Here is a 56223-nt window from a genome sequence, read left to right on the forward strand (position 1 = left end):
ATACAACAACACCCGAAGCTCCTGGCAGTCCTGGGTTGATCTTGGTCGACGATCCATCTACCAGGAGCTTCACTCACACCCAAGCCCCTCCACCCTGACCAGCAAAAATCAGGATGAAAAAGGCTCAATGGAAATCGGACGTCCGATTTCCATTGAAATCGCGGCACCCGGGGCCCGAGCGCCGCGTCAGGACGTGGTGCCCTCGGGTTCGGTGAGGAGCTCGGTGCGCAGCTGGGACGCCGTGGCCACCACGAGCATCATCAGCGTGCCCAGCGGCGCCGGTGCCATGCCCTCCGCCGGGAAGGCGTAGCGCAGCGTGACGTCCATGCCCCGCTCGGTGCGGACCACGCCCAGCGTGCCGAACAACCCCTGCCCGGCCCGCTCCGCGACCGACTGCGCGAGCTCGTCGGACGCTGGCAGGTCCCAGGCGACCACGCAGGTCAGGCTCAGCACGGTCAGCCCTTCGGCCAACTGCATCGCCTGCACCGCGCACGGCACCTCGGAGTGCCGGAAGGTCAGCGCGCCGTCGTCGTCGACGTGCACGTCGTGGTAGGTCTCGAGCGCTTCCTTGGCCGCGGTCATCAACCGCGCCGTGGTTGCCGCCTCCTGCGTCATCAATTGCCCTCCTGGGCGGGTTCGGCGGTCGCCGCCGCCCGATCAACAGCCCCGCCGAACCGCCGGTCGCGGCGCGCGTACTCCTCGCACGCCCGCCACAGGTGCCGCCGGTCCACGTCGGGGAACAGGGTGTCCTGGAAGACGAACTCCGCGTAGGCGGACTGCCAGAGCATGAAGTTCGACGTCCGCCGCTCCCCGGAGGGCCGGATGAACAGGTCCACGTCCGGCATCTCCGGCTGGTACAGGTACTTCGCGATGGTGCGCTCGTCGACCTTGTCCGGGTTGATCTTCCCCGCCGCCGCCAGCCGCGCGATCTCCCGCGCCGCGTCGCCGATCTCGGCCCGGCCGCCGTAGTTGACGCACATGGTCAGGTTCATGACCTCGTTGTTCTGCGTGCGCACCTCGGCGGACTGCAGCTGGTTGACCACGCTGCGCCACAGCTTCGGCTTGCGCCCGGCCCAGCGCACCCGCACGCCCATCTCGTCGAGCTCGTCGACGCGCCGCGCGATCACGTCGCGGTTGAAGCCCATCAGGAACCGCACCTCTTCCGGGCTGCGCTTCCAGTTCTCGGTGGAGAAGGCGTACAGCGACAACCACTTGACGCCGAGCTCGATCGCCCCGCGGGCCAGCTCCAGCACGACCGCCTCACCGCGCTTGTGCCCCTCGATGCGGGGCAGGCCGCGCTCGTTGGCCCACCGGCCGTTGCCGTCCATCACGACCGCGACGTGGTTGGGCACGAACTCGGGCGGCAGCGCCGGCGGCTTCTCCCCCGAGGCGTGCGGGGCCGGTGCCCGAACGGTCGGGTCGTCCTTGCCCCGCCCACGGCGTCGCAACATATCTGGCCACTCCTCCTCCGACTGCGTGCGTGCTCATTGTCCCCGCACGCGTCGATCAACAGTTCAGCGCCCGTCCTCGGCGGTGCCGACCAGCGCGGCTTCCGCCGCCCGCTCCCGGATCAGCTCCGGCACGGTCCGCTCGACCAGCGGCAACGACCGCAGCTGGCGTTCCATGTGCCACTGCAGGTGGGCGGCGATCAGCCCGCTGGCCTCGCGGCGGACCGGCGGCGCCGCCCGCTCGGCCTCCGCCCAGTCGCCGTGCAGCAGCGCCTCCATCAGCGGCAGCGTGTGCGCGGACGGCCGCACCGAACCGGCCGGGCGGCACCGCACGCACACCGCCCCACCGGCCTGCACGTTGAACGCCGCGTGCGGCCCGGACTCGCCGCACCGCGCGCACTCGGACAGCGCCGGGGCCCACCCGGCGAACGACATCGCGCGCAGCAGGAACGCGTCGAGCACCTGCGAGGAGTCGCGCTCCCGGCCGGACAGCGCCCGCAGCGCTCCGATGGCCAGCAGGTAGAGCCGCAGCACCGGTTCGCCCTCCTCGGCGGCCAGCCGGTCGACGGTCTCCAGCACCGCGCAGGCCGCGGTGTAGCGCTGGTAGTCGTCGACGATGTGCAGGCCGAAGGCGTCCAGGGTCTGCACCTGGGTGATCACGTCGAGCGTGCGGCCGGTGTAGAGCTGCACGTCGACGTGGCAGAACGGCTCGACGCGGGCCCCGAACCGGGAGGTGGTCCGGCGCACCCCCTTGGCCACCGCGCGCACCTTGCCGTAGCGGCGGGTCAGCAGGGTTATGATCCGATCCGCCTCGCCCAGCTTCTGCACCCGCAGCACGACCGCGGTATCCCGGTAGAGGCTCACCCCCACATCGTCGCACCTGTCGTGCGGACGCCTCGCGGGTGCGGCGAAGATTCGGTGGATCCGGTTCGCTCCCCGGAACGTCCCATTCGCGAACCGGCGCAGCTGAGAGGAACGGATGACCTACCCCTACGACCCCTACAACCCGTACCAGCAGCCCCAGCCGCCGTACGGGATGGGCTACCCGCCGCCACCGCGGAACAACGGGATGGCGATCGCATCGATGTGCGTCTCGCTGGCGGCGATCATGACGTGCTACGGCGCGATCCTCGTAGGACCGATCGGGGCGATCCTCGGGCACGTGGCGCTGCGCGAGATCAACCGGAACCCGCAGGCGTTCACCAACCGCAACATGGCCCTGACCGGGATCATCATCGGCTGGGTGGTGCCAGGGCTGTGGGCGCTCCTCATCGCGTTCCTCGTCCTGTCCGGGACGGGCGCCCTCGGCCCGGGTCTCTACGAGTGGATCAACGACTAGACGTAAAGCGCGTCGAACGGGGGGAAGGGCAGGTTCCTGATCACCGACCACACGGCGATCAGGACCAGCCCCACCAGCGGCGACCAGCGCCACTGCTCCCAGGTGCGCACGCTCCGACCGCGCCAGCGCCCCAGCACCCAGGCACCCCAGGTCCACAGGAAGAACGGGATGAACAGGACCGCCGCCGCGTTGAAGTGCAGCGCGGCGAGCACGTCCCCGTGCAGCAGGCTGTAGATCATGCGGGTGGAGCCGCACCCGGGGCAGTCCAGGCCGGTCAGCCACTTGACCGGGCAGGGCGGCAGCGGGAACCCGGCGTCGGAGGTCGGGTCCGCGGCCAGCACGACCGCTGCTCCGGCGCACGCGAGAAGCACCGTGGCGGCCGGGAACACCATGGCGCGCAGCCGGATCGCGGTCGCGGCGCCGTGCGGTCGGGAGGTCATCGGACCGTCGCGGAGATACCGGCACCGATGATCGCGAACAGGAAGACGAAGTAGGCCACGAACAGCAGGACCATCCCGCCGTAGGCGCAGGCCCCGACGATGACCCCGATCTTCCCCCACTTCTTGGCCTCGTCGGCCGCCAGCTGCGCCCGGTCGGCCTGGCCCTGGTACCACAGCGAGCTGACCTGCAACGCCTTGATCAGCGACGGAATCCCGAACGGCCAGCAGATCAGCAGGCTCGCGATGGCCCAGCCGAGGTTGTTGTTCAACGGCATCGGCGCGACACCGAACTGCGCTCCGTAGGGGTGCACCGGCACTGGTACCGGCGGATGCCCCTGCTGCGGCGCCTGGTCCGGTTCCGGCTGCTCGCTCATCTCTGCCTGCCCCCCGTGTTCAGGTGCGCACGTCGTTGTGGGCACGGGGTCCGCGCCCACAACGACGTGGCGGAATCAGTAGCTGCTGTAGCTGGACGCCGCGATACCGGCGATGACGATGATCACGATGTAGAACAGGATGAGCAGGCCGTAACCGCAGGCCCCGACGATGATCCCGATCTTGCCCCACTTCTTGGCCTCGTCCGCGGCCTCCTGGGCCTGCTGGAACTGGCCCTGGGCCCACAGGTTCTGCACCGAGGTGGCCTTGATCAGCGAGGGGATCGCGAACGGCCAGCAGAGGAAGATCGAGCCGATGCCCCAGCCGATGTTGTTGTTCGGCGGCGCGGCACCGTAGCCGGGCTGGCCGTAGGGCGCGGGCTGGCCGTAGGGCTGCTGGGGCATCGGCCCCGACGGCGGCCCGTACCCACCGGGCTGCTGGCCGTACGGCTGCTGCGGATTGGGCCCCGAAGGCGGCCCGCCATAGGGATTCGTCACGTCAATTTCCTCTGAACGATCATCGAAGAACCGAAGTGCTCTTACGACTGAGAGCAGGTGTCGGCGGAAACGTACCTGAGACGCGGGCACCTGTGGCGGCGTTCCCGCGAATCCGCCGCGCAGATGTGATCAGAAGCCCAGCTTGCGCAGCTGGCGCGGGTCGCGCTGCCAGTCCTTGGCCACCTTGACGTGCAGGTCGAGGTAGATCTTGCTGCCCAGCAGCGCCTGGATGTGCTTGCGGGCCTGGGTGCCGACGGCGCGCAGCCGCTCCCCGCCCTTGCCGATGACGATCGACTTCTGGCTCTGGCGCTCGACGTAGACCACCGCGTGCACGTCGATCAGGTCGTCGCGGTCCTCGCGGGGGATCATCTCCTCGACGGTCACCGCCAGCGAGTGCGGCAGCTCGTCGCGCACGCCCTCCAGCGCCGCCTCGCGGATCAGCTCGGCGATGAGGGTGGTCTCCGGTTCGTCGGTCAGCTCGCCGTCCGGGTACAGCTGCGGCCCCTCCGGGAGCTGCTGCACCAGCAGGTCGGAGAGCACGTCGACCTGGAAGGAGTCCACTGCGGACACCGGGACCAGGTCCGCGAAGTCCATCACCTGCTGCAGGTCCAGCAGCTGCTGGGCGACCTGCTCCTTGGGCACCAGGTCGGTCTTGGTGACGATGCCCAGCACCGGGGTGCGGCGGGCCACCTTCTTCAGCTGCTCGGCGATGAACTTGTCGCCCGGGCCCACCTTCTGGTCGGCGGGCACGCAGAACCCGACCACGTCCACCTCGGACCACGTCTCGTAGACCAGGTCGTTGAGCCGCCGCCCGAGCAGGGTGCGCGGCCGGTGCAGGCCGGGGGTGTCCACGATGATCAGCTGCGCGTCCGGGCGGTGCACGATGCCGCGGATGGCGTGCCTGGTGGTCTGCGGCTTGCTGGAGGTGATCGCCACCTTGGAGCCGACCAGGCGGTTCGTCAGCGTCGACTTCCCGGCGTTGGGGCGGCCGACGAAGCAGGCGAATCCGGAGCGGTGCACATCAGAGCTGGTCACCGACCCATTGTGACGGCCCGGTCCGCGCACCCGCGCACCGGGCTTCGTGAGCGGCGGTGGTCGCGAGGGCAACCATCGCCGCTCACGACGGCTCACGAGGAGGCGAGGACTCCGGCGACTTCGCCGCGGGCGTCGGCGCGCAGGATCGGGGCCGCGGCGGTGAGGTCGCGGACCGCTGCCGCGGAGTCCGCGTCGATGGTCCTGGCGTCGGTGACGACCGCAGCCGCCTCCAGGCCCTCGGCACCGCTGGAGACCGCTGCGGCCACCGCCGCCTGCAGCGCCGTGAGGCGCAGCGACGGGAGGGTGACCGTGGTCGCCGCGTAGGTCCGGCCGTCGGTGTCGCGCACCGCCGCGCCCTCGGCGGCGCCGGTGCGGGCGCGGGCCGACCTCGCGAGCGTGACGATCTTGGCGTCCTCCGGGTCGATCTGCTGCGGCGCCGCCGCTTCCACGTGCTCAGCCACGGGTGTTGCCTCCCTCCTGGTCAGCACCGCGCAGCGGTGCTTGGTCGGTGTTGGTCGGGCGGACCAGCAGCGCGTTGATGCGGATCCGGCCGCGGTGGTCCTTGCCGCCCTCGGCGCGCAGCTTCAGCCCGGCGATCTCGGCCTCGGCACCCGGCAGCGGAACCCGGCCGAGGCGCTGCGCCAGCAGGCCGCCGACCGTCTCCACGTCGGAGTCGTCCAGCTCGACGCCGAACAGCTCACCGAGGTCCTCCACCGGCAGCCGCGAGCTGACCCGGACCGTGCCGTCGTCGAGCTTCTCGACCGGCCGGTGCTCCTCCAGGTCGGACTCGTCGGTGATCTCGCCGACGATCTCCTCGATGATGTCCTCGATGGTCAGCAGCCCGGCGGTGCCGCCGTACTCGTCGACGGCGATGGCCAGGTGGCTGCGGGACAGCTGCATCTCGCGGAGCAGCTCGTCCACCCGCTTGGTGTCGGGCACGAAGCTGGCCGCGCGCATCAGCTCGGACACCGGCGGGCCGGCCTCGTCGCGGGCGGTCAGCACCGCGCGGGTGAGGTCCTTGACGGTCACCACGCCGACGATGTCGTCGATGCTCTCGCCGATCACCGGCACCCGGGAGAACCCGGAGCGCAGGCACAGCGCCAGCGCCTGCCGGGCGGACTTGGTCTGCTCGATCCAGATGATCTCGGTGCGCGGCACCATGACCTCGCGGGCCAGCGTGTCGCCGAGCTCGAAGACCGAGTGGATCATCTCCCGCTCGCCGGCGGCCACCACCCCGCGCTCCCCGGCCAGGTCCACCAGCTCGCGCAGCTCCACCTCGGTGGAGAACGGCCCTTCGCGGAACCCCTTGCCCGGGGTGATCATGTTGCCGATCAGGATCAGCAGCCTGGTCAGCGGGTTGAGCAGCCGGGCCAGCACCCGCACCGGCGCGGCCACCTTCAGCCCGATGCCGTAGGGGTGCTGCCTGCCCAGCGTGCGCGGCCCGACGCCGACCAGGACGTACGAGGCCACCAGCATGATCAGCCCGGCTATCACCACGGCCCAGGCCTCGGAGTCCGCCAGCCGCAGCGCGACCACCGTGACCAGCACCGTGGCGCCCAGCTCGCAGGCCAGCCGCAGCAGCAGGAGCAGGTTGACGTGCCGGGGCCGGTCGGCGAGCAGCAGCGCGAACTGCTTGGCCCCGCCCCGGCCCTCGCGCACCAGCTCCTCCACGCGGGCGCGGGAGGCCACCGTGACGGCCGCCTCCGACGCGGCGAACACCCCGGCGGCCAGCACCAGCAGCACTGCCGTGACCAGGAACGCGGTGGAATCGGTCAATTCCAACGCCAGCTCCCTCAGTCGGCAGGCGTCGGACCGCTCTGCGGCTCCGACTCGTCCAGCCCGACCGCGCCCAGCACCCGGTCGTCGGCGCTGCGCTGCGCCTCTGCGCGCTCCGCCTCGGCGCGGGCCTCGCGGAACTCGGCCAGGATGCGGTTCTGCAGCCCGAACATCTCCCGCTCCTCCTCCGGCTCGGCGTGGTCGTAGCCGAGGAGGTGCAGCACGCCGTGCACGGTCAGCAGGTGCAGCTCGTCGAGCAGGCTGTGCCCGGCCTTGCGGGCCTGGTCGCGGGCGAAGGCCGGGCAGAGCACGATGTCGCCCAGCAGCGCCGGACCGGCCCCGGCCGAGTCGGGTCGGCGGGCCGAGTCGTACTCGTCCATCGGGAAGGACATCACGTCGGTGGGACCGGGCAGGTCCATCCACCGCTCGTGCAGGTCGGCCATCACGTCGAGCTCCACCAGCACGATGGACAGCTCGGCGAGCTGGCTGACGCTCATCTTGTCCAGGGCGAACCGGGCGACCGAGACGATGGTCGCCTCGGGCACTGCGACGCCGGATTCGTTGGCGATCTCGATGCTCATGCTCGTCCTCGTCGCTGCCCGTTCCGCCGACCGGACCGGTCGTGCTGCTCGGCGTCTTCCAGTGCGTGCCAGCGGTCGTACGCGTTCACGATGTCGGTGACCAGCCGGTGCCGCACCACGTCGTGGCTGTCCAGCTGCGCGAAGTGCACGTCGTCCACCTCGCCCAGGATCTCCTGCACCACCTTCAGCCCGCTGCGCTGGCCGCCGGGCAGGTCGATCTGGGTGACGTCCCCGGTGACCACGATCTTGGAGCCGAAGCCCAGCCGGGTCAGGAACATCTTCATCTGCTCGGGCGTGGTGTTCTGCGCCTCGTCCAGGATGATGAACGCGTCGTTGAGGGTGCGACCGCGCATGTAGGCCAGCGGCGCGATCTCGATGGTGCCCGCCTGGGTCAGCCGCGGCACCGACTCCGGGTCGACCATGTCGTGCAGCGCGTCGTACAGCGGCCGCAGGTAGGGGTCGATCTTCTCGTAGAGCGTGCCCGGCAGGAAGCCGAGCCGCTCCCCGGCCTCGACCGCGGGGCGGGTGAGGATGATCCGGTTGACCTGCTTGGCCTGCAGCGCCTGCACCGCCTTGGCCATCGCCAGGTACGTCTTGCCGGTACCGGCCGGGCCGATGCCGAAGACGACGGTGTGGTGGTCGATGGCGTCGACGTAGCGCTTCTGGTTCAGCGTCTTGGGGCGGATGGTCCGACCCCGCCGCGACACGATGTCCAGGCTCAGCACGTCGGCGGGGGACTCGTTGTGGTCCGCGGAGAGCATCCCGACGCTGCGCCGGACGATGTCCGGGGTCAGCGGGCTGCCCTTGCCGATCAACGCGATGAGCTCGGCGAACACCCGCTCGGCGAAGGCCACCTCGGCGGGGTCGCCGGACAGCGTCACCTCGTTGCCCCGAACGTGGACATCGGCGGTGAGCAGGTCCTCCACGACCCGCAGGTTCTCGTCGCGGGATCCGACCAACGTCAGCACGACGTCGTCGGGAACGGTCACCCTGGACTGCGCGCTCGCGGTCTGGGCGGTTGCCGTCTGGTGGGGTTCTCCGGAGTGGGCGGCAGCGCCACCCGCTGCAATACCGGCCACGTGTGTTCGGGCCTGCTTTCTGCGCGTTCCGCGCGGGTCGTTCGGTCAGTTCTGCCTGGCACCGATGGTAGTCCACGCGGCAATCGGATTGCCGCCATCACCGCGGCGCGGACGACGTGGATCGCGCAACATCCCGGCGGCGGCACGCCGCCGCCGGGAGGACCGCTCAGCCCTTGAGCGGGCCGCCGGTCAGGCCGCCGAGCGGCTCGCCGCCCAGCAGGTGCAGGTGCACGTGGAAGATCGTCTGCCCGGCGTCGGCGTTGGTGTTGAACAGCAGCCGGTAGCCGGACTCCTCGATGCCCTCCGCCGCGGCGATCTCGCGGGCCACGGTGATCAGCTCGGCGAGCAGCTCCGGGTCGGCGGCGGCCAGCTCGGCGGCGTTGCGGTAGCGCTTCTTCGGCACCACCAGCACGTGCGTGGCGGCCTGCGGGTTGATGTCGCGGATGGCGATGACCCGCTCGTTCTCCCGCACGATGTCGGCGGGCAGCTCGCGCTCGATGATCCGCAGGAACAGGGAATCCATGTCGCTCATGCCGGAAGACTAAGGGGTGACCACCCCGCCCCGGGTGGCGCGGCCCACCCGGCACGCTGCGCCGCAACCGGGTCTGGGGGTGTTCCCGTTTGCGGCGCAGCTCTCGCCGGACCGAGGGGGGAGGTGTCCGGCGAGTGCTGGGGTCCGATGCCCCGTGCGGCACCGGTCGCGGTCGAGCCGCGATATCCAACTTCCACCACCGAGCGTAGCGCCCCGTCAACCGTTCGCGCTACGAGAACGCACGAAGTTTTTGATCTTCTTAGCGGACCGTCACCGCGCCTTGAGCGCCGCGACTACTCCAGCGCCGTGTCGCCGAAGCCCTCCAGCAGGGCGCGCAGCAGGTCGACGAGCTGCTCGTGCTGCCCCGGCTCCAGCTCGGGCAGCAGGCGCGCCTCGTCGGCCAGGTGCAGGCCGAAGATCGGGCGCTCCCGCCGCCAGCGCTCCTGGATCAGTTCCACCGCATCGGCCGTGCCGCCTCCAGGTATCTCAACATTGACAGAACGGGCGTTGGCGGCGAGATCCGCGGGCGGCACGCCCGGTCGTGGTCGGTGCGTCAGCTCCAGCGGTCGGTGCGGACGCCGAGGGCGCCGAGGGCGACGGCGGCCGCCGTGGAGGCTCGGAGGACCGTCGGGCCCAAGCGCACCACGTGCGCGCCCGCCTCGGTCAGGGCGGCGAGCTCCTCGCGGGTGATGCCGCCTTCCGGGCCGACCACCAGCACCAGCTCGCCGGAGTCCGGCAGGTCGACGGAGGCCAGCGGTTCGGTCGCCGACTCGTGCAGCACCAGGGCCGCGTCGGCGCTGCCGACCAGCGCGGCGAGCTGCTTGGTGCTCACCGGCTCGGCCACCTCCGGTGTCCACGCGCGCCGCGCCTGCTTCGCCGCCTGCTCCGCGGTGCTGCGCCAGCGCGCCAGCGCCTTCGCGCCGCGCGGGCCGTCGTCCCACTTCGCCACGCAGCGGGACGCCCGCCACGGCACGACCGCGTCGACACCGGCCTCGGTGGCCAGCTCCACCGCCAGCTCACCGCGATCGCCCTTCACCAGGGCCTGCGCGAGCCGCACGCGCAGCGCGGGCTGCGGTTCGCGCCAGGTCTCGGCGACCGCCAGCTGCAGGGAGTCCTTGGCCGCGGCCACCACCTCGCAGCGGGCCATGCCGCCCCTGCGGTCGGAGAGCAGCAGGTGCTCGCCCGCCCGGAGCCGGCGGACGGTGGCCGCGTGCTTGCCCTCGGGGCCGTCCAGCGTGGTCGGCCCGACGGCGGGCAGCTGCTCGACGGCGAACACCGGCAACGAAGATTCCGACACCTCGGGCCTCAGCTCTCACGTGGCCGCGATTTCAACGGAAGTCGCACGTCCGACTTCCCCTGAAATCGCGGCGAACCCGCTGCGGACGTCGGCGTGCCGGGGCACGACACGCCGTTTCGCCGCGATTTCCAGCAGATGCGTCTCAGCGGTGGCCGAAGGACCGGAACCGGGAGAACAACCCGTGGCGACTGCCGTTGCCGTTCGCGGTCACGGTCGGCTCGGGCTGCTCCTCGCCGCGCAGCGCGGCGAGCTGGCGCAGCAGGTCGGCCTGCGCGTCATCGAGCCGGGTCGGCACCACGACGTCCAGGTGCACGTGCAGGTCGCCGTGCCCGCTGACCTTGCCGTTGGAGCGCAGCTTCGGCAGGCCGCGACCGCTGAGCACGTGCTCGGTGCCGGGCTGGGTGCCCGGTTCGACGGTGAGCTCCTCCTGCCCGCCGTCGAGGGTCTCCAGCGTCAGCACGGTGCCCAGCGCGGCCGCGGTCATCGGCACCTCGACGGTGCAGTGCAGGTCCGCGCCGTCGCGGGTGAAGCGCTCGTGCGGCAGCTCCTCGACCTCGACGAACAGGTCGCCCGCCGGTCCGCCGCCGGGCCCGACCTCGCCCTCACCGGCCAGCCGGACGCGCATCCCGTCGCCGACCCCGGCCGGGATCTTGACCGTGATGGTGCGCCGCGCGCGGACCCGGCCGTCGCCGTTGCACTGCTGGCACGGGTCGGTGATGACCTCGCCGAAGCCGCGGCAGACCGGGCACGGGCGGGAGGTCATGACCTGGCCGAGGAACGACCGCTGCACCGACTGCACCTCGCCGCGGCCACCGCAGGTGTCGCAGGTCGAGGGCGCGCTGCCCGCCTTGGAACCGCCGCCGTCGCAGGAGTCGCAGAGCACCGCGGTGTCGACGGTGATGTCCCGGTTGACCCCGCTGGCGCACTCCTCCAGCGTGAGCTCCAGGCGCAGCAGCGCGTCCGAGCCCGGCTGGACCCGGCTGCGCGGGCCGCGGCCGCCACCACCGGCGCCGCCGCCGAAGAAGGCGTCCATGATGTCGCCGAGCCCGCCGAAACCGGCGAACGGATCGCCCATCCCGCCACCGGCGCCGCCGCCGTTGCCCAGCGGGTCACCGCCGAGGTCGACGACCTGCCGCTTCTTCGGGTCGGACAGCACCTCGTAGGCGGTGGTCACCTCGCGGAACCGCTCCTGCGCGGCCTCGTCGGGGTTGACGTCCGGGTGCAATTCCCTCGCGAGCTTGCGGTACGCCCGCTTGATCTGCTCGGGCGTCGCGTCCCTGGACACGCCGAGGGTCGCGTAGTAGTCCCTGGCCACCTTCTCCGTACTTCCTCTGCTCGATCAACGAGTACACGCCGGTCCGGCTGGTGAAGCGTCACCGACCGACCAGGATCTCACCCACGTACCGGGCGACCGCCCGCACCGCCGCCATCGTGCCCGGATAGTCCATCCGGGTCGGTCCGACGACACCGAGGCCCCCCAGCACCATGCCATCTGAACCGTAACCGGTCGAAATCACCGAGGTCGTCTGCATCTCCTTGGCCTCGTTCTCCATCCCGATGCTGACCCGCACCGTGCTGGAGTCGCGGGAGGCGGCGAGCAGCTTGAGCACCACGACCTGCTCTTCGAGCGCCTCCATGACCTGGCGCAGCGAGTTGGGGAAGTCGGCCACGTTGTTGGTGAGGTTCGGGGTGCCGCCGAGCACCATCCGCTCCTCCGGGTGCTCCACCAGCGAGTCGATGAGCACGCTGCACACCCGGATCAGCGCGTCGCGCAGCTCCGCCGGGGCCTGCTCGGGCAGCTCGGCCACCGCCGCGGAGGCGTCGGCCAGCCGCTTCTCGGCCATCGCGGAGTTGAGCACGTTGCGCAGCCGCGCCACGTCGTCGTCGGTGATGACGTCGCCCAGGTCGACCATCCGCTGGTCGACGCGCCCGGTGTTGGTGATCAGCACCAGCATCAGGCGGGCCGGGGTGATGGTGACCACCTCGACGTGCCGGACCGTCGACCGGGTCAGCGTCGGGTACTGCACGACGGCGACCTGCTGGGTGAGCTGCGCCAGCAGCCGGACGCTGCGCCGCATCACGTCGTCGAGGTCCAGCGCGCCCTCCAGGAAGGTTTGGATGGCGCGGCGCTCGGCGGCGGTCAGCGGCTTGATGTCGTGCAGCCGGTCGACGAACAACCGGTAGCCCTTGTCGGTGGGCACCCGTCCTGCGCTGGTGTGCGGCTGGACGATGAAGCCCTCCTCCTCCAGCGCCGCCATGTCGTTGCGGACGGTGGCGCTGGACACACCCAGATTGTGGCGGTCCACCAGGGCTTTGGAGCCGACCGGCTCCTTGGTCGACACGTAGTCCGCGACGATCGCCCGCAGGACCTCGAACCGGCGTTCGTCCGAGTTCACCCGCGCCACCTCCATCCTGCGCCCAGCAGAACCTGCTCAGCCTGATGCGCCCGGGCCAGGCCCGGGTACCACCACCGAGTTTACGGTGTTCTTCGCCCAGGACCGAGCGCCGCAGGTAGGCACCGGTAGCCTGCCGGGTGGCCGACCGCCGCCGACGGGCGCAGCACGCCGATCGCCGGATCGGCCGCTCGCCAGGAGGTAACCAGCACGTGATCTTCAAGGACGTCCGCGAGGGCCGGCCGTATCCGGAGCTCCGGATGTCCCTGCGGGACTGGGCCGCGGTGCCGCCGCGGCCGGTGCGGATGGAGGAGCTGGTCACCACGACCAAGGTCCTGCACCTGGACCGCCTGCTGAGCCCGGACTCGACCTTCTTCGGCGACCTGTTCCCGCACGTGGTCGGCTGGCGCGGCGAGCTGTTCCTGGAGGACGGCCTGCACCGGGCCCTCCGCGCGGCCCTCCACCAGCGCACGGTCCTGCACGCCCGGGTCCTCGACCTGGACGCGCACCCCCCTCACGCGACGAGGCGCTGAACGACCCCGTCGGCGAGCAGGCGACCCCGGTCGGTGAGGACGCAGCGGCCCGCGGTGAGGGCTTCGCGGTCGAGGAGGCCGTCGGTCACCGCCTGCTTCGCCGCCAGGACACCGGATTCGTCCAGGGCCGCCACCGGAAGGCCTCGCGCCACGCGGAGTTCCAGCATGATCCGCTCGATGCGCTGGTCCTCAGCGCTCAGGCGCTCGCGGCCCGCCGCCGGGGAGTTGCCCTCGGCCAGCAGCGCCGCGTAGCGGGCCGGGTGCTTGACGTTCCACCAGCGGACCCCGCCGACGTGGCTGTGCGCGCCCGGTCCGGCGCCCCACCAGTCGCCGCCCTGCCAGTAGCCGAGGTTGTGGCGGCAGGCCGCCGCGTCGTCGCGGGCCCAGTTGGACACCTCGTACCAGCTCAGGCCGACCTCGGCGAGGGTCCGGTCGATGAGCTCGTAGCGGTCGGCGAGCACGTCGTCGTCGGGCATCGGCAGCTCGCCGCGGCGGACCTTGCGGGCCATCGCCGTGCCGTCCTCCACGATCAGCGCGTACGCCGAGACGTGGTCCACGCCGGTGCTCAGCACCGCGTCCAGCGAGCGGCGCAGGTCGTCGTCGGTCTCCCCCGGCGTGCCGTAGATCAGGTCCAGGTTGACGTGCTCGAACCCGGCCGCGCGCGCCTCGCGGGCGGCCGCCACCGCGCGGCCCGGCGTGTGCCGCCGCTCCAGCACCCGCAGCACGTGCTCGGCGGCCGACTGCATGCCGAGCGAAACACGGTTGTAACCGAAGTCGCGGATCGCGGCGAAGAACTCCGGGGACGTCGACTCCGGGTTGGACTCGGTGGTGACTTCCGCCGCATCCGCCAGCCCGAAGGTGTCCCGGATCGCATCCAGGACCTCGCCCAGCCGCCCCGCGCCGAGCAGTGACGGGGTGCCCCCGCCGACGAACACCGTCTGCGCCGCGGGCACCCGCGCGCCCTCCGCCGAGAGCACCCGCGCGCCCAGCTCCAGCTCGGCCCGCAAACCGTCCAGCCAGCTGCCGAAACTCGCCGATGAGCCCAGCTCGTCGGCGGTGTAGGTGTTGAAGTCGCAGTACCCGCAGCGGGTCGCGCAGAACGGCACGTGGACGTACACCCCGAACGGTCGGGAACCGAGTCCGGTCAGGGCCTCGGACGGCAGGGTTCCGTCGGCCGGGGCGGGTTCGCCGGTGGGCAGCTGAGCAGGCACAGCACCACTGTCTCACCATGCGGATGGGCCTGGACCGGCTGGTGGGCGCGTGGCACGCTCCTTCACGTGGGCGCAACATTGCCGAGGCTTCTGCTGGTCGCCCGCCGCTACGTGGACCTGCGGCGGGTCTCCAGCGCGCTCTGCCGCGCCATCGATTGATCCCGCGCTGCTGCACTGTCCAGTCGGCGCTGGGGGCGCCGGGCAGTGCGATCCGTCACCGACGGGAGGACACGCGGCGCCGCCGCGCCTGAATCCCGGAGGTCGGACATGGTCCCCCCGACGGAAGCTGCCACCCGCCCCGCCCGCAAGCGCAAGACGCGCGGCGAGGGCCAGTGGGCGCTCGGCTACCGCGAGCCGCTCAACGCCAACGAGCGCTCCAAGAAGGACGACAACCCGCTCAACGTCCGGCAGCGCATCGAGACGATCTACGCCCACGGCGGTTTCGACTCGATCGACCCGGCCGATCTGCGGGGCCGGTTCCGCTGGTGGGGCCTGTACACCCAGCGCGCGCCGGGCATCCCGGGGGCGCGCACCGGCACGATCGAGCCCGAGGAGCTCGACGACCGCTACTTCATGCTGCGGGTGCGCATCGACGGCGGGGCGCTGACCACCGAGCAGCTGCGCACCATCGGCGAGATCTCGCAGACCTACGCGCGCGACACCGCCGACATCACCGACCGGCAGAACATCCAGCTGCACTGGGTGCGGGTGGAGGACATGCCGACGATCTGGCAGAAGCTGGAGGGCGTCGGGCTGTCCACCACCGAGGCCTGCGGGGACTGCCCGCGCGTGGTGCTGGGCTCGCCGGTGGCCGGGATCGCCGCCGACGAGATCATCGACGCCACCCCGGCCATCGCCGAGATCGCCGAGAAGTTCATCGGCGACCGGTCGCTGTCCAACCTGCCGCGCAAGTTCAAGTCCGCGATCAGCGGTTCGCCGCGCTGGGACACCGTGCCGGAGATCAACGACATCTCGCTGGTCGGCGTGGTGCACCCGGAGCACGGCCCCGGGTTCGACCTGTGGGTCGGCGGCGGCCTGTCCACCAACCCGAAGCTGGCCGTGCGGCTGGGCGCCTGGGTGCCGCTGGACGAGGTCGCCGAGGTGTGGCACGCGGTGGTGCAGATCTTCCGCGACTACGGCTACCGGCGGCTGCGGCACCGGGCGCGGTTGAAGTTCCTGGTCTCCGACTGGGGCCCGGAGAAGTTCCGGCAGGTGCTGGAGGACGAGTACCTGGGCCGCAAGCTGGTCGACGGTCCCGCGCCGGAGACGCCGACCGGGGCGCGCGACCACATCGGGGTGCACCCGCAGGTCGACGGCAACTTCTACGTCGGGGTGAAGTCCCCGGCCGGGCGGGTCAGCGGGTCGACGCTGGTGGAGGTGGCCAAGGCCGCCGAGCGCGTCGGTTCCCGGCGGGTGCGCACCACCGTCGAGCAGAACCTGCTCGTGCTGGACGTGGCGAAGTCCGATGTGGACGGTCTGGTCTCGGACCTGGCCGAGCTGGGCCTGCAGGCCGACCCGTCGCCGTGGCGGCGCAGCGTGATCGCCTGCACCGGCATCGAGTTCTGCAAGCTGGCCATCGTGGAGACCAAGGAGCGGGCGATCGCCCTGGTCCACGACCTGGAGAAGCGGCTGGCCGACATCCAGGGCGACATCGCCGACCCGGTGACGATCAACCTCAACGGCTGCCCGAACGCCTGCGCCCGCACCCAGGTCGCCGACATCGGCCTGAAGGGCCAGATGGTGCCGGACGGCGACGGCAACCAGGTGGAGGGCTTCCAGGTGCACCTGGGCGGCGGGCTCGGGCAGGACGCCGGGTTCGGCCGCAAGATCCGCGGCCACAAGGTCACCTCCGCCGAGCTCGGCGACTACGTGGAACGCCTGGTCCGCCGCTACCTGGCGCAGCGCGGGGACGGCGAGCGCTTCGCGCAGTGGGTCGCCCGCGCCGACGAGGGCGACCTCAAGTGAGCCGGGCGACGCCGTTCTACTGCCCGTACTGCGGTGACGAGGACCTGACGCCCGAGGCCGAACCGGCCGGGGCGTGGAAGTGCCAGTCGTGCCTGCGGGTGTTCGCGGTGCGGCTGATCGGGCTGGCCCTGGGAGGAGACCGATGACTGCCGACACCACCACCACGAAGATCGGCACCCGCCGCAGCGACGACGAGCTGCGCGCCCTGGTCGAGGAGGCCGCACCGAGGCTCGCCGAGGCCAGCGCGGAGGAGGCGCTGCGCTGGGCCGCGGAGACCTTCGGCGACGAGCTGATCGTCGCGTCGAACATGCAGGACGCGGTGCTGGTCGACCTGGCGGCCAAGGCCAAGCCGGGGGTGGACGTCCTCTTCCTGGAGACCGGCTACCACTTCGCCGAGACCATCGGCACCCGCGACGCCGTGGCGCAGGTCTACGACGTCACCGTCGTCAACGCGGTCCCGGAGCAGACCGTCGCCGAGCAGGACGCCGCCGAGGGCCCGCGGCTGTACGAGCGGGACCCGAACCGCTGCTGCTTCCTGCGCAAGGTGGTGCCGCTGCGCAACACCCTGGCCCGCTACGAGGCGTGGGTGACCGGCGTGCGGCGGGTGGAGGCCCCGACGCGCGCGAACACCCCGATCGTCACCTGGGACGACCGCAACGGACTGGTCAAGATCAACCCGCTGGCGGCCTGGTCGGACGAGGAGATGCAGCGCTACATCGACGAGCACGGCGTGCTGGTGAACCCGCTGGTCCCGGCCGGATACCCGTCGATCGGCTGCCAACCGTGCACCGCCAAGCCCGCGCCGGGCGCCGACCCGCGCAGCGGCCGCTGGGCGGGCAGCGCCAAGACCGAGTGCGGCCTGCACGGCTGAACGGCATGTTTCCAAGCTCGTCTTGCGTTGCGGTGCCGGTCGCGGAACCTCAGCGCCCGCCTGGACTCCGGGAGCCCTGACTTATGTATGCCAATACACGGCGTCAAGGCCGTCCTCGCCAGGCGAACGCTGAGAACCCGCGGCGGTGCGAGTTGCACGGGTGGGCTAAGCGGCTGCGCCGCTTCAAAGACAAAGACCAAGCAGCCCCGAAACCTTGGGAGGGGACATGACCGCAATCGATGCCGAGGTCGAGCTGCCGGGCGACGCACCGCCGCAGGTGGACAACCTGGACGCGCTGGAGTCCGAGGCGATCCACATCTTCCGCGAGGTCGCCGGGGAGTTCGACCGGCCGGTGATCCTGTTCTCCGGCGGCAAGGACTCCACGGTGCTGGTGCACCTGGCGCTCAAGGCGTTCCGGCCCGCGCCGGTGCCGTTCCCGCTGCTGCACGTCGACACCGGGCACAACTTCCCGGAGGTGCTGGCGTTCCGCGACGAGCTCGCCGCCCGGCACGACCTGCGGCTGGTGGTGGCGTCGGTGCAGGACTACATCGACGACGGGCGGCTGCAGGAGCGCCCGGACGGCACCCGCAACCCGCTGCAGACCACGCCGCTGCTGGACGCGATCAGCGACAACAAGTTCGACGCGGTGTTCGGCGGCGGTCGCCGCGACGAGGAGCGGGCCCGCGCCAAGGAGCGGATCTTCAGCCTGCGCAACGCATTCGGCCAGTGGGACCCGCGCCGCCAGCGCCCCGAGCTGTGGAACCTCTACAACGGCAGGCACCGGCCGGGCGAGCACGTGCGGGTGTTCCCGCTGTCGAACTGGACCGAGCTGGACATCTGGCGCTACATCCAGCGGGAGAAGATCGAGCTGCCGGACATCTACTACGCGCACCGCCGCGAGGTGTTCCAGCGCGACGGCATGTGGCTGACCTCCGGCCCGTGGGGCGGCCCGCGCGACGGCGAGGTCCCGGAGCTCAAGACGGTCCGCTACCGGACGGTCGGCGACGGTTCCTGCACCGGCGCGGTGGAGTCCGAGGCCTACACGGTGGACGACGTGATCGCCGAGGTCGCGGCCAGCCGCCTGACCGAGCGCGGCGCCACCCGGGCCGACGACCGCCTGTCAGAAGCCGCGATGGAAGACCGCAAGCGCGAGGGCTACTTCTGACGTCGTGAGTGCGAAAACCGGCTGGAGGCGGTCTTCGCACTCACGACCCCGACTCCCGAGCCGAACCACCAGGAATGGGTTCCCGCATGACCGAGACCACCACCCGCACCGCGCCGGACAGCGGCACCGAGGTGACCCTGCCGGTGCAGACCGACCTGCTGCGGCTGGCCACCGCCGGGTCCGTCGACGACGGCAAGAGCACCCTGGTCGGGCGGCTGCTGCACGACACCAAGTCGGTGCTGGCCGACCAGCTGGACGCCGTGCACCGCGCCAGCGCCGACCGCGGCCTGGCCACCCCGGACCTGTCGCTGCTGGTCGACGGGCTGCGCGCGGAGCGCGAGCAGGGCATCACCATCGACGTGGCCTACCGCTACTTCGCCACCCCGAAGCGCTCCTTCGTGCTGGCCGACACCCCGGGGCACGTGCAGTACACCCGGAACACGGTCACCGGCGCGTCCACCGCGCAGCTGGCGGTGCTGCTGGTGGACGCGCGCAACGGCGTCGTCGAGCAGACCCGGCGGCACGCGGCCGTGCTGGCGCTGCTGGGCGTGCCGCAGCTGGTGCTGGCGGTCAACAAGATCGACATGGTCGACTTCGACGAGGCGGTGTTCACCCGCATCGCCGCCGAGTTCACCGAGCACGCCCGCGCGCTCGGCTACTCCGACGACGCCGTGGTGACCATCCCGGTGTCCGCCCTGCTCGGCGACAACGTGGTGGAGCGCTCGGCGAACACGCCCTGGTACGACGGCCCGTCGCTGCTGGAGCACCTGGAGCGCGTGCCGGTGGCGCCGGACCCGCACGACGCGCCGTTCCGGCTGCCGGTGCAGTACGTGATCCGCCCGCGCACCGCGGAGCACCCGGACTACCGGGGTTACGCGGGCCAGGTGGCCGCCGGTGTGGTCGCCGAGGGCGACGAGGTCGTGGTGCTCCCCGCCGGGGTGCGCACCCGGGTGTCCAAGGTGGACACCCCGAACGGCGTCAAGCCGCGCGCCGCCGCGGGCCACTCGATCACCCTGCTGCTGGACGACGACGTGGACATCTCGCGCGGCGACCTGATCGCCGCCGCGGACGCCGCCCCGGAGCTGACCGACGAGCTCGACGCCACGGTGTGCTGGCTGGCGGAGAAGCCGCTGAAGCCCGGCGCGAAGGTGCTGGTCAAGCACGGCACGCGCACCGCGCAGGCGATCGTCACCGAGCTGTCGGCCCGCTTCGACGAGCAGCAGCTGTCCAGCGTGGACGGTCCGGAGTCCTTGCAGCTCAACGAGATCGGCCGGGTGCAGCTGCGCACCGCGGAACCGCTGCCGGTGGACACCTACGCGGCCAGCCGCCGCACCGGCTCGTTCCTGGTGATCGACCCCGCCGACGGCACCACCCTGGCCGCCGGCCTGATCGGGGTGCCGCTGGCGCCGTTCGCGGAATGACCATGACCGCACCACTGGTGGCCGTCGCCCACGGCAGCCGCGACCCGCGCTCGGCCGCGACCATCCACGCCCTGCTGGACGTGGTGCGCGCGAAGCGCCCGGACCTCGACGTGCGCGCGGCGTTCCTGGACCTGTCGGCACCGCGCCTGGGCGACGTGCTCAGCGCGGTGCACGGCGACGGCCACGACGCGGCAGTGGTCGTCCCGCTCCTGCTGGGCCGCGCTTTCCACGCCCGCGTGGACGTCCCGGCGGCCGTGGCCGAGGCCGAGCGCCGCTACCCGCGCCTCCAGGTCCAGGTGTCCGACGTCCTGGGCCCGGACCCGCGCCTGGACGCCGCGGCCTGGCGCCGCCTGCTCGAAGCCGGAGCCGACCCCGACGACCCGGAGCTCGGCGTCCTGCTGGCGGGCGCGGGCTCCTCCCACGCCCCGGCGAACCAGCTGGTCGCGGACGTCGCCGACCGCTGGCAGGCGCAGACGTCCTGGGCGGGCGCGGTCGCGACCTTCGCGGCAGCGGCGGAACCCGCGGTCCCGGCCGCGATCGAGCTCCTCCGCGCCCGCGGCGCCCGCCGCATCGCGGTCGCCTCCTGGTTCCTCGCCCCGGGCCTCCTCCCGGACCGCATCACGGCCCTGGCCCGCGACCACGCGACCGACCCGCTGATCGCACCCCCGATGGCCGACGACGAGGACCTGGCGGACCTGATCCTCACCCGCCACGCGGAAACCCTCGGCGTCCCGCACCTGCCCGTCGCCCTCTGAGCGGACCGGATCCGCTTTGGCCGCCTAACGAACTCGACCACCCGGAAGTGGCGTCCGATTGCGCCGAAAAGACGTGCTTGTGAGCAAAAGTCGACAACTGGGGTCGGGGGCGCAACGTGCGGGGCATGATGGCGCTCGTGTCCACCAGCTGGGTACACGATGACCGGCAGCGACCCGGAACACCCCGACATCCCAGGTCGCTGCCGGACCCGTCTTGGCGGCGCCCCGCGAGCGCCGCATGATCTCGCAGCCGCACCTGATCGCGCGGGTGCGCCCCGAGTTCGCCCGCGGCGAGCGGGACCGGTGCTGCCACTTCTTCCCGCTGCCCGCCGACGGCGCCATGCCGGTCGTGCTGAGCGCCTACTGCGGGTTCCACATCCACCCCGGCGAGGCCGAACCGCTGGACGCGCCCGCCGGGATGCCCTGCACCGGCTGCCTGATGGCCGCCGCGCTGTCCTCCTGAACCGCCGGAGCCGGGCAAAAAGGGCCGATCACCCGTTAACAGTGAGTTGTTCTCTCGAACACTAAGCTTCACCCCATGTGGTCATGAGAGAGTTTGATATCAGCGTCTGGGCGGGGAACCGGCCGCTCCCTGTGTTCGTCGGACCCGCCAGACCCGCGCTATCGAGTGACCGCCGTGGTGTGGGGGCGATCAATGCAGGGCTGGATGAGGAGTCGGGGACAACAGCGCGAGATGAACACGACGCAGCAGCCGAATCGACCGGTCATCACCCCCGCGATGCGGGAGCAGGCCACCAAGCAGCCCAACACCTGGTTGTACGTGGTCGATCCGATCTTCACCGACCCCAACGCCGAAGTGCCGCCGTGGGGCTTCATCGGCGGCTACCGGGTCGACGAGCACGGCGAGATCACCGACGACTTCTCCCCCAACCCCAACTACCGGCCGTCGCCGGTCGCGCTGCGGCTGCCCGCGCCGACCAACGACGTCGAACGCGCCCTCCAGCTGACCACCACCGGCTACGCGCAGGGCCACGCGCTGCTGACCGCGATGCTGGACGCCGAGCTGATCCTGTTCGCGCAGCCGCAGGGCAGCGGCCTGTTCACCATGGAGCACGAGTCGGGGCGGCGGCAGCTGCAGGTGTTCACCTCCGAGGGGTTCCTGCCGCCGAACTGGACCACCTGGCAGCGGATGACCGGCCGCCAGCTGGCCGCGCACAACCCGACCGGGATCGACGTCCAGGTGAACCCGACCAGCCCGGTCAAGGCCCGGGTGCCCGCCGAGGACCTGGTCAAGGCCGCCGCCGCGGTGCCGCCGAAGACGCCCGGGATGCCGGTGCCCTCGCCCGCCTCCGGAACGCCCGTGGTCGCGCCGCCGTCCCCGCCCAACGGCACCCCGGTGCCGCCCGGCGCCGCCCCGGTGGAGCAGCCCGCTCCGCCGCCCGCGATCGACCCCACCGAGACCGAGTTCGGCCGCCGCTTCCTCGGGTCGGTGCTGGCCGGTGCGATCGGGGACGCGCTGGGCGCGCCGGTCGAGTTCTACCCGGTGGACCAGATCCGCAGCCGCTTCGGCGCGATGGGCGTCACCGAGTACGACCGCACCGGTGACCAGCCCGGCGAGTTCACCGACGACACCCAGATGGCGCTGTTCACCCTGGAAGGCCTGATCCGCGGGCACATCGCGGTCCGGTCCGGGGCGGACAGCCCGCTGTCCGCGATCCAGCTGGCCTACCAGCGCTGGCTGCACACCCAGGGCTACGCGTGGATGCGGGCGGCCGGGCCGTTCGCCATCAGCCACCCCAAGCCCAACGGCTGGCTCATCGAGCAGCGCGACCTGTTCGCGGTGCGCTCGCCGAACAGCAGCTGCATCACCGCGCTCCGCGAGTTCGCCTCGGTCGGGGCGCCCGGCACCTTCGAGCGGCCGATCAACGACTCGCCCGACTGCGGCGGCGTGGTGCGCGCCGCCCCGATCGCGCTGTGGTCCGAGGACCCGAAGCAGGTCTTCGAGCTCGCCGCCGCCAGCGCGGCGCTGACCTACTCGCAGCCCAACGGCTACCTGCCCGCCGGTGTCCTCGCGGTGATCGTCCACCGGCTGCTGCGGGAGGCGACGCTGGAGGAATCGGTGCGCCAGGCCCGCGAGCTGCTGGTGCAGTACGCCGACCACGAGGACACCGACCGCGCGCTGCAAGCCGCCGAGGACCTCGCCCAGCAGGGCAAACCGACCCCCGAGCAGCTCAAGGACACGCTGGGCGGCGGCTGGGCCGGGCACGAGGCGCTGGCGATCGCGGTGTGCGCGGCGCTGAGCACCGACAGCATCGCGGCCGCGCTGATGGTCGCGGTCAACCACTCCGGCGACAGCGACTCCACCGCGGCGATCTGCGGCAACATCGTCGGTGCCCGCTACGGCGCGCCCGCGCTGCCGGGCGTCTGGCTGCGCGACCTCAAGCAGCGCGAAACCGTGGAAACCCTGGCGAAGGACGCGCTGCTGGAGTTCGGCCCCACGCCGCCGAGCGGGGACGCCTGGACCGCGCGCTACCCCGCGGCCAAGGACATCTCCGACCTGGACTTCACCTCCACCCTCCCGCTGGTCGGGTCGAAGCCCCCGAAGCCGGAGCCCGCGGTGGAGGAGGCCCCGGCGGTCGAGGAGGAGCCCGCGGCGGCCCCGGTCGCCGAGGAGCCGCCTGCCACCGAAGACCCCGCAACCGCTCAGGTCGCTGAGGAAGCGCCTGAAGAACCCGCGGCAGCCCGGGTCGCCGAACCGGTCGAGGAGGAACCGGTCGACGACGAGCCCGCGACCGACTCTGCCGAGGAAGCCGCCGCTGCGGCGGAGGAGCCCGAGGCCACCGAGGAGCCGAGCCCCGAGGTCGCTGCCGACCCGGCGGAGCTGCGCGCGCAGCGGATCCTGGGCTTCCTGGTCGGCGGCGCGGCCGGGGACGCCCTCGGCTACCCGATCGAGGACGACTCGCTGCAGGACATCCGCCGCAAGTACGGCTCGGCCGGGCTGACCGACTTCGTCGACGCGCACCGGCCCGGCGGCTCGGTCAGCGACGAGACCCAGATGACGCTGTTCACCCTGGAAGGCCTGATCCGGGCGAGCATCCGGCGGCGGCTGTTCGGCGAGAACGAACCGGCCACCCAGGTCCAGCACGCCTACCAGCGCTGGCTGCACACCCAGGGCTTCGACTGGAAGGAAGCCGGTGGCCCGCTGGCCAGCACCCCGCCGGACGGCTGGCTGATCCGGCAGAAGGGGCTGTTCGTCCGCCGCGCGCCCGGCACCACGTGCATACAGGCGCTGCACGGCTACGCCAACGGCAACCCGCAGGGCTCGTTCAGCAACCGGCTCAACGACTCCAAGGGCTGCGGCGGGGTCATGCGGGCGGCCCCGGCCGCGCTGTGGTCGGACGATCCCGCCGAGGTGTTCCAGGTCGGGGCGATGACCGCGGTGCTCACGCACGGCAACCCGAGCGGCTACCTGCCCGCCGGTGCGCTGGCGGTGATCGTCCAGCAGCTGCTCGACGGCCGGTCGCTGCCGGAGGCGGTGGACGGCGCGCTCACCGAGCTGTCCACTTGGGACGGAAATGAGGAGACGGCGGCGGCCCTGCGCGCGGCGGTCGAGCTCGCCGCCGCGGGCGACCCGAGCCCGGAGCAGATCCAGGAGGTCCTCGGCGAGGGCTGGTTCGGCGAGCAGGCGCTGGCGATCGCGGTGTGCGCGGCGCTGACCCACCCGCGGTCGTTCGCCGACGCGGTGGTGCTGGCCGCCAACCACTCCGGCGACAGCGACTCGACCGCGGCGATCTGCGGCAACATCATGGGCGCTGCGCTGACCGCGGAGGCCGTCCCGCAGACCTGGCGCGACAAGCTGGAGCTGCGCGAGGTCATCGAGCAGCTGGCCGCCGACGCGATCCGGGAGTTCGGCCCGAACCCGCCGAGCGACACCGAGTGGCTGGAGCGCTACCCGATCGGTTCGGCCGAACCCGCCGTCGCCGAGCAGCCGGAACCCGCCGAGCAGGTCGCCGAAGCGGCGGAACCGGTGGTCGCGGAACAGCCCGAGGTCGTCGAGGAGCCGGAAGTCGCCGATGCACCTGCGGTCGCCGAGGAGCCCGAGGCCGCCGAAGAACCCGAGCCCGCGCCGGTGGCGGCGCAGCCCGAACCCGAACCAGTGGCGGCACAGTCCGCGCCTGAGCCGGTAGCGGCACCACCCGCGGCCGAACCGGTCGCCGAGCAGCCCGCCGACGACGACGCGGACGACGGGCTCTCCGACGAGGAGCTGCGACTGCTCGCGGCCTGGCGGAAGTTCCGCGACAACGAGGACGGCAACTCCGCGGACCTCACGCAGGACCTGCACAAGCTGCTCGTCGAGGCCTTCGGCCCGGAGCGCGCGGCGCAGCTGATCGGCGAGGCGGCCGAGGCCGAGGAGGAGAACGAGCTGGTCGCCGAGACCCAGGTCCAGCTCAGCCGCGAGCAGCGGGTGGCGGGCTGCGTGCTGGGCACCGCGGTCGGCGACGCGCTCGGCGCACCGTGGATGTTCGCCGACCTGAGCACCATCCTGCGCGAGAACCCGGAAGGCGTGCGGGAGATGGCCGAGGCGTTCGGCACGCGGGCGGCGGCCACCTCGCACGGGCAGCAGACCGCGTTCGTCCTGGACGGCCTCATCCGCAGCCGCATCCGCTCGGTGCTGCGCGGCATCAGCGCGCACCGGCCGTCGATGGTCCGCGGGACCCTGCTGCACTGGATGCACACGCAGGGCGTGAAGCTGCGCAGCGGCGTCTTCCAGCTCGGTGCGCTCGCCGAGACCGAGGTCCTGCACGCGCAGCGGTTCCCGGACGAGGCGACGCTGACCGCGCTGGCCCGCTTCTCCGACCGCCGCGAGGTCCCGACCCCGAGCAACCCGCCGAACTCCGCGCGCACGACCGCGGCCACGGTGCGCGGCGCCGCGGTCGGCTTCGGGTTCACCTCCCCGCAGGACGCGATCATCCACGGCGCGGAGATCGCCGCGGTCACCCACGGCCACCCGGACGGCTACCTGTCCGCCGGGGCGCTGGCCGGGCTGGTGTGCTCGCTCAACAACGGGCAGACCCTGATCGACGCGGTGCACTCGGTGCTCGCCGAGCTGGACCAGATGGAGGTCGCGGAGGGCATCACGCAGGGGCTGCGCTCGGCGGTCGAGATCGTCGGCAGCGGGCAGGTCTCGCCCACCCGGTTCGCGGAGCTGGGCCTGGGCTGGAACGCGCCGGAGGCGCTGGCGATCGGCGTCGCGGCCGCGCTGGCGCACCCGAACTCCTTCGCGGACGCGGTGTCGCTGGCGGCCACCCACTCCGGCAACACGGCGGCCACCGCGGCGATCTGCGGCAGCCTGCTCGGCGCCGCCCGCGGCACCGAGCAGATCCCCGCCGACTGGCTCGCGGAGCTGGAGCTGCGGGAGGTCCTGGAGCAGCTGATCACCGACGACCACCGGGCCCACACCGAGATCTTCACCGACCAGCCGGTGCCCGACTGGGCACAGCGCTACCTCGGATAACCCGCGTGGACGAATCCCGGTTGGACGACTCCGAACGAGCACTGCTGGCCGCCTGGCGCGCGGCCCGCGCGGCGGACCGCCGCGACCCGGTGGAACAGCGGCTGCTGGAGACCTGGCGGCGGTGGCGGGAACGGCCCGCCACCCGACCGCTGTGGGCGGCGGCCCTGCAGCACCGGCTCGGCGCGGAGTCGCCACCGGTACCGGCCACCGGGCTGGCCGACCGGGACGGCCCGATCCCCGAAGCCCCCGGCCGCGTCCTCGGCATGCTGCTGGGCGGCGCGGTCGGCGAGTTCGTCGCCCTCGGCGAAGTCGGGCAGCGCACCAGCGCGCTGCTCTTCGCGCTGGAAGGCCTGATCCGCGCGCACACGCAGGCGCGCGCGTCCGGCGACGGCGATCCGGTCCGCTTCGCGCTCAGCGGTCTGCGCCGCTGGATGCACACCCGCGGCGTCCCGTGGCAGGACTGCGGGACCGACACCGCGCACCCCAACGGCTGGCTGGTGCGGGAAAGGCTGCTGCACTCCCCGCGCACCGACGAGCCGACGATGCTCACCGCGCTGGCGCGGATCGCCGCCGGTCAAGCCCCCGGGTCGCGGAAGCAGCCGATCAACAGCTCCGACGCCGCCACCGCCGTGCCGCTGGGCGCGCTCGCGGCGCTGTGGTCGGGCGATCCCGGCACCGTCTTCGCTCTCGGCGGCGACCTCGCCGCGCTCACCCACGGGCACGTCAACGGGCACAGCCCGGCCAGCGTCCTCGGCACCGCGATGCTGTGGCTGCTGCGCGGCAATCCGCTGGAAACCTCGCTGCGGCAGAGCATCTCGGGGTGGCAGTCGGCCCGCACCACCTTCGCGCACGCGCTGCGGCTCGGTCGCCTCAGCCCGGCCGGAGCCCACCCCGGCCCGGCCAACCTCGACGCGATGCAACCCGGGCGCAGCGGCCTGGCCGCCCTGGCGGTCGCGATGCGCGTGGCCGTGGCGTGCGAGGACGACTTCGCCGCCGCCGTCCGCGCCGCCAGCGCCCACACCGCCAGCTCCGCGATGCTGTGCGGGCAGCTGCTCGGCGCGCTGCGCGGCCCGACGGCGATCCCCGCCGAACTGCTCGACGAGCTGCCGATCACCGCCCTGGTCGAGCGGATCGCCACCGACGCGGCGGCGGAGTTCGGCCCCTACCCGGACGAGTCCGACGGCTGGGAGCGCCGCTACCCGACCACCGACGCCGCCGAACCGGCACCGTCCACAACCGACTACCGCACCGGGCTGACCGCGGTCCCCCGCCTGGCCGCGTCCCGCGACCGGTTCCTGGGCGCGGTGCTCGGCTGCGCGGTCGGGGAAGCCCTCGGCATCCCGGTGGCCGCGGACAGCTGGGACGAGATCCGGTCCCGGCACGGGTCGGACGGCCTGACCGACTACATCCCCGCCGGTCACCCCTCCGGCCGCCTCGGCAGCGACACCCAGCTGCTGCTGTTCTCGCTGGAGGGCACCATCCGGGCCAACATCAGCCGCCGCACCACCGGCACCACCGACCCGACCCGGCACATCCAGCACGCCTACCAGCGCTGGCTGCACACCCAGCACCTGAGCTGGCCGCGCGCAGCGGGCGAGTTCCTGGCCACCACGCCCGAACCGGACGGCTGGCTGGTGAAGCAGCGGGCCCTGTTCCAGACCCGCAACCCGGGCCGGACGATGATGCGCACGCTGATCGCCTTCGCCAAGGGCCAGCAGCCGATGGGCACCCCGGAGCAACCGGCCAGCGACTCGTCGGGCAGCAGCGCGATCATGCGCGCGGTACCGGCGGCGCTGTGGAGCAGCGACCCGGCCGAGGTGTTCGACGTCGGGATGCGCACCGCGGCGCTGACCCACGGCCACCCGACGGCCCTGCTGAGCGCGGGCGCGCTGGCCTTCCTGGTGTCCCGGCTGCTCGCCGGTGAACCGCTGGCCACCGCCGTGGACGAGGTGCTGGGCCAGCTCGCCCCGCACTCCGGGCACGAGGAGGTCACCCGCCGGATCGGCGCGGCGGTCCGGCTGTCCCGCGAGGGCCGCGTGCCGCCCGCCGACCTGGAGCGCAGCCTCGGAACCGGCTCGACCGCGGCGGAATCCCTGGCCATCGGCCTGCACGCGGCGCTGATCAGCGACGGGGACTTCGACGCCGCGCTGCCGGTGGCGGTCAACCACTCCGGCAACAGCGCGACCACCGGAGCGGTCTGCGGCAGCCTGGTCGGCGCGGTGGCCGGTGCGCGGCGCATCCCGGAGCGCTGGACGGCGGAGCTGGAGCTGCACGAGGTGATCGAACGCCTCGCCCTCGACGCGGTCCTGGAGTTCGGCCCCCGACCCCCGGCCTGGTCCGACCGCTACCCCCCGACCTGATCCGCAGTTTCAATTGAAACTGCGGATCCCCCGCACGTCGGATCGCAGTTTCAGTTGAAACTGCGCTCACGGGGTGGGACGTGGATCACTGGCTCGGTCGTGGTCAGCGCGGTTAACGTGCCTGTCATGGATGAACTCGTGCACCTGGCGGTGGCCGACGGCGTCGCCACGATCACCCTGGACTCGCCGCGCAACCGCAACGCCCTCTCCGCCCAGCTGCGGCGGGAGCTGCGGGCGCACCTGACGACCGCGCTCGCCGACGACGCGGTGCGGGTGATCGTCCTGGACCACACCGGCACCGTGTTCTGCGCCGGGATGGACCTCAAGGAGTCGCGCTCGGCCGACGCCGAGAACCAGGGCGTGCAGGAGTTCCCGGCGATCCTGGAGCAGATCTGGACCAGCCCGAAGCCGATCGTGGCCAAGCTGGCCGGACCGGCCCGCGCCGGTGGGGTGGGCATCATCGCGGCCTGCGACATCGCCGTCGCGGTGGACACCGCCACGTTCGCCTTCTCCGAGGTGCGCATCGGCGTGGTGCCCGCGGTGATCTCGGTGACCGTGCTGCCGCGGCTGACCGCCCGCCGGGCGCACGAGCTGTTCCTCACCGGCGAGACCTTCGACGCCCGCCGCGCCGCCGAGATCGGCCTGATCAACTCCGCGGTCCCCGCCGACGACCTGGACGCGGAGGTCAAGCGCTACGCGGACATGCTCGCCCTCGGCGCCCCGAAGGCCCTGGCGGCGACCAAGGAGATGCTGACCGCCCAGCGCCCGGCGGCCATGGACGAGGCCTTCAAGCAGATGCTCGAGCTCTCCGCCGAGCACTTCGCGGGCGAAGAGGGCCAGGAAGGGATGCGGGCCTTCGCCGAGAAGCGCAAGCCCTCCTGGGTCCCCGAAGCCCTGAAGTGACCTGATCCCTCAGGCGCCTTCGCCACTGATCCGTTCCCGCCACGGTCCATCGGCGAACAACCAGTGCGGCACGAGCCGGAGCGGAAACGGAAAGTCCGTGGCGAAGGCGTCCTCCCCGGCGATCTGCTGAACGTGCCGGTACTCGCCGTCGTCAAGCCGGAACTCGTCGATGGCGGGCCAGTGCTTGTCCGGACCGATGATCCAGTACGCCGGAATCCCGAACTCGGCGTACTCGAAGAACTTCTGGCGGTAGTCACGAGCCGCGGTTTCCGCCGAAGCCACCTCGACCGCGAGCAGCGGCGGGCTGGCCAGCCACGGCTCAGCCCACGCGTCACGGCTGAACACGGTGAGATCCGGTCGTCGGCAATGGGTTCGTTCGTCGTTGAAGATGACGACCGGCGCAAAGAGCACCTCGAGCCCGCGTGGTGCCCGCAGCCCAACCGCGTAAGCAAGTCTGCTGACCGCCCGGGCGTGCCAGAGGACCTGCGGATGTGACAGCTCGACTCGTCCGCCAACGAGCTCGTACCGACCGACGTCAGGCGGAAGCAGCGCCATGTCGTCGACGGTCATCAACCTGTCCGGCTGTTTCACAGCAGCCAGTATTGCGACCAGCGCGGTTTCCCGATCGGGCGATCAATCCCTGGTCAGGACCGAGGTGAAGGTGCGGCCGCAGATCGGGTGCTCCGCCGCGTCGCGCAGGACCGCGTTGATCCGGCTGAACGCCTTCGGGTCGTGCTCGGCCAGGGCCTGGAACCCCGACCAGATCAGCACGTGCTCGCCCTCGTCCAGCCAGGACAGGTCGGTCAGGCAGTCGTAGAGGGCGTCCAGGTTGCGGCCCGTCCACTCCGGGAAGTTCAGCACCGCCGCGATGCCCTCGAGCGTGGTGCGCTTGCTGATCAGGTCCGAACCGTCGAGGACGTGCGCGGTCGCCCCGCGCTGCTCAGCTTCCCGGACGGCCTCGCGCGCCGTGATGTCGGCGGAGGGGTGTTCCACCTCGCTCACCGGCTGCTCCTTCCGCACCCTGCTGGCCCATTTAGTCGCAAACATCGCACTCAACCCGTGGTGTCGACAACCACGAAGGACTCGTAGTGATCGCTGGTGTAGTAAAGCTCAGAACGGTCACCGGTGACCAGCCGTCGGGCGCCGCGGTCGCGGGATCCCGGCGTCGGCACGGTGTACTCGTGGTAGTAGCCCGCCTTCTGCTCGGGCAGGATGCCCTCCCGGTTGCCGAACACCGTGCCGTCCTTCTGCGGGTACGGGAACGGTCCGTTGCTCTGGATGAGCTTCCAAGTCTTGCCGACCTCCGGGGGGAGCGCGGACAGCTCCTCGACCGGCAGGCCGGATTCGGCGCCGGGAACGGCCGCGGCCGGCTGGCTGCCGGTGGGCGCGGTGTCGGTGACGGCGTAGTCGCGGACGAACCAGCCGATGACGACCAGGGCGATGAGCCCGATCAGCGCCGTCGAGATGCGCTTGCGCGAGGTCACGCCGTCTCCTTCCGACCCCGGGCGGGTTCGCCATCGCGGCGGCCGACCGGGGGTTCGGCATCGCGCACGCGGGTGAGCTTCGCGCCGAGACCGTCGATGCCGCGATCGATCACGCGGGCCAGGCCCCAGCACAGCGGCAGCAGCACGGCGAAGACCAGTGTCACCTGCAGCGGGTAGGGCAGCTGCACGAGCCACAGCTCGACGCCGTCGTACCACTCGACAAGCCACTCCAACACAAGGCGCCAGGGTACGCCCGGCTCGGCGGACCGCTGCGCCACCCCGCCCTCTTCCACCGCGCCGGGTTCGCCGGTTTCGCGAAGAGCACGTCAGAGCGCCGAACAACGCCCCCGGACCAGCACGATGCCATCGTGCGCCGCAATGACTTGTTTTGGCATCAATGTGGTGCCATTCTTGTGCCACGCGGGACCGGCGCGGGGTCGGCCCCGAGAAGTCCGCAAGCGGAGGGGAAATCCATGACGACGACGCTCGCCGAGCGGTGGGGCATCGACCCGCAGCGGTTCTGGATGCACGGGCGGCAGCCGGAGCAGCCGGTGCGGTTCGACGGGTCGAGGCAGCTGTGGGCCGTCTCCGGCTACCTGGAGGCCGTCCAGGTCATCGGCGACCCGCAGGGGTTCTCCTCGAACCTCGTGCCGCTGCTGCCGGTGGATCCGGACCCGGCGCTCACCGACGGCAACCTGATCCAGATGGACCCGCCGGACCACCGCGAGCTGCGCGGCCTGGTCAGCCACGCCTTCACGCGCAAGGTGGTGGCCGACCTCGAACCGCGGATCGCCGAGGTCACCCGCGAACTGCTCGACGAGTTCGCCGGGCAGGAGCGGTTCGACCTGATCACCGGGCTCGCCTACCCGCTACCGGTGATCGTCATAGCCGAGCTGCTGGGCGTGCCCGGCAGCGACCGGCAGCTGTTCAAGGAGTGGGCGGACGCGCTGTTCACCAACCAGTCCGCGCTCTCGCTGGCCGAGGACGACCTCGCGGAGCAGCAAGCCGGTCTGGCCGACCAGGCGCAACCGGCGCAGGAGATGGGCGAGTACGTCCTGGCGCACGCCGCCGAGCGGCGGCGCAAGCCCCGGGCGGACCTGCTGACCAAGCTGGTCGAAGCGGAGGTCGACGGCAAGCAGCTCACCGACGCCCAGCTGGTCAACTTCGCGAGCCTGCTGCTGCTCGCCGGGCACATCACCACCACGATGCTGCTGGGCAACACCGTGCTCTGCCTGGACGCCCACCCGGAACAGCAGTCCCTGGTGCGGGCGAACCGCGCGCTGGTGCCCGGCGCGATCGAGGAGTCGGTGCGCTTCATGACCCCGTTCACCGCGCTCTACCGGGCGACCACCACCGAGGTGGAGATCGGCGGTCGGCGGATCCCGGAGAAGCAGGTCGTCACCGTGCAGCTGGCGGCGGCGAACCGGGACGCGCGCCAGTGGGCCGACCCGATGACCTTCGACGTCACCCGCGACCCGAACCCGCACCTGGGCTTCGGCCGCGGCATCCACTTCTGCCTGGGTGCCCCGCTGGCCCGCCTGGAGGGCCGCGTCGCGCTGAACATCCTGCTGGACCGGTTCCCGGTGCTGCGCACCGATCCGGCGACGCGGCCGCAGTTCATGCCGTCGCCGGATTCGATGGGCGTCAGCGAACTGCCGCTGCTGACCTCGTGAGCGGTCCGGGCACCCCGGACCGCTCACGACGGGTTCAGTCGCCGGAGTGCTCCCGGACCGACTTGATGATGGCGCCGAAGTCCAGGTTCCCGCCGCCCTCCTCGTTGAACCGCTGGTAGAGCTCGGTGGCCAGGCGACCGATCGCGATGTCGGTGCCGCTCTGCTCGGCCGCCGAGGTGGCCAACCGCAGGTCCTTGAGCATCAGCGCGGCGGCGAAGCCGGGCTCGTAGTCGTGGTTGGCGCGGCTGGTCTCCACCAGGTCCGGCACCGGGCAGTTCGTGGTCAGCGCCCAGCACTGGCCGGTGGAGATCGACGCCACGTCGTAGAGCGCCTGGTGCGACAGCCCCAGCCGCTCGCCGAGCACGAAGGCCTCGCTGACCGCGACCATCGAGGCGCCGAGGATGAGGTTGTTGCACATCTTGGTGACCTGGCCGTTGCCCGGCCCGCCGCAGTGGATCACCTTGCGCGCCATCGGTTCCAGCAGCGGTTCGGCCCGGTGGAAGTCCTCCTCGGAGCCGCCGACCATGAAGGTCAGCGTCCCCGCCTCGGCACCGGCCGTACCGCCGGACACCGGGGCGTCCACCGAGCCGAACCCGGCCTGCTCGGCCCGCTCGTGCGCCGCCCGCGCGTCGGCCACGTCCACAGTGGACGAGTCGACCAGCAGCGCGCCGGGCTTGGCCGCGGCCAGCACCTCGTCGTAGCACTCCAGCACGTGCTTGCCGCTGGGCAGCATGGTGATCACCGCATCGGCACCGGCGACCGCGTCGGCCACCGACCCGACGGTGGTCACGCCGTGCCGGGCGGCGACCTCCAGCGCAGCCGGGATCAGGTCGTAGCCCTGCACGGTGTGCCCGGCCTTGACGAGGTTCGCCGACATCGGACCGCCCATGTGGCCCAGCCCGATGAAACCGATGACAGCCATTGTCACAACCTTTCTGCGCTGGAACTTCGGAGTCGCCAGGTCAGCCGAACAGCGTCGGCTCGTCCGCGGCCGGGGCGAAGAACTCCGCCACCCGCGCGTCGTCCACTTCGGACAGCGCGGCGGGCGACCACCGCGGGTTGCGGTCCTTGTCGACCAGGGTCGCCCGCACCCCCTCGACGAAGTCGCCGATCCGCACGCAGGCCATGGCCAGCCGGTACTCCTGCGTCAGCGCCTCCTCCAGCGAGGAGTAATCGCTGCGCAGCGCCTTGAGCGTGACCTTCAGCGAGGTCGGCGACTTCTGCTCGATCACCTCGGCGGCCTCACCCGCCGCAGCTTCCGGCCGCTCGCGCAGCCGCCGCAGGGCCTCCTCGACGCTGTCGGCGGAGTAGGCGGCGTCGATCCACTCCCGCTGCGCGGCCAGCGGCGCCTCCGGGGTGGGCTCGGCGAACTTGCGCAGCACCTCGTCCACCTGGCCACCGGCCAGCGCGTCGATCAGCCCGGGCAGGTTGGCGCTGTCCACGAAGTGGTCGGCGATCCCGCAGTGCACCGCGTCCGCGCCGCCGATCGGGGTGCCGGTCAGCGCCAGGTGCGTGCCGAGCTCGCCGGGCGTGCGGGACAGCAGGTAGGTGCCGCCGACGTCCGGGATGAACCCGATGCCTACCTCCGGCATGCCGACCTTGGAGCGCTCGGTGACCACCCGGTGCGAGCCGTGCGCGGAGATGCCGACCCCGCCGCCCATGCAGATGCCGTCCATGATCCCCACGACCGGCTTCGGGTAGCCCGCCAGCGCGGAGTTGAGCCGGTACTCCTCGGTCCAGAAGGCGATGGGCAGCGACTCGTCACCGGCCTTGACCGCGTCGTGCAGCGCCCGGACGTCACCACCCGCGCACAGCCCGCGCTCGCCAGCGCCGTCGATCAGGACCGCCTTGATGTGCTCGGCGGTGCGCCACTGCTCGATGGCCTCGGTCATCGCCCGAACCATGCCCAGGGTCAACGAGTTGAGCGCCTTGGGCCGGTTGAGCGTGATCCGTCCGAGCGAACCCTGCTCGCGGACCAGGACCTCGGGCTCCGTCATATAGCGACTCCTGTGTCTCGTGCGCGCGGACCGCCGCGACTTCCATTGAAATCGCACGTCCGATTTCAACGGAAGTTGCGGATCCCCGGGCCGCGCCGGTGCACCGACCGTCCCCGGACCTCGGGGCTCACCCCGCCAGCAGGCTGCGGGAGACGATCAGGCGCATGATTTCGTTGGTGCCTTCCAGGATCTGATGCACCCGCAGGTCGCGGACGATCTTCTCCAGGCCGTACTCGGCAAGGTAGCCGTATCCACCGTGGATCTGAAGTGCTTCGTTGGCCACCGCGAACCCGGTGTCGGTGGCCAGCCGCTTGGCCATCGCGCACAACCGGGTGGCCGCCGGGTCCTGGGCGTCCAGCGCCGAGGCCGCCCGCCACAGCAGCAGCCGGGCGGCCTCCAGCTCGGTGGCCATGTCGGCGAGCTTGAACTGCAGCGCCTCGAACTCGCTGAGCTTGACCCCGAACGCGGTGCGTTCCCGCACGTAGCCGAGGCTCTTGTCGAGCGCGGCCTGCGCGCCGCCCAGCGAGCACGCGCCGATGCTGAGCCGACCGCCGTCCAGCCCGGCCATCGCGATCCGGAAGCCGATGCCCTCCTCGCCGAGCCGCTGGTCGGCGGGCACCCGGACACCGTCGAAGATCACCTGCCTGGTGGGCTGGGCGTTCCAGCCCATCTTCTTCTCGTTCGCCCCGAACGACAGCCCCGGCGCCCCGCCCTCGACGACGAAGGTGGAGATGCCCTTCGCGCCCTGCTCGCCGGTGCGGGCCATCACCACGTACACGTCCGAGCTGCCGCCGCCGGAGATGAACTGCTTGACCCCGGTGAGCACGTAGTCGTCGCCGTCGCGGACCGCCCGGGTCTGCAGCGCCGCCGCGTCCGAACCGGCACCCGGCTCGGTGAGGCAGTAGCTGGCCAGGCGCTCCATCGAGCACAGCTGCGGCAACCAGCGGGCGCGCTGCGCGTCGGTGCCGAAGCGGTCGATCATGCCCGCGCACATGTTGTGGATCGAGATGTAGGCGGCGATCGACGGGTCGCCGCCCGCCAGCGCCTCGAAGATCAGCGCCGAGTCGAACCGGCTGAGGCCGCTGCCGCCGACCGATTCGTCGACGTAGACCCCGCCCATGCCCAGCTCCCCGGCCAGCCGCAGCGTGTCGACCGGGAAGTGCTTGTCCTGGTCCCACTCGACGGCGTGCGGGGCGAGCTGCTCGGCGGCGAACTCCCGCGCGGCGTCCCGGATCGCGCGCTGGTCGTCGGTGAGCTCGAACGGCGACGCCGGGCCGGCTACCGCTGCAACGGACACGTCCACTCCTTCACGTTCGGCGGTCCCGCGCTGCACCGGTGGCGGCGCCCGCCCAGGACGCCGCCACCGGGGTTCAGTGCATGGTCGGGATGGTGAAGCTGGCACCTTCCTTCAGGCCGGAGGGCCAGCGCGAGGTGACCGTCTTGGTCTTGGTGTAGAAGCGGACCGAGTCCGGGCCGTGCTGGTTCAGGTCGCCGAACCCGGAGCGCTTCCAGCCGCCGAAGGTGTGGTAGGCGATCGGCACCGGGATCGGCACGTTCACCCCGACCATGCCGGTGTTGACGCGGGAGACGAACTCGCGGGCAGCGTCCCCGTCGCGGGTGAAGATCGCCACGCCGTTGCCGTACTCGTGCTCGCTGGGCAGCCGCAGCGCCTCGTCGTAGTCCGCGGCGCGCACCACCGACAGCACCGGGCCGAAGATCTCCTCGCGGTAGATCCGCATGTCCGGGGTGACGTGGTCGAACAGCGAGGCGCCGAGGAAGAACCCGTCCTCGTGCCCGGCCAGCCGGAAGTCGCGGCCGTCGACCAGCAGCTGCGCGCCCTCCTCGACGCCCACCCCGATCAGGTCCAGCACCCGCTGCCGGGCCTGCCCGGTGACCAGCGGGCCGAAGTCGGCGTCCTCGTCGAAGCTGGTGCCGATCTTGAGCTCGCCCACCCGCTCGACCAGCTTCTCCACCAGCGCGTTCGCGGTGGCCTCGCCGACCGGCACGGCCACCGAGATGGCCATGCAGCGCTCCCCCGCCGAGCCGTAGCCCGCGCCGATGAGCGCGTCGACGGCCTGGTCGAGGTCCGCGTCGGGCATCACGATCAGGTGGTTCTTGGCACCGCCGAAGCACTGCGCGCGCTTCCCGTGCGCCGCGGCGGTGGTGTAGATGTACTCGGCGATCGCCGACGAGCCGACGAACCCGACGGCCTGGACGCGCGGCTCGGTCAGGATCGCGTCCACCGCGGTCTTGTCCCCGTTGACCACGTTGAAGATCCCCGGCGGCAGCCCGGCCTCGATGAACAGCTCGGCCAGCCGCAGCGGCACCGAGGGGTCCCGCTCGGAGGGCTTGAGCACGAAGGCGTTGCCGCAGGCGATGGCCGGTGCGGCCTTCCACAGCGGGATCATCGCCGGGAAGTTGAACGGCGTGATACCGGCGACCACGCCCAGCGGCTGGCGCAACGAGTACACGTCGATGCCGGTGCCGACGCTCTCGCTGTACTCACCCTTGAGCAGGTGCGGGATGCCCACGGCGAACTCGACGACCTCCAGACCGCGCTGGATGTCGCCCTTGGCGTCGGCCACGGTCTTGCCGTGCTCGGAGGCCAGCAGCCGCGCCAGCGAGTCCATCTCCTCGTTGACCAGCTGCAGGAAGCGCATCAGCACCCGCGCCCGCTTCTGCGGGTTCTGCGCGGCCCAGGCCGGCTGCGCCTCGGCGGCGTTGTCCACCGCCGCCTCGACCTCCGCCGCGGACGCCAGCGGCACCCGGGCCTGCACCTGCCCGGTGTTGGGGTCGAACACGTCGCCGAAGGAACCCGAGGTCCCCGCGACGCGCTTGCCGCCGATGAAGTGCTCCAGCTCGTTGGTCATCTCGCAACGCACCTTCCGCCGTACCGGCCGGTAATTACTCGGAAGTCAAACATTTGGTACCTCAATCATTCCTGGAAAGCCACCGGCCGCAACAGGGTGGCAAGCATCACACTTTCGCCGGATTCCGGCCGCCCGCGCGCCCAGCGGGCCACGCAGCTCGCTCCAGTAACTTGGTCGCGGGTCACGGGCGAGGACCGAGGAGGACATGCCGTGCCGGACGACGCCGCAGCGCTCGCCGCCTTCGGGTACGAGCTCGGGGTGCTCAAGCGCATCCGCCGCGCGGGCTGGTGGCACGCGGGCGTGCGCGACCCCGAGTCGGTCGCCGAGCACAGCGCGCGGGTCGCGCAGCTGGCCGCGATCATCGCCGCCGAGGAGGGCGCCGATCCCGGCCGGGCCGCGCTGCTGGGGCTGTGGCACGACAGCCAGGAGACGCGGACCGGCGACCTGCCGCACACCGCGAACGGCTACCTCGCCAAACCCGAGCCCCGGCGGATCACCGCCGACCAGACCGAGGACCTGCCCGACCGGTCCCGGGGCATGATCCGCGGCGCTGTCGACGAGTACGAGTCGCGGCAGAGCCCCGAAGCGCTGTGCGCCAAGGACGCCGACAAGCTGGAGATGCTCCTGCAGGCCGTGGAGTACCGCGACATCGGCGTCCAGCGGGTCGACGCCTGGATCGACTCGGCCCGCGCCGGGCTCAAGACCGCGACGGCCCGGCGAATCGCCGAAGCAGCGGTCGCCTCGTCCCCGCTGGCCTGGCGCGATTCCTGACCGGCTGGGCCGATTTCGCGCGAAATCGCCGTTCCGCGCGGTCCGTCAGAGGACGGGCCCCAGGTGCTTCTCGAGGATCGCCGCGAGGTCGGGGCTGAGCGGGACCTCGTCGGCCTTCGCCACCCAGGTGTGGGCGTCGTGCTCGGTCAGGCGCACCTCTCCGACCGGTTCGACGCGGACCGACCAGGTGTGCTGGCGGTTGAAGCGACCGCTCGCAGTGGTGTAGTCGAAAGAGCCCAGGTAGTCGGCGATGCCGGTGATGCGGAGGCCGGTCTCCTCGCGGACCTCGCGGTGCAGCGCGGTGTTCAGGTCCTCGCCGGGGTCGACCTTGCCGCCGGGGAACTCCCACTCCCCGCCGCGGGAATCCCCCGCGCAGCGGCGGAGCAGCAGCACCCGCCCGTCGACGTCGACGAGCGCCGCGACGATCTGCTGTTCAACGCCGTCGGCGGCGTCCTGGCGGGCCAGGTCGGCCATCTCGGCCAAGTGCATGCGGACCGTCCTCCCGGGCTTTCGGACACGGTACCGCAGGGCGGACCCGGCTATTCCGCCGCGCAGAGCGCCGCGGACATCCGGCGCACCGCCTCCAGCGCGTCCGGGGCCAGCGAGTAGCAGATCTGCGTGCCGTCGCGGCGGGTGCGCACGAGCCCGGCCTCCCGGAGCGTGCGCAGGTGCCCGGAGATCGTCGGCTGGCTGACGCCGAAGTGCTCGGTGAAGTCGCAGGCGCAGATCTCGCCCTCCTGCCGCAGGCGCTCGAGCACGCCCAGGCGGATCGGGTGCCCCATCGCCCGGAACAGCGCGGCGGCTCGCGTCAGCTCGTCGTTGCCCACGCTGGCATTGTATCGGCATCTTCCTATACGTTGAGCATAGGCAAAACACTATATAGGAGGATGACGATGACGTCGGGCGTGAACGAGCTGGTCCTCGAGGTGGCCGACCTGGCCGCCGCCGAGCGCTTCTACACCGAGGTGCTCGGGTTTCCCGTCATCGAGCGCTGGCAGGGCGAGCACTGGCGGAACCGGGAAGCCGTCTGGGTGCTGGCCGGGGGTACCCGGATCGGTCTGTGGAAGCCCGCCCTCGGCATCGCCCGCGCCCGCGGCGGGGTGCACGTGCACTACGCGCTGTCGGTGAGCGACCAGGAGTACGACGCCGCGGTCGAGCGGATACGCGGTCTCGGCGTGCACGTCGACGAGGTCGAGTTCGGGCCGGGCAACGCGCGCTCGGCGTACGTCGCCGACCCGGACCACAACGTCGTCGAGTTCTGGACCTGGGACGTGACCGCGGGCAGCCCCGGTGCTCCGCGCGCGATCAGCGAAGGCGTCCCGGAGCTGTGATCCCGCGCTGATCGGCCGGTTCGCTCCGGCCGATCAGCACCCCTCGTACTCGCTGAGCACGGCGACCTTCGCGGCGGAGGGCGAGTTCGGGTCGAACCGGTGGCCCAGCCACTCCCGGACCAGGCGGCGGGCCAGCTCCAGGCCGATCACGCGCTGCCCGAGGCACAGCACCTGGGCGTTGTTGCTCAGCACCGACCGCTCCACGGAGAAGGTGTCGTGCGCGGTGACCGCGCGGATCCCCGCGACCTTGTTCGCGCTGATCGCCACCCCCAGCCCGGTTCCGCACACCAGCAGCGCCCTGTCGGCTTCGCCGCGCGCGACCTTCTCGGCGGCGGCGATGGCGATGCTCGGGTAAGCCGTCCCGTCGTCGCCGTTGACCCCCACGTCCACAACGGACTCGACGCGCGGGTCGGCGGCCAGGTCGGCCTTCAGGGCGTCCTTGTACTGCAGGCCCGCGTCGTCGGAGCCCACCACGATCCGGAACGGCTCGTCCATCAGTCCTCCAGCGCGTGTGCGATCGTCTCGGTGATCAGCGCGAACGAGACCGCACCGGCGTCCGGGGTGCCGATGCTGCGTTCGGCCAGCGGCCGGGCGCGGCCGACCTTGGGCGCGAGCGCCGCGGTGTCCGCAGCGGCCTGCCGGGCGACTTCCGCGGCCGCGCGCCAGGACCCGTCGAAGGCCTCGGCGAACGGCACGATCGCGTCGACCATCGTCTTGTCCCCGACCTGCGCGCCACCGGTGCGCTGGACGGCTTCGGCGAAGGCCGCGACGCCCGCGGCGATGTCGGAACCCGACGGCTCGCGGTCGTTGCCGAGGCATTCCGCGAAGGCGCGCAACCCGGTGCCCCACAGCACGCCGGAAGTGCCACCCGCCTTCGCCGCCCAGGCATCCCCGGCCGTGGCGAGCGCCGACTCCGCCCCGGCCCCGGCGGCGAACGCGGCGGCAGCAGCTTCGGCGGCAGCCGTCGCGCCCTTGACCATGCCCCGGCCGTGATCACCGTCGGCCGCCACCGCGTCGATGCGGCCGAGCTCGTCTTCCGCGGCGACGATCGCCTGCTGGACCTCGGCGAGCACGGACGCGATCGTCCCGGCGCACGCAACGGATTCCGGTGCGGCAGGCGGGTATTCGACGGCTTCGACCACGTCGTGCTCGACCTCGTGGGAGACCGCCTCGGCCGGACGCGGGCGCTTTCGGTAGGCGGGAGTGTCCACCGAGGCGCACCAGTAGCGCTCCAGCTGCTCGTCCAGCCAGACCAGGGTCAGCGAGATGCCCGCCATGTCCAGGCTGGTGACCAGCTCCCCGACCTCGGGTTCGACGGCCTCGATCCCCGCCGCGCGCAGCCGTTCGGCCACCCGCGCCCAGACCACGAACAGTTCCTCGTACTTGGTGGCACCCAAGCCGTTGAGGATCACGCCCGCACGCCGCCCCGCCTCTGCCGGGGCCTCCGCCAGCACCCCGTCGACCAGGGTGTCGGCCACCTCCGCCGCGCTCGGCATGTCCACATCGGACACCCCGGGCTCGCCGTGGATGCCCAGCCCCAGGCCCATCTTCCCGGCCGGGACGGTGAACAGCTTGTGGCCCTGGCCGGGCAGCGTGCAGCCGTCGAAGGCGATGCCGAGCGTCCGGGTGCGGTCGTTGGCGGCGCGGGCGACCTGCTCGACCTCGTCCAGCGAAGCGCCCTCCTCCGCCGCGGCGGAGGCGAGCTTGAACACCGCGAAGTCCCCGGCGATACCGCGCCGCTTCGACTCCTCGCCCTTCGGCGCGGAGGCCACGTCATCGGTGACGACCACCGTGCGGCAGTCGATGCCCTCCGCCCGCAGCCGCTCCTGGGCGGCGCCGAAGTTCATGTTGTCCCCGGCGTAGTTGCCGAAGCTGAACAGGACTCCGCCGCCGCGGTGCGCCGCCTTCGCCACGTCGTACGCCAGCTGCGCGGACGGCGAGGTGAAGATGTTGCCGACCACCGCGCCATCGCAGAAGCCCGGGCCGACCACGCCGCAGAACGCCGGGTAGTGCCCGGACCCGCCGCCCACCACCACGGCGACCTTGCCCGGCCGCCCCGGCGCGGAGCGGACCACGCCACCGGGCACCGCGCGGACGTAGTGCGGGTAGAGGTCGCAGAACCCCGCCATCGCGTCCTCGGTGAAGTCGGCCGGGTCGTTGAACAGACGTGTCATGACTCCTCGATGGGTCCACTTCGGATGGTCGCGCCGGACCTCACTGGATGTGCGAGCCGCCGTTGATGTCGAAGGTGGCGCCGGTGATGTAGCCGACCTGCTCACCGGCCAGGAAGGTGATGGTGGCGGCGACGTCCTCGGTGCGGCCGTTGCGGCCGACCGGGATGTCGGCGATCAGCGCCGCCTTGCGCTCGCCGGTCAGCGCGCCGCCGGTGATGTCGGTGTCGATCAGGCCCGGTGCGACCGCGTTCACCACCACGCCGTGCTGGCCGACCTCGCGGGCCAGCGCCCGGGTCAGCCCCAGCACCGCGGCCTTGGCCGCCGAGTAGTGCGAGCCGCCGAACACCCCGCCGCCGCGCTCCGCGCTGACCGAGGACAGGTTCACGATCCGGCCGTACCCGCGCTCGACCATGCCGGGCAGCACGCGGCGGGTGACCAGGTAGGTGCCGGTCACGTTGACCTTGAAGACCAGCTCCCACTCGTCCTGCTCGATGTCCAGGAACCGGGTGGGGCGGGTGATCCCGGCGTTGTTCACCAGCGCGCCGACCGCGGGCAGCTCGGAGTCCTCCAGCTGGCCGATGGCCCGGTCGACCGACTCTGCGTCGGTGACGTCGGCGGCCAAGCCGAGCGCCGGGACGTCGTGGCGCTCGGCGACCAGCTTCGCGGTGCTCTCGGCGGCGGCACCGTCGATGTCCAGCACTGCGACGGCGAAACCGGCCGCGGCCAGGTGCAGCGCGGTTTCCCGGCCGATGCCGCGTTCGGAACCGGCGCCGGTGATCACGGCGGTGCGGGTGGTGGACATGGATCTCTCCTCGTTCTCGGGGCTTGCGGGGTCAGGCGGCCAGGTGCGGGGCGATGAGGTCGACGGCCTGCGCGGCGACCGCTTCGCGGTCGGCTTCCGCCACGTCGTGGGTCTCCAGCTCGAGCACGTAGCGGCCCGCGTAGCCGTGTTCGCGCAGGGCCGCGATGACACCGGCGAAGTCCGCCCGGCCGCGCCCCAGGCTCAGGTTGATGTTGCCGGGCACGGCGTCGCGCAGGTGGACGTGCTCGATGCGGTCGGCGAAGTCGTGCACGAAGGCGACCTCGTCGATCTCGCCCGCGACGATGTGGCTGACGTCGAAGACGAACCCGGCCGACTCGGCCGGGACCCGCTCCAGCAGCGCCTCGGCACGTGCTCGGTCGTGGCAGAAGCGGAAGTGGTGCAGGCCCTCCACCAGCAGCCGGACACCGCGGGCGGCCGCCAGGTCGCCGAGCTTCCGCAGGCCGCGGGCCAGCCGGTCGAGGTCTGCCACCTCGTCGACGAACGGTTCGCGGGACTGCGCGCCGCAGGGCACGATGATCGCCGCGTCGAGGCGGGCGGCCAGCGCGATCAGCTCGCCACCGGCGGCTTCCAGGGCCGCGTCGTCGAGCGCCGGGTCGTTCATCGCCCCGGGGTCCACGTTGATCGCCCAGGTCCGCAGGTCGTGCTGGTCGAGCTCGCGCACGACGTCGTCGGCGCGGCCGTCGAGCGGGTGCGGGATGTGGTCGCAGACGCCCGGCAGGCCGCCCAGGTCGATGCCGGGCAGCCCGAGGCCGGAGATCGCGCGCAACGCCTCCGGCAGTGCTCGGTGCCGGAACGAGATCGTCGAACAGCCGATCTCCGCGATCTGACCCGTCAAGGTGACACCCCTTCCCCGCTGCTGGATGCGCACAGTTAACGCCGCCGCACTGCCGACTGTCAACAGTCGACCGTCGTTCGTTCGCCGATGGATTAGAGTGGGCGCGTCCGACGAACCAGGAAGGCGAGACCCGGTGTCCCTCGACGTCCCAGCGCTGGCCGGAGTCGACCGGCAGACGCTACGCGAGCAGAGCCTGCACAAGCTCCGCGAAGCCATCAGCAGCGGCCAGCTCGCGCCGGGCACCCGGCTGATCGAGACCGAGCTCAGCGAAGCCCTCTCGGTGTCCCGCGGCACGCTGCGGGAGGCCCTGCGCCACCTGGTCCAGGAGGGCCTGGTCGTCGCCGACGAACGCGGCCGCCTGCTGGTCCGCGCCCTCACCCCGGCCGAGGTCCGGGACATCTTCGCCGTCCGCGGCGCGCTGGAGTCGCTCGCCGCGGAGACGCTGTGCGCGGCACCGGACCGCGCCACCATCGTCGAGCAGCTCCGGACCGCGGTCGACCGGCTGCGCAGCCCCGACCAGCCCATGTCCGACCTGGTCGAGGCCGACCTGGCGTTCCACCGGCGGCTGTGCGAGCTCACCGGCAACGAAACGCTGGTGCAGTCCTGGCAGCACCTGTCCGGGCTGACCCGGGCGACCATCGTCCGCTCCGGGCCCGAGCAGGCCCTGCGCAACATGGACTGGCAGCGGCACACCCCGATCGTCGAGGCCATCGAGGCCGGTGACGCCGAGCGGGCGCGCGAGGTCGTGCGCAGCCACATGCAGGAGAGCGCCGAGCGGATCGTCGCGATCCTCGCCGACTGACCACCGGAGTCCACAAAGCACAGCCGCGTCGCGGCGCGCTGATCGGCCGCTGCGGGCTTACCCTGCAACGCATGTCCTCCGAATCACCGGACATCTGGGCGATGGCCGACCTGGCCACGCCGTTCGCGGTTCGGACCGCGGCCACCCTGCGAGTGCCCGACGTGGTCAAGGACGGCCCGCTCCCGCTCGCCGAGATCGCGCACCGCTGCCGAGCCGTGGCCGATCCGCTGGGCCGGGTGCTGCGATTCCTGGTGCACCGCGGCATGTTCACCGAACCCGAACCCGACGTCTTCGGCCCCAACGACGCCTCCAACGCGCTGCGCAGCGACCTGGTCGACGGGCCGTGCGCCTGGCTGGACCTCGACGGCGCGGTCGGCCGCGCCGACCTCGCGTTCGTCGAGCTCGTCGAGCAGGTGCGGGGCCACCACCCGGCGTACCCGGCCGCGTTCGGCCGGTCCTTCTGGGAGGACCTGGCGCACAACCCGCAGCTCTCGGACTCCTTCGACACGCTGATGGAGACCAAGACCCAGGGGATCGCCCCGCTGGTCGCCTCCGCGCACGACTGGTCCCGCTACGCCCGGATCGCCGACGTCGGCGGCGGCAAGGGCGTGCTGATCGCCGAGATCCTCCGGCAGCACCCGCAGCCGCGCGGCGTGCTGGTCGACCTGGTCGGCCCGGCCCGCAACGCCACCGCCTACCTGCAGGAACAGGGCGTGCTGGAGCGCGCCGAGGTGGTGGCGGCGAGCTTCTTCGAGCCGCTGCCGGTCCGCGCCGACGCGGTGGTCATCTGCGACGTCCTCGGCGACTGGGACGACGAGGACGCGGCCCAGATCCTGCGGCACTGCGGCCAGGCGCTGGAACCCGACGGCCGGGTGCTGATCGTCGAGCTGCTGCCCGACAGCGACCGGATGGCCACCTTCACCGAGATGGACCTGCGGATGATGGTCTACGTCGGCGGCCGGATGCGCGACCTCGACCGCACCCAGCAGGTCGCGGCCGCGGGCGGGTTGTCCGTCGAGGACTTCACCCCGCTGGACAACGGCTACGCCATCATCGAGTGCCGCTGCGAGCGCTAGCCACCTTGGCGGCGACCGACTCGCGCCACTTCTCCGGCAGATCCGCCAGCCCGCGCTCGACGTGCTCGGCCAGCTCCGGGGCCCGGTTCATCGACACCGCGAACACCTCGGCAACCTGCACGCCGTGCTCTGGCCGGGAGAGCACCTCGACGGTGTCGCCCGCCGTGATCTCGCCCGGCTCCTCCACCGCCAGGTACGCGCCGGTCCGGCCGTGCTCGGTGAACTGCTTCACCAGCGACTGCACGTCCCAGAACCCGGCGAACACCCGGCACGGGGTGCGCGGTCCGGTCACCCGGAGCACCGCCCCGCCGATGCGCCAGCGCTCACCGATCACCGCCGAACTGCTGTCGACGTCGACCAGCGTGAGGTTCTCCCCCGCGTTGCCCGGCACCAGCTCCCGGCCCAGCACCTGCGACCAGTGCCCGAGCTCCTCGCGGTCGAAGGCGTAGGCCGCCTGGTACCACGCGCCGTGGTGCTTGCGGTCGCACACCGTGTCCCCGCGCACCCCGGTCGGCTCGAACCGCACCGGACGCGCCACCGGCTGCTTGTCGATACCGCTGCGGCCGACCCGCCCGGTCCACTCCCCGGTCCGCACCACCGCAACGTTCACCGACTGGACGATCCCCATGCCCTGAACCTACGTGGCGCCCGGCGCGCAGCACCAACCGATATCCACATGCGGAGACGCCGAACACGTCGCCGCTCCGGATGCACCCGCTGTCGCAGCCACGCGCTGGCCTGCCGCAGGGCTTCGCGAGCTTCCCCGGCCATCCGATCCACAGTGGACTGATCAGGCCACCGGGACCGCTCGGCGATCACCACCTCGACCTTGGCCGGGTGGTTGTCGTCGGAACCCCTCGCCCGGCGATCACGTTCCGGCACCGCGCCCGCGCCCGGGGCACCCGCGGCTCGACACCGCGCACACCGCAGCGGGTGATCCGGCACTCTTTCAACGGCATTCCTCCTCCCTCTTCGGCATAACGGAATTGAGGCGCTGATCCGAAGGGCAACAACCATGCAGACCACCACGCGCAAGGACCTCGTGCTCCGCACCGCCAGCGGCGAAGACACCGCGACCCTCGCCGAGCTGCTCGGCACCGCCTACCGCGACGAACCCCGCATGGCCGCGCTGCTGCCCGATCAGGCGCACCGGGAAGCCCGGCTGCGCAAGCTGTTCTCCCTCCTGCTCGACCACGACCACCCCACCCACCGCACCGAGATCGCGGTGCTGCGCGGACAGCCGCGGGCCGCGGCGGTGTGGGACCAGCCCGGCGGTCAGACGCCCGCGCTCGGCCGCCGCATCGCCCACCTGCCCGCGCTGCTCTCGCTGTTCCGCTGGCACCTCCGCGACACCGTGCGGGCGATCGAGGCGTTCAACGCCACCGACAGCCACCGCCCGGACGAACCGCACTGGCACCTGTTCGCCCTCGGCACCGCGCCGCAAGCGCGCGGCGGCGGGCTCGCCCGCGCGCTGCTGGAATCCGGGCTCGCCCGAGCCGACGCCCACGACACACCCGTGTACCTGGAAACCACCACGCACGCCGGAGTCGCCCACTTCGAGCGGTTCGGCTTCCGGGTGATCCACGAGTTCCCGGTCGCCGGTGGCCTGACCGTCTACGGCATGTGGCGGCCCGCCCGCCCCTGACCCGTCAGGGGCGCAGCCCGGTCACCAGGTCCGCCGGGGCGAACCGGACCGGGAATGGTCGTTGCGGTTCGAACAGCTCGTCCCCGACGACCCGCGCCACCCGCTGGTAGTCGCTGCCGCCGACCAGCTCCCACGCCGTCACCGACGGCACCTCCAGGTCCGGGTCGACCAGCCAGAAGTGCTGGCTGCCCAACCTGGCGTGGGCGGCCTTGCGCAGGCTGATGTCGTTCAGCCTGCTGCTCGGCGACGCGACCTCGACCGCCAGCACCGGCGCGGCCTGCAGGTTCTTCAACGTCAGGTCGCCGTAGCGCGCGACGACGAGGTCCGGCCGCAGCTCGGTGTACAGGTCCTGCCGCACCGCGAACGGCGCGGCGAGCACCCGGTACTCGGGCGGGCTCGCCCGGTGCAGCCGAACCAGCAGAGCGCCCAGCGCCTCCTGGTGCGGCCACCCCGGCGCCGGGCTCACCAGCAGCTCGCCGTCGACGAGCTCGTACCGGCGCCCGTCCTCCGGGAACGCCTCCAGGTCCTGGACCGTGAACCGACGGCCACCAAGATCGATCGACATCGCGTGCTCCCTCCGCTCGTGCACCACCCCGGTTCTCGGGGTCCCGCATATAAAGAGGAGCGAAGGCGCCGAACAGATACAGCAACGGCCGATGATCACCTGAACGAGTCGAAAACCCCCACCACCAACGAGAAGTGGGCGGGAACCCGACGCCTGGGTTCCCGCCCACTCGCACCATCGCGATATTTCCGACACCCCGCCACAGGGCCGCTGGTGCGTCTCGGGTGGCCGGCGCGGGGCCGACCACGGTCTCAACCGGTCAGTGGAACTGCGCGGCCTCGGTCGAACCGGCCAGCGCCGTAGTCGACGAGTCCGGGCTCACCGCGGTGCTGATCAGGTCGAAGTAGCCGGTGCCCGCCTCGCGCTGGTGGCGGGTCGCGGTGTAGCCGTCGACCTCGGCGGCGAACTCGCGCTCCTGCAGGTCCACGTAGGAGGTCATGCCGTCCGCCGCGTAGCCCTTGGCCAGGTCGAACATGCTGTAGTTCAGCGCGTGGAAGCCGGCCAGCGTGATGAACTGGAACTTGTAGCCCATGTGGCCCAGCTCCCGCTGGAACTTGGCGATCGTCGCGTCGTCCAGGTTCTTCTTCCAGTTGAACGACGGCGAGCAGTTGTAGGCCAGCATCTGGTCCGGGAACTTCGCCTTGACCGCCTCGGCGAACTTGCGCGCCACCTCCAGGTCCGGCGTGGAGGTCTCCATCCAGATCAGGTCGGCGTGCGGGGCGTAGGCCAGCGCGCGGGTGATGCACGGCTCGATGCCGTTGCGGACCTTGTAGAAGCCCTCCGGGGTGCGCTCACCGGTGGTGTACTGCTGGTCGCGCTCGTCGACGTCGCTGGTCAGCAGGGTCGCGGCCTGCGCGTCGGTGCGGGCGATGACCAGGCTCGGCACCCCGGCGACGTCCGCGGCCAGCCGCGCCGCGTTGAGCGTCTTGACGTGCTGGCTGGTGGGGATGAGCACCTTGCCGCCCAGGTGGCCGCACTTCTTCTCGGAGGCCAGCTGGTCCTCCCAGTGCACGCCCGCCGCACCGGCGGCGATCATGCCCTTCATCAGCTCGTAGGCGTTGAGCACACCGCCGAAACCGGCCTCGGCGTCGGCGACGATCGGGGCCAGCCAGTGGATGTTCTCGTTCTCGCCGCCCGGCGCCTCCGGGTCGAGCGCCTCGGACCAGTTGATCTGGTCGGCGCGCTTGAGGGCGTTGTTGATCCGGCGCACGACCGAGGGGACCGAGTTCGCCGGGTAGAGGCTCTGGTCCGGGTAGGTCTCACCGGCCAGGTTGGCGTCCGCGGCGACCTGCCAGCCGGACAGGTAGATGGCCTGCAGCCCGGCGCGGACCTGCTGGACCGCCTGGTTGCCGGTCAGCGCGCCCAGCGAGTTGACGTAGTCGGTCTCGTGCAGCAACTTCCACAGCCGCTCGGCACCCTGGCGGGCGAGGGTGTGCTCCTCGCGCACCGAACCGCGGAGGCGGATGACGGTCTCGGCGGAGTGGGTGCGCTCGATGCCCTTCCACCGCGGGTTGGTGTCCCAGTCGCGCTGCAGTTCCTCAGCGGCCTGCTTCGCCTGCTCGCGGATGCTCATCTTGTTCCCCTTCCGGGCTCTCCTGCGGCCTGTTGGGAACCAGTTTTGCCCCAGGTCCAGCGAAACACGACCAGATTTCCTTGGTAATTTTCTTGATTTTTCTGCTAGCATCAACGCCATGACGGAGTTCGCCAGCGAAGAAGACCGCAGTTTTTCGACGGAACACGACCTTCTGGTGTTCGGTCAGCGGCTGCGCCACTTGCGCCGCGCCGCCGGGCTCACCCTCGTGGAGCTGGGTGAGCGGGTCGGTCGCGCCCCGTCGCAGCTGTCGCTGCTGGAGAACGGCCACCGCGAGCCGAAGCTGTCGCTGCTGCGCGGGCTGGCCGATGCGCTGGGCACCTCCGTCGACGAACTGCTGTCCAAGAAGCCGCCGAACCGGCGCGCCGAGCTGGAGATCGCCGTGGAGAAGGCGCAGCTCGACCCGATCTACCAGCGGCTGGGCGTGCCCCCGCTGAAGGTCGGCAAGCGGGTGCCCACCGAGGCGCTGGAGCACGTGCTCGCCCTCTACGAGGAGCTCAAGCGCCGGGAGACCAAGCAGGTCGCCACCCCGGAGGAGGCCCGCAAGGCCAACGCCGAGCTGCGCCAGATGATGCGCGAGCACGGCAACTACTTCCCGGAGATCGAGAAGGCGGCCGCGGACATCCTGGACAAGGTCGGCTACCACGGCGGTCCGCTGTCGGAGGGCCAGATCCAGGCGATCGCCACCCACCTCGGCTTCGGCCTGCGGTTCGTCACCGACCTGCCGCGCTCGGTCCGCTCGGTCACCGACCTGAAGAACCGCCGGATCTTCCTGCGCCGCGAATCGCTGGGCATGCACAGCCCGCGCACCATCCTGCTGCAGACCCTCGGCCACCTCACCCTCGGCCACAGCCAGCCCCGCGACTTCGCGGACTTCCTGCGGCAGCGCGTCGAGGCGAACTACTTCGCCGCGGCGGTGCTGGTCCCCGAGCAGACCGCGGTGCCGTTCCTGCAGGCCGCCAAGGCCGAGCGCGACATCGCGGTGGAGGACATGCGGGACGTCTTCTCGGTGTCCTACGAGATGGCCGCGCACCGCTTCACCAACCTGGCCACCCAGTACCTGGACCTGGTCTGCCACTTCGTGCGCAACGACGAGACCGGCATCATCTACAAGGCCTACGAGAACGACGGCCTGGTCTTCCCGACCGACCCGACCGGCGCGATCGAGGGGCAGCGGATGTGCCGGTACTGGTCCGGGCGCCAGGTCTTCGCCTCCCCCGACCGGTACTCGACCTACTACCAGTACACCGACAAGCCGGGGGCGACCCACTGGTGCGTCGCGCACGTCGACCCCAGCCGCGGCCGGGACTTCGCGATCACCCTCGGCGTCCCCTACGCAGAGTCCCGCTGGTTCCGCGGGCGGGACACCAACAACCACTCGAAGTCCAAGTGCCCCAACGGCGAGTGCTGCCAGCGCCCGCCGGCGGACCTGGCCAACCGCTGGGAAGGCATGGTGTGGCCATCGGCGCGAGCCCACTCGCACGTCCTCGCCGCGCTCCCCGCGGACACCTTCCCCGGTGTCGACGAAGCCGACGTCTACGCATTCGTGGAGTCCCACCAGAGCTGATCAGGACGCGGTTCGGCGATAACCTCGGCCGTTCGCCGAACCCCAGCGCCGTCGGCGACAGCGGCCCGGCCGCTGGAACGATCTTCGCGCGCAACGCCGGAACAATGTCCGGACCTGCGAGAACCCCGCCATAGCAAGAGTCCTCGGACGTTCCGAGCACTGGCGAACAGGCTGGTGGAGCTCGGTGCCGTGACCGACGCTCCAGCCGCAGCGGCGCTGGCGGAGCTCAGCGCTCCGGCAGATTCCGACGAGGAGCGCAGCACGTCCGAACTGGTCCAGGTTCTCGGCGGCCTCGGCTTGGGCGTGCTGCTGTCCGCGCGCGCGGACCTGATCCTGGACCGCTTCGACAGCAGCGATGCCGTGAAGGCCGCTGCGGCCGACGAGTTCGTCGACGGCGCAGTCAGGTACCTGGGCGAAACCGCGATTCGCGCCTGGCCCGCCCGCTGGAGCTACCAGCACTCGGACGTTCCCTCCCTCTACGCGAACGTCCCGCTGATCCGCTCCAACACCCCGCAGGGATTCGAGGAGGTCAACGCACCCCTCTGGGTCCTCCAGCTCCTCGCCGAAGAACGCGAACCCGGCAGCGCGGCCTTCAACATGGGCGTGGTGGAGGACGCAGCCGACCGCTACCGCAAGGCGCTCGAAGCACGCACCTGATCACAGCACCGTCGACCGCGAAGGACATCCGGCGGACATGCGGGGCGCTTGTCACCAGACCTGCGTCGCGGAACAACGCGAACCTCGCACCCCGACACCGGGTTTGACGAACACGGGTCCAACCTGCGCCGCGCCCGGCATGATTGGGGAGAACTGACCGTGGCCGAGCGTCCTCCTCGGCCCGTCATCCACTTCCCGCCGCAGGCCGTTCAGCCGGCTGCACCCCGCAGGAACACCTCGACCGCCCGCGAAAGCTGCTCCCGGCTGGCCGCACTCCCCGGCTCAGGTGCGTTCAGCGATCTGCTGCCGATTACCCGGTCGAAGACCAATCCCTCGCACAGGCTGACCAGATCAGCGCCAGCTGCAGCCGGATCGGGCACTTGCAGGGACGCCATCAGGCCCGCCGCCAGCTGCTCGGAGAAGGCCGCCCGCGCCAACGGCTCGTGCAGTTCAGCGGTCGCGGTCACCTCCGCGACCAGTGCGTACCTCGCGATGGTGTCGTTGCGCCGCTCCCCCAGCATGCGGTCCAGGTGTACCGCGATCCGATCGGCCGCAGCGCGAACGTCCGGCGATGGCGCGAAGTCCGAACCGGCGAAGGCGTCGAAGTCCTCCCTGGCCCGCACCGCCAACCGCTTCACCGCAGCTTCAAGCAGCGCTCGGCGGGTGCGCACGTAGTACGACGTCGAGCCGCGCGGCAGCCCCAACCTCGCATCGACGGCCAAGTGCGTCAGCGCCCGAACTCCCTGCTCGGCGACGAGTTCGATCGCGGCGTCGGCGATGCGCGTGCGGCGGTCTTGCTCACACATGACTCGACCTCCCCAATGCCGCCGATACTCTACATCCATAGAGGCTCTATGGATGTAGAGGAGGACGGTGCTCAACCGAACCAGCTCACCCGGCGAGCTGCGCGAACGCTTCGATCTGGCGGCCTCGCAACAAGGTTTCGAACTCGACGCCGAGCAGCAGCGGGTGGCCGACAAGCTCGCCGAACTGGGCACCGCGCTGCCCAAGCGCTTCCGCCGACCGAGCGGGGTGTACCTGCACGGTGCGGTCGGGCGCGGCAAGAGCTTCCTGATGAACGCCTTCTTCGCCGGAGCTCCCGTCCCGGGCAAGCTGCGCGTGCACTTCCACGACTTCTTCAACCAGCTGCACCGGACCATCGCGCAGCACCGGTCGTCGGCGAACGCCGTGGACGCCGCATTCGCCGAACTGCTCGGCGGCCTGCAGCTGCTGTGCTTCGACGAGTTCCACGTGCACGACCCGGGCGACGCGAGGCTGGTCATCAAGCTGCTGCACGCCGTGCACACCCGCCGCATCGCGCTCGTGGCCACGTCGAACTACCGGCCCGCCGACCTGCTGCCCAATCCGCTGTTCCACGAGCTGTTCCGGCCCGCGATCGAATTCATCGAGGCGCACTGGGACGTGGTCGAACTCCCCGACGGTCCGGACTACCGGCGCACCGGCCGACGCAGCGGCTCCGGCTTCGCGAGCGGCACCTGGTCGAGGTCGCCACCGGCCGGGTTCGAATCCCCCACCGCAGCCGAACGCACCGCGCTCCCGGTGAACGGCCGGACGCTGCGCGCTTCAGCCGTGCGAGACGGGTTGGTGTGGTTCGACTTCGAGGATCTGTGCGCGACGGCCACCTCGGCGCAGGACTACCTCGCGGTCGCCGAGCGGTTCAGCACGTGGGTGATCACCGGCGTACCGCAGCTGACCGACCGTGATGCCGAGACGCAGCAGCGCTTCGCCAACCTCGTGGACGTGCTGTGCGACAAGGACGCGACCCTGCACGTGGTGGCCGAGCACGACATCGCAAGGACGTTGACCGAGGGGCGCGACACCGACCGGACCGCCAGCCGCCTGGCCCTCCTCGAATCCACCTGAAACCCGGCAGCGCGGCCCCGCACCTGCTGCGATGCGGGGCCTGCACCGCTGATCAGCGGACCGCCATCATCCGAGGACGGTGATCTCCAGCTTCCGAAGCGGGTCGATGGCGCTGTCGGTCGTGGCGACAGTGCCATCGACGACGTCGTGGACGGCGTCGGCGAGGGCGGCTCCCCCACCCAGCAAGCCGAATCCCGCTGCAGTCAGCATCGCGAGCACGAACGAACGCAAGCGCATTGCTCAGTCTCCGTTCCGGGGTCGAGGTGTGCGCATCGAGTCTGGGGCGCAGCGCCACCGTGCGCCCGCGAACGCACCCTTCTGGTCCGGTTCCTCACTCGCCCGCATGATCGGCGACCGCGAAATCACCGACGGTGGAACGCCTTTCGAAGCGCGAACCCCGGCCGGAAACACCGAGTGCCTCCCTCCCCGGGCGGGGAAGGAGGCACCGGTGCGCGGGCGTCACTTCTTGCCCTTGGCCTTGTCCTCCTTGGACTCGTCGGTGGACAGCGCCGCGACGAAGGCCTCCTGCGGGACCTCGACCCGCCCGATGGTCTTCATCCGCTTCTTGCCCTCCTTCTGCTTCTCCAGCAGCTTGCGCTTCCGGCTGATGTCACCGCCGTAGCACTTGGCCAGCACGTCCTTGCGGATCGCGCGGATCGTCTCGCGGGCGATGATCCGCGAACCGATCGCCGCCTGGATCGGCACCTCGAACTGCTGCCGCGGGATCAGCTCGCGCAGCTTCGTGGCCATCTTCGTGCCGTAGGCGTAGGCGGCGTCGCGGTGCACGATCGCGCTGAAGGCGTCCACCGGCTCGCCCTGCAGCAGAATGTCGACCTTGACCAGGTTCGACGTCTGCATCCCCGACTCCTCGTAGTCCATCGAGGCGTAGCCGCGGGTGCGGGACTTGAGCTGGTCGAAGAAGTCGAACACGATCTCGGCCAGCGGCAGCGTGTAGCGCAGCTCGACGCGGGTCTCCGACAGGTAGTCCATGCCGGACAGCTGGCCGCGGCGGCTCTGGCACAGCTCCATGATCGTGCCCACGAACTCCGACGGCGCGATGATGGTGCACTTCGCGACCGGCTCGAAGACGTCCTTGATCTTGCCCTCCGGCCAGTCCGAGGGGTTGGTGACGACCAGCTCGGTGCCGTCCTCCATGCCGACCTCGTAGACCACGTTCGGCGCGGTGGAGATCAGGTTCAGGTTGAACTCGCGCTCCAGCCGGTCGCGGGTGATCTCCAGGTGCAGCAGGCCCAGGAAGCCGCACCGGAAGCCGAAGCCCAGCGCCCCGGAGGTCTCCGGCTCGTAGGTCAGCGCGGCGTCGTTGAGCTGCAGCTTGTCCAGCGCCTCGCGCAGCAGCGGGTAGTCGGTGCCGTCCACCGGGTAGAGCCCGGAGTACACCATCGGCTTGGGCTCGCGGTAGCCGCTCAGCGGCTCCTCGGCGCCCTTGCGCTCGGCGGTGATCGTGTCGCCGACCTTGGACTGGCGGACGTCCTTCACACCGGTGATCAGGTAGCCGACCTCGCCGACGCCGAGGCCCGCCGACGCCTTGGGCTCCGGCGAGATGATGCCCACTTCCAGCAGCTCGTGGGTGGCGCCGGTGGACATCATCCGGATCCGCTGCCGCGGGGTGATCTTGCCGTCCACCACGCGGATGTAGGTGACCACGCCGCGGTAGGTGTCGTAGACCGAGTCGAAGATCATCGCGCGCGGCGGGGCGTCGGCGTCGCCCTGCGGCGCCGGGATCTGCTGCACGACCGCGTCGAGCACCGCGTCGACGCCCTCACCGGTCTTGGCGGACACGCGCAGCACGTCCTCCGGCTCGCAGCCGATGATGTGCGCCAGCTCCGCGGCGTACTTGTCCGGCTCGGCGGCGGGCAGGTCGATCTTGTTGAGCACCGGGATGATCTGCAGGTCGTGCTCCATCGCCAGGTACAGGTTGGCGAGCGTCTGCGCCTCGATGCCCTGCGCCGCGTCGACCAGCAGGATCGCGCCCTCGCACGCGGCGAGCGACCGGCTGACCTCGTAGGTGAAGTCGACGTGACCGGGGGTGTCGATCATGTGCAGCACGTGGTCGACGCCGTCCGCGGTCCACGGCAGGCGCACGTTCTGCGCCTTGATCGTGATGCCGCGCTCCCGCTCGATGTCCATCCGGTCGAGGTACTGGGCCCGGTACGCGCGTTCCTCCAGCACGCCGGTCAGCTGCAGCATGCGGTCGGCCAGCGTCGACTTGCCGTGGTCGATGTGCGCGATGATGCAGAAGTTCCGGATCCGCTCCGGGGGCGTGAACGTGGTGTCGGCGAAACTGCTCACTCAGTGTTCCTCGCGGATGTCGGCTGGTGCGGGGGTTCACCCCATCGTCCCATGACACGCCAAGTGCCCGATGTCCAACTCCGGGTCATCCCCGATGCCACCGCCGCGCGCACGGTGCTGAGCTGGACGTATGAGTGGTTTTCCGGAGTTCGCCCTGGACCGTGCTTTCGGTCACCCGCGCGGTTTGCTGGGCGCTGCGGGCGGCTGGCTGATGGCCCGCTGCAACGCGGCGACCGAGCAGCAGGTCGTGCGCCTGGCCCGGCTGTCCGGTACCGAGCGGGTGCTGGTGATCGGCCCCGGTCCCGGCGTGGGGCTGCGGGCCGCGGCGGGGCAAGCCGCTCAGGTGGTGGCCGTCGAGCCTTCGGAGCAGATGCGGCACGCCGCGGCGCACCGGTGCAGCGACCTCGCGAACGTGAACGTGCAGGACGGTGATGCCGAGTCGACCGGCCAGCCGGACGCGGCGTTCGACGTGGTGCTGAGCGTCAACAACGTGCAGCTGTGGCCGGACCGGGTCGCGGCGCTCGCCGAGCTGCGCCGCGTGCTGCGCCCCGGCGGCACCCTGCTGCTGTCCGCGCACGGTCGGTGGCTGCCCGGTGGCCGCACCGGGCTCGACGCGGACGTGCGGGCGGCCGGGTTCACCGACGTGCAGGTCTGGGCGTGGCAGCCGCCCGGCCGAAGCGGAGCGCAGGTCCAAGCCCGCGCCGTCCGGCCGCGATGAC

At 71.6% G+C, this 56223-nt stretch carries 60 protein-coding genes; 23 read left to right on the top strand and 37 right to left on the bottom strand.

Features of this window, described 5'->3' with window-relative positions:
- Positions 1 to 186: 186 nt before the first annotated feature.
- The 3 genes from F1721_RS26745 to recO form a co-directional block, all read right to left on the bottom strand.
- Entirely contained in the window at positions 187 to 615 is a 429-nt protein-coding gene (locus F1721_RS26745) for a hypothetical protein (RefSeq protein ID WP_150069567.1), read from the bottom strand.
- On the bottom strand, positions 615 to 1451 hold the full coding sequence (locus F1721_RS26750) for an isoprenyl transferase (RefSeq protein WP_150069568.1): 837 nt from the start codon (positions 1449 to 1451) through the stop codon (positions 615 to 617). The genes F1721_RS26745 and F1721_RS26750 overlap by 1 nt, the downstream gene beginning before the upstream one ends.
- Before the next feature lie 63 nt (positions 1452 to 1514).
- Positions 1515 to 2312 (bottom strand): DNA repair protein RecO, encoded by a 798-nt coding sequence (recO, locus tag F1721_RS26755; RefSeq protein ID WP_150069569.1) that lies wholly within the window; start codon positions 2310 to 2312, stop codon positions 1515 to 1517.
- A 115-nt stretch (positions 2313 to 2427) separates the two neighbouring features.
- Here recO and F1721_RS26760 point away from each other — a divergent pair, with 115 nt between their 5' ends.
- Positions 2428 to 2787, top strand: coding sequence for a DUF4190 domain-containing protein (locus F1721_RS26760; RefSeq protein WP_150069570.1), 360 nt, complete (start codon positions 2428 to 2430; stop codon positions 2785 to 2787).
- On the opposite strand, the gene F1721_RS26765 is transcribed toward F1721_RS26760, so the two are convergent.
- From F1721_RS26765 to hrcA, 13 genes are all read right to left on the bottom strand, one after another.
- Positions 2784 to 3227: a DUF2752 domain-containing protein gene (locus F1721_RS26765; RefSeq protein WP_150069571.1), complete on the bottom strand. Its 444-nt coding sequence runs from the start codon at positions 3225 to 3227 to the stop codon at positions 2784 to 2786. The two genes, F1721_RS26760 and F1721_RS26765, sit on opposite strands and share 4 nt — an antisense overlap.
- Positions 3224 to 3601 carry a CD225/dispanin family protein gene (locus F1721_RS26770; protein ID WP_150069572.1) on the bottom strand — a complete coding sequence of 126 codons (378 nt, stop codon included), beginning with the start codon at positions 3599 to 3601 and terminating at the stop codon, positions 3224 to 3226. Before F1721_RS26770 ends, F1721_RS26765 begins: the two co-directional genes overlap by 4 nt.
- 75 nt (positions 3602 to 3676) lie before the next feature.
- On the bottom strand, positions 3677 to 4096 hold the full coding sequence (locus F1721_RS26775; protein WP_150069573.1) for a CD225/dispanin family protein: 420 nt from the start codon (positions 4094 to 4096) through the stop codon (positions 3677 to 3679).
- A gap of 129 nt (positions 4097 to 4225) precedes the next feature.
- Complete coding sequence (gene era, locus F1721_RS26780) at positions 4226 to 5131, bottom strand: GTPase Era (RefSeq protein WP_150069574.1); 906 nt, start codon at positions 5129 to 5131, stop codon at positions 4226 to 4228.
- 92 nt (positions 5132 to 5223) lie between these two features.
- Positions 5224 to 5592, bottom strand: a complete 369-nt coding sequence (locus F1721_RS26785; protein ID WP_150069575.1) for a cytidine deaminase — start codon at positions 5590 to 5592, stop codon at positions 5224 to 5226.
- Positions 5585 to 6907, bottom strand: a complete 1323-nt coding sequence (locus F1721_RS26790) for a hemolysin family protein (RefSeq protein WP_150069754.1) — start codon at positions 6905 to 6907, stop codon at positions 5585 to 5587. The genes F1721_RS26785 and F1721_RS26790 overlap by 8 nt, the downstream gene beginning before the upstream one ends.
- A gap of 17 nt (positions 6908 to 6924) precedes the next feature.
- Positions 6925 to 7488: an rRNA maturation RNase YbeY gene (gene ybeY, locus F1721_RS26795; protein WP_150069576.1), complete on the bottom strand. Its 564-nt coding sequence runs from the start codon at positions 7486 to 7488 to the stop codon at positions 6925 to 6927.
- The gene (locus F1721_RS26800) at positions 7485 to 8567 is read right to left on the bottom strand and encodes a PhoH family protein (RefSeq protein WP_150069577.1); all 1083 of its coding nucleotides are present in this window, start codon (positions 8565 to 8567) and stop codon (positions 7485 to 7487) included. Before F1721_RS26800 ends, ybeY begins: the two co-directional genes overlap by 4 nt.
- Positions 8568 to 8733: 166 nt before the next feature.
- Positions 8734 to 9099, bottom strand: coding sequence for a histidine triad nucleotide-binding protein (locus tag F1721_RS26805; protein WP_150069578.1), 366 nt, complete (start codon positions 9097 to 9099; stop codon positions 8734 to 8736).
- Positions 9100 to 9392: 293 nt separating this feature from the next.
- Positions 9393 to 9557, bottom strand: a complete 165-nt coding sequence (locus F1721_RS34580; protein WP_170301615.1) for a hypothetical protein — start codon at positions 9555 to 9557, stop codon at positions 9393 to 9395.
- Between the two features lie 95 nt (positions 9558 to 9652).
- Positions 9653 to 10396, bottom strand: coding sequence for a 16S rRNA (uracil(1498)-N(3))-methyltransferase (locus tag F1721_RS26810; RefSeq protein ID WP_150069579.1), 744 nt, complete (start codon positions 10394 to 10396; stop codon positions 9653 to 9655).
- A gap of 142 nt (positions 10397 to 10538) precedes the next feature.
- A complete protein-coding gene (dnaJ, locus tag F1721_RS26815) occupies positions 10539 to 11711 on the bottom strand; it encodes a molecular chaperone DnaJ (RefSeq protein ID WP_150069580.1) in 1173 nt (390 codons plus the stop codon).
- A 58-nt stretch (positions 11712 to 11769) separates the two neighbouring features.
- Positions 11770 to 12807, bottom strand: coding sequence for a heat-inducible transcriptional repressor HrcA (gene hrcA / locus F1721_RS26820; RefSeq protein ID WP_150069581.1), 1038 nt, complete (start codon positions 12805 to 12807; stop codon positions 11770 to 11772).
- Positions 12808 to 13001: 194 nt separating this feature from the next.
- Between hrcA and F1721_RS26825 the strand changes: the two genes are divergently transcribed.
- Positions 13002 to 13322 (top strand): type II toxin-antitoxin system VapB family antitoxin, encoded by a 321-nt coding sequence (locus tag F1721_RS26825; RefSeq protein ID WP_150069582.1) that lies wholly within the window; start codon positions 13002 to 13004, stop codon positions 13320 to 13322.
- Here the strand turns inward: F1721_RS26825 and hemW are convergent.
- Complete coding sequence (gene hemW, locus F1721_RS26830; RefSeq protein WP_150069583.1) at positions 13304 to 14533, bottom strand: radical SAM family heme chaperone HemW; 1230 nt, start codon at positions 14531 to 14533, stop codon at positions 13304 to 13306. The genes F1721_RS26825 and hemW overlap by 19 nt on opposite strands.
- A 66-nt stretch (positions 14534 to 14599) precedes the next feature.
- Here hemW and F1721_RS35545 point away from each other — a divergent pair, with 66 nt between their 5' ends.
- From F1721_RS35545 to F1721_RS26875, 11 genes are all read left to right on the top strand, one after another.
- Entirely contained in the window at positions 14600 to 14692 is a 93-nt protein-coding gene (locus F1721_RS35545) for a putative leader peptide (protein ID WP_342782947.1), read from the top strand.
- A gap of 108 nt (positions 14693 to 14800) precedes the next feature.
- Positions 14801 to 16498 carry a nitrite/sulfite reductase gene (locus F1721_RS26835; protein WP_150069584.1) on the top strand — a complete coding sequence of 566 codons (1698 nt, stop codon included), beginning with the start codon at positions 14801 to 14803 and terminating at the stop codon, positions 16496 to 16498.
- Complete coding sequence (locus tag F1721_RS34585; protein ID WP_170301616.1) at positions 16495 to 16644, top strand: hypothetical protein; 150 nt, start codon at positions 16495 to 16497, stop codon at positions 16642 to 16644. The genes F1721_RS26835 and F1721_RS34585 overlap by 4 nt, the downstream gene beginning before the upstream one ends.
- Complete coding sequence (locus F1721_RS26840; RefSeq protein ID WP_150069585.1) at positions 16641 to 17369, top strand: phosphoadenylyl-sulfate reductase; 729 nt, start codon at positions 16641 to 16643, stop codon at positions 17367 to 17369. Before F1721_RS34585 ends, F1721_RS26840 begins: the two co-directional genes overlap by 4 nt.
- Positions 17370 to 17595: 226 nt before the next feature.
- On the top strand, positions 17596 to 18534 hold the full coding sequence (gene cysD, locus F1721_RS26845) for a sulfate adenylyltransferase subunit CysD (protein WP_150069586.1): 939 nt from the start codon (positions 17596 to 17598) through the stop codon (positions 18532 to 18534).
- Between the two features lie 86 nt (positions 18535 to 18620).
- Complete coding sequence (locus F1721_RS26850) at positions 18621 to 19955, top strand: sulfate adenylyltransferase subunit 1 (RefSeq protein ID WP_246155326.1); 1335 nt, start codon at positions 18621 to 18623, stop codon at positions 19953 to 19955.
- Positions 19956 to 19957: 2 nt separating this feature from the next.
- Entirely contained in the window at positions 19958 to 20710 is a 753-nt protein-coding gene (locus tag F1721_RS26855; RefSeq protein WP_150069587.1) for a sirohydrochlorin chelatase, read from the top strand.
- A 238-nt stretch (positions 20711 to 20948) separates the two neighbouring features.
- The gene (locus tag F1721_RS26860) at positions 20949 to 21173 is read left to right on the top strand and encodes a hypothetical protein (RefSeq protein ID WP_150069588.1); all 225 of its coding nucleotides are present in this window, start codon (positions 20949 to 20951) and stop codon (positions 21171 to 21173) included.
- Positions 21174 to 21404: 231 nt separating this feature from the next.
- Entirely contained in the window at positions 21405 to 26186 is a 4782-nt protein-coding gene (locus F1721_RS26865) for a type VII secretion system-associated protein (protein ID WP_150069589.1), read from the top strand.
- Between the two features lie 5 nt (positions 26187 to 26191).
- A complete protein-coding gene (locus F1721_RS26870; protein WP_150069590.1) occupies positions 26192 to 28546 on the top strand; it encodes an ADP-ribosylglycohydrolase family protein in 2355 nt (784 codons plus the stop codon).
- A 126-nt stretch (positions 28547 to 28672) separates the two neighbouring features.
- Positions 28673 to 29449 carry an enoyl-CoA hydratase family protein gene (locus F1721_RS26875; protein WP_150069591.1) on the top strand — a complete coding sequence of 259 codons (777 nt, stop codon included), beginning with the start codon at positions 28673 to 28675 and terminating at the stop codon, positions 29447 to 29449.
- Positions 29450 to 29458: 9 nt separating this feature from the next.
- Here F1721_RS26875 and F1721_RS26880 read toward each other — a convergent pair whose 3' ends face one another.
- The 4 genes from F1721_RS26880 to F1721_RS26895 form a co-directional block, all read right to left on the bottom strand.
- Entirely contained in the window at positions 29459 to 30019 is a 561-nt protein-coding gene (locus tag F1721_RS26880; protein ID WP_150069592.1) for a Uma2 family endonuclease, read from the bottom strand.
- Between the two features lie 63 nt (positions 30020 to 30082).
- Positions 30083 to 30451: a barstar family protein gene (locus tag F1721_RS26885; protein WP_246155327.1), complete on the bottom strand. Its 369-nt coding sequence runs from the start codon at positions 30449 to 30451 to the stop codon at positions 30083 to 30085.
- A 50-nt stretch (positions 30452 to 30501) separates the two neighbouring features.
- On the bottom strand, positions 30502 to 30933 hold the full coding sequence (locus tag F1721_RS26890; RefSeq protein WP_150069594.1) for a guanyl-specific ribonuclease: 432 nt from the start codon (positions 30931 to 30933) through the stop codon (positions 30502 to 30504).
- Entirely contained in the window at positions 30930 to 31169 is a 240-nt protein-coding gene (locus F1721_RS26895) for a hypothetical protein (RefSeq protein ID WP_150069595.1), read from the bottom strand. The genes F1721_RS26890 and F1721_RS26895 overlap by 4 nt, the downstream gene beginning before the upstream one ends.
- Before the next feature lie 237 nt (positions 31170 to 31406).
- On the opposite strand from F1721_RS26895, the gene F1721_RS26900 reads away from it, so the two are divergent.
- A complete protein-coding gene (locus tag F1721_RS26900) occupies positions 31407 to 32606 on the top strand; it encodes a cytochrome P450 (protein WP_150069596.1) in 1200 nt (399 codons plus the stop codon).
- A gap of 34 nt (positions 32607 to 32640) precedes the next feature.
- Here F1721_RS26900 and mmsB read toward each other — a convergent pair whose 3' ends face one another.
- The 4 genes from mmsB to F1721_RS26920 form a co-directional block, all read right to left on the bottom strand.
- Positions 32641 to 33528, bottom strand: coding sequence for a 3-hydroxyisobutyrate dehydrogenase (gene mmsB, locus F1721_RS26905; RefSeq protein ID WP_150069597.1), 888 nt, complete (start codon positions 33526 to 33528; stop codon positions 32641 to 32643).
- Positions 33529 to 33568: 40 nt separating this feature from the next.
- A complete protein-coding gene (locus F1721_RS26910; protein ID WP_150069598.1) occupies positions 33569 to 34603 on the bottom strand; it encodes an enoyl-CoA hydratase/isomerase family protein in 1035 nt (344 codons plus the stop codon).
- Positions 34604 to 34730: 127 nt separating this feature from the next.
- Positions 34731 to 35900 (bottom strand): isobutyryl-CoA dehydrogenase, encoded by a 1170-nt coding sequence (locus tag F1721_RS26915; RefSeq protein ID WP_150069599.1) that lies wholly within the window; start codon positions 35898 to 35900, stop codon positions 34731 to 34733.
- Positions 35901 to 35973: 73 nt separating this feature from the next.
- A complete protein-coding gene (locus F1721_RS26920; RefSeq protein WP_150069600.1) occupies positions 35974 to 37473 on the bottom strand; it encodes a CoA-acylating methylmalonate-semialdehyde dehydrogenase in 1500 nt (499 codons plus the stop codon).
- A gap of 210 nt (positions 37474 to 37683) precedes the next feature.
- Between F1721_RS26920 and F1721_RS26925 the strand changes: the two genes are divergently transcribed.
- Entirely contained in the window at positions 37684 to 38244 is a 561-nt protein-coding gene (locus tag F1721_RS26925) for an HD domain-containing protein (protein ID WP_150069601.1), read from the top strand.
- A 45-nt stretch (positions 38245 to 38289) separates the two neighbouring features.
- On the opposite strand, the gene F1721_RS26930 is transcribed toward F1721_RS26925, so the two are convergent.
- Together F1721_RS26930 and F1721_RS26935 are read right to left on the bottom strand one after the other, a co-directional pair.
- Positions 38290 to 38733, bottom strand: a complete 444-nt coding sequence (locus F1721_RS26930; protein WP_150069602.1) for an NUDIX domain-containing protein — start codon at positions 38731 to 38733, stop codon at positions 38290 to 38292.
- A 50-nt stretch (positions 38734 to 38783) separates the two neighbouring features.
- A complete protein-coding gene (locus F1721_RS26935; RefSeq protein WP_150069603.1) occupies positions 38784 to 39071 on the bottom strand; it encodes an ArsR/SmtB family transcription factor in 288 nt (95 codons plus the stop codon).
- A 66-nt stretch (positions 39072 to 39137) separates the two neighbouring features.
- Here F1721_RS26935 and F1721_RS26940 point away from each other — a divergent pair, with 66 nt between their 5' ends.
- The gene (locus F1721_RS26940) at positions 39138 to 39575 is read left to right on the top strand and encodes a VOC family protein (protein ID WP_246155328.1); all 438 of its coding nucleotides are present in this window, start codon (positions 39138 to 39140) and stop codon (positions 39573 to 39575) included.
- Between the two features lie 33 nt (positions 39576 to 39608).
- Here F1721_RS26940 and F1721_RS26945 read toward each other — a convergent pair whose 3' ends face one another.
- The 4 genes from F1721_RS26945 to F1721_RS26960 are packed head-to-tail and all read right to left on the bottom strand — an operon-like array spanning position 39609 to position 43407.
- Positions 39609 to 40070, bottom strand: coding sequence for a ribose-5-phosphate isomerase (locus tag F1721_RS26945; RefSeq protein ID WP_150069605.1), 462 nt, complete (start codon positions 40068 to 40070; stop codon positions 39609 to 39611).
- Positions 40070 to 41749, bottom strand: coding sequence for a dihydroxyacetone kinase family protein (locus F1721_RS26950; RefSeq protein WP_150069606.1), 1680 nt, complete (start codon positions 41747 to 41749; stop codon positions 40070 to 40072). The genes F1721_RS26945 and F1721_RS26950 overlap by 1 nt, the downstream gene beginning before the upstream one ends.
- A 40-nt stretch (positions 41750 to 41789) precedes the next feature.
- Positions 41790 to 42551 carry an SDR family NAD(P)-dependent oxidoreductase gene (locus tag F1721_RS26955; RefSeq protein WP_150069607.1) on the bottom strand — a complete coding sequence of 254 codons (762 nt, stop codon included), beginning with the start codon at positions 42549 to 42551 and terminating at the stop codon, positions 41790 to 41792.
- 31 nt (positions 42552 to 42582) lie between these two features.
- Positions 42583 to 43407, bottom strand: coding sequence for a sugar phosphate isomerase/epimerase family protein (locus tag F1721_RS26960; RefSeq protein WP_150069608.1), 825 nt, complete (start codon positions 43405 to 43407; stop codon positions 42583 to 42585).
- A gap of 133 nt (positions 43408 to 43540) precedes the next feature.
- Between F1721_RS26960 and F1721_RS26965 the strand changes: the two genes are divergently transcribed.
- Complete coding sequence (locus F1721_RS26965) at positions 43541 to 44209, top strand: GntR family transcriptional regulator (RefSeq protein WP_211840643.1); 669 nt, start codon at positions 43541 to 43543, stop codon at positions 44207 to 44209.
- Positions 44210 to 44280: 71 nt separating this feature from the next.
- Positions 44281 to 45285 (top strand): methyltransferase, encoded by a 1005-nt coding sequence (locus F1721_RS26970; protein WP_246155329.1) that lies wholly within the window; start codon positions 44281 to 44283, stop codon positions 45283 to 45285.
- On the opposite strand, the gene F1721_RS26975 is transcribed toward F1721_RS26970, so the two are convergent.
- Positions 45260 to 45913: an MOSC domain-containing protein gene (locus tag F1721_RS26975; protein WP_150069610.1), complete on the bottom strand. Its 654-nt coding sequence runs from the start codon at positions 45911 to 45913 to the stop codon at positions 45260 to 45262. The genes F1721_RS26970 and F1721_RS26975 overlap by 26 nt on opposite strands.
- Positions 45914 to 46300: 387 nt before the next feature.
- Between F1721_RS26975 and F1721_RS26980 the strand changes: the two genes are divergently transcribed.
- Positions 46301 to 46930 (top strand): GNAT family N-acetyltransferase, encoded by a 630-nt coding sequence (locus tag F1721_RS26980; protein WP_150069611.1) that lies wholly within the window; start codon positions 46301 to 46303, stop codon positions 46928 to 46930.
- A 4-nt stretch (positions 46931 to 46934) separates the two neighbouring features.
- Here F1721_RS26980 and F1721_RS26985 read toward each other — a convergent pair whose 3' ends face one another.
- The gene (locus tag F1721_RS26985) at positions 46935 to 47495 is read right to left on the bottom strand and encodes a Uma2 family endonuclease (RefSeq protein WP_150069612.1); all 561 of its coding nucleotides are present in this window, start codon (positions 47493 to 47495) and stop codon (positions 46935 to 46937) included.
- Positions 47496 to 47754: 259 nt separating this feature from the next.
- On the bottom strand, positions 47755 to 49068 hold the full coding sequence (aceA, locus tag F1721_RS26990) for an isocitrate lyase (protein ID WP_150069613.1): 1314 nt from the start codon (positions 49066 to 49068) through the stop codon (positions 47755 to 47757).
- 175 nt (positions 49069 to 49243) lie between these two features.
- Here aceA and F1721_RS26995 point away from each other — a divergent pair, with 175 nt between their 5' ends.
- Both F1721_RS26995 and F1721_RS27000 read left to right on the top strand, forming a co-directional pair.
- Positions 49244 to 50653, top strand: a complete 1410-nt coding sequence (locus tag F1721_RS26995; protein ID WP_246155330.1) for a helix-turn-helix transcriptional regulator — start codon at positions 49244 to 49246, stop codon at positions 50651 to 50653.
- Positions 50654 to 50842: 189 nt separating this feature from the next.
- Positions 50843 to 51310: a hypothetical protein gene (locus tag F1721_RS27000; RefSeq protein ID WP_150069615.1), complete on the top strand. Its 468-nt coding sequence runs from the start codon at positions 50843 to 50845 to the stop codon at positions 51308 to 51310.
- 209 nt (positions 51311 to 51519) lie between these two features.
- Here F1721_RS27000 and F1721_RS27005 read toward each other — a convergent pair whose 3' ends face one another.
- Positions 51520 to 52116 carry a TetR/AcrR family transcriptional regulator gene (locus F1721_RS27005; protein ID WP_150069616.1) on the bottom strand — a complete coding sequence of 199 codons (597 nt, stop codon included), beginning with the start codon at positions 52114 to 52116 and terminating at the stop codon, positions 51520 to 51522.
- A gap of 67 nt (positions 52117 to 52183) precedes the next feature.
- Between F1721_RS27005 and zapE the strand changes: the two genes are divergently transcribed.
- On the top strand, positions 52184 to 53194 hold the full coding sequence (gene zapE, locus F1721_RS27010; RefSeq protein ID WP_211840644.1) for a cell division protein ZapE: 1011 nt from the start codon (positions 52184 to 52186) through the stop codon (positions 53192 to 53194).
- Between the two features lie 66 nt (positions 53195 to 53260).
- Here the strand turns inward: zapE and F1721_RS34590 are convergent, their stop codons facing one another.
- The gene (locus F1721_RS34590; protein ID WP_170301617.1) at positions 53261 to 53431 is read right to left on the bottom strand and encodes a hypothetical protein; all 171 of its coding nucleotides are present in this window, start codon (positions 53429 to 53431) and stop codon (positions 53261 to 53263) included.
- Between the two features lie 222 nt (positions 53432 to 53653).
- Positions 53654 to 55504: a translation elongation factor 4 gene (lepA, locus tag F1721_RS27015; RefSeq protein WP_150069617.1), complete on the bottom strand. Its 1851-nt coding sequence runs from the start codon at positions 55502 to 55504 to the stop codon at positions 53654 to 53656.
- A 130-nt stretch (positions 55505 to 55634) separates the two neighbouring features.
- Between lepA and F1721_RS27020 the strand changes: the two genes are divergently transcribed.
- Positions 55635 to 56222, top strand: a complete 588-nt coding sequence (locus tag F1721_RS27020; RefSeq protein ID WP_150069618.1) for a class I SAM-dependent methyltransferase — start codon at positions 55635 to 55637, stop codon at positions 56220 to 56222.
- The last annotated feature ends 1 nt before the right edge of the window (position 56223 follow it).

Source organism: Saccharopolyspora hirsuta, assembly GCF_008630535.1.
Taxonomy (GTDB): Bacteria; Actinomycetota; Actinomycetes; order Mycobacteriales; family Pseudonocardiaceae; genus Saccharopolyspora; species Saccharopolyspora hirsuta.

Bases quoted from the DNA above. Each gene is read 5' to 3' on its own strand.
- F1721_RS26745 (WP_150069567.1), bottom strand. From the start codon at position 615: ATGACGCAGGAGGCGGCAACCACGGCGCGGTTGATGACCGCGGCCAAG.
- F1721_RS26750 (WP_150069568.1), bottom strand. From the start codon at position 1,451: ATGTTGCGACGCCGTGGGCGGGGCAAGGACGACCCGACCGTTCGGGCA.
- F1721_RS26760 (WP_150069570.1), top strand. From the start codon at position 2,428: ATGACCTACCCCTACGACCCCTACAACCCGTACCAGCAGCCCCAGCCG.
- F1721_RS26765 (WP_150069571.1), bottom strand. From the start codon at position 3,227: ATGACCTCCCGACCGCACGGCGCCGCGACCGCGATCCGGCTGCGCGCC.
- F1721_RS26770 (WP_150069572.1), bottom strand. From the start codon at position 3,601: ATGAGCGAGCAGCCGGAACCGGACCAGGCGCCGCAGCAGGGGCATCCG.
- ybeY (WP_150069576.1), bottom strand. From the start codon at position 7,488: ATGAGCATCGAGATCGCCAACGAATCCGGCGTCGCAGTGCCCGAGGCG.
- F1721_RS26805 (WP_150069578.1), bottom strand. From the start codon at position 9,099: ATGAGCGACATGGATTCCCTGTTCCTGCGGATCATCGAGCGCGAGCTG.
- hrcA (WP_150069581.1), bottom strand. From the start codon at position 12,807: ATGGAGGTGGCGCGGGTGAACTCGGACGAACGCCGGTTCGAGGTCCTG.
- F1721_RS26835 (WP_150069584.1), top strand. From the start codon at position 14,801: ATGGTCCCCCCGACGGAAGCTGCCACCCGCCCCGCCCGCAAGCGCAAG.
- F1721_RS26840 (WP_150069585.1), top strand. From the start codon at position 16,641: ATGACTGCCGACACCACCACCACGAAGATCGGCACCCGCCGCAGCGAC.
- cysD (WP_150069586.1), top strand. From the start codon at position 17,596: ATGACCGCAATCGATGCCGAGGTCGAGCTGCCGGGCGACGCACCGCCG.
- F1721_RS26850 (WP_246155326.1), top strand. From the start codon at position 18,621: ATGACCGAGACCACCACCCGCACCGCGCCGGACAGCGGCACCGAGGTG.
- F1721_RS26855 (WP_150069587.1), top strand. From the start codon at position 19,958: ATGACCGCACCACTGGTGGCCGTCGCCCACGGCAGCCGCGACCCGCGC.
- F1721_RS26860 (WP_150069588.1), top strand. From the start codon at position 20,949: ATGATCTCGCAGCCGCACCTGATCGCGCGGGTGCGCCCCGAGTTCGCC.
- F1721_RS26865 (WP_150069589.1), top strand. From the start codon at position 21,405: ATGAACACGACGCAGCAGCCGAATCGACCGGTCATCACCCCCGCGATG.
- F1721_RS26875 (WP_150069591.1), top strand. From the start codon at position 28,673: ATGGATGAACTCGTGCACCTGGCGGTGGCCGACGGCGTCGCCACGATC.
- F1721_RS26880 (WP_150069592.1), bottom strand. From the start codon at position 30,019: ATGACCGTCGACGACATGGCGCTGCTTCCGCCTGACGTCGGTCGGTAC.
- F1721_RS26900 (WP_150069596.1), top strand. From the start codon at position 31,407: ATGACGACGACGCTCGCCGAGCGGTGGGGCATCGACCCGCAGCGGTTC.
- mmsB (WP_150069597.1), bottom strand. From the start codon at position 33,528: ATGGCTGTCATCGGTTTCATCGGGCTGGGCCACATGGGCGGTCCGATG.
- F1721_RS26910 (WP_150069598.1), bottom strand. From the start codon at position 34,603: ATGACGGAGCCCGAGGTCCTGGTCCGCGAGCAGGGTTCGCTCGGACGG.
- F1721_RS26920 (WP_150069600.1), bottom strand. From the start codon at position 37,473: ATGACCAACGAGCTGGAGCACTTCATCGGCGGCAAGCGCGTCGCGGGG.
- F1721_RS26930 (WP_150069602.1), bottom strand. From the start codon at position 38,733: ATGCACTTGGCCGAGATGGCCGACCTGGCCCGCCAGGACGCCGCCGAC.
- F1721_RS26940 (WP_246155328.1), top strand. From the start codon at position 39,138: ATGACGTCGGGCGTGAACGAGCTGGTCCTCGAGGTGGCCGACCTGGCC.
- F1721_RS26945 (WP_150069605.1), bottom strand. From the start codon at position 40,070: ATGGACGAGCCGTTCCGGATCGTGGTGGGCTCCGACGACGCGGGCCTG.
- F1721_RS26950 (WP_150069606.1), bottom strand. From the start codon at position 41,749: ATGACACGTCTGTTCAACGACCCGGCCGACTTCACCGAGGACGCGATG.
- F1721_RS26955 (WP_150069607.1), bottom strand. From the start codon at position 42,551: ATGTCCACCACCCGCACCGCCGTGATCACCGGCGCCGGTTCCGAACGC.
- F1721_RS26970 (WP_246155329.1), top strand. From the start codon at position 44,281: ATGTCCTCCGAATCACCGGACATCTGGGCGATGGCCGACCTGGCCACG.
- F1721_RS26975 (WP_150069610.1), bottom strand. From the start codon at position 45,913: ATGGGGATCGTCCAGTCGGTGAACGTTGCGGTGGTGCGGACCGGGGAG.
- F1721_RS26980 (WP_150069611.1), top strand. From the start codon at position 46,301: ATGCAGACCACCACGCGCAAGGACCTCGTGCTCCGCACCGCCAGCGGC.
- F1721_RS26985 (WP_150069612.1), bottom strand. From the start codon at position 47,495: ATGTCGATCGATCTTGGTGGCCGTCGGTTCACGGTCCAGGACCTGGAG.
- aceA (WP_150069613.1), bottom strand. From the start codon at position 49,068: ATGAGCATCCGCGAGCAGGCGAAGCAGGCCGCTGAGGAACTGCAGCGC.
- F1721_RS27005 (WP_150069616.1), bottom strand. From the start codon at position 52,116: ATGTGTGAGCAAGACCGCCGCACGCGCATCGCCGACGCCGCGATCGAA.
- F1721_RS34590 (WP_170301617.1), bottom strand. From the start codon at position 53,431: ATGCGCTTGCGTTCGTTCGTGCTCGCGATGCTGACTGCAGCGGGATTC.
- F1721_RS27020 (WP_150069618.1), top strand. From the start codon at position 55,635: ATGAGTGGTTTTCCGGAGTTCGCCCTGGACCGTGCTTTCGGTCACCCG.